Source organism: Micromonospora sp. CPCC 205558 (assembly GCF_036902955.1).
Classification (GTDB): domain Bacteria; phylum Actinomycetota; class Actinomycetes; order Mycobacteriales; family Micromonosporaceae; genus Micromonospora.
Window position 1 is genome coordinate 55,652 of the sequence record NZ_JBAKHR010000003.1, and the last position, 55,650, is coordinate 111,301.

The 55,650-nt window shown below is 70.6% G+C and carries 59 protein-coding genes and 1 riboswitch (2 of these 60 only partly in view); of the genes, 45 read left to right on the forward strand and 14 right to left on the reverse strand.

The genetic code is table 11. The features are described from left to right. From rpmC to truA, 24 genes are all read left to right on the forward strand, one after another. Window positions 1–6, forward strand: partial view of a 50S ribosomal protein L29 gene (gene rpmC / locus V6U86_RS04580; protein ID WP_007465283.1) — the end only. It extends 231 nt beyond the left edge of the window; the window shows 6 of its 237 coding nt (coding positions 232–237); its start codon lies beyond the left edge, outside the window; the stop codon is at window positions 4–6. Continuing rightward, window positions 3–281 (forward strand): 30S ribosomal protein S17, encoded by a 279-nt coding sequence (gene rpsQ / locus V6U86_RS04585; protein ID WP_030329894.1) that lies wholly within the window; start codon window positions 3–5, stop codon window positions 279–281. The genes rpmC and rpsQ overlap by 4 nt, the downstream gene beginning before the upstream one ends. Before the next feature lie 97 nt (window positions 282–378). Continuing rightward, window positions 379–747 carry a 50S ribosomal protein L14 gene (rplN, locus tag V6U86_RS04590; protein ID WP_007073026.1) on the forward strand — a complete coding sequence of 123 codons (369 nt, stop codon included), beginning with the start codon at window positions 379–381 and terminating at the stop codon, window positions 745–747. Beyond that, a complete protein-coding gene (rplX, locus tag V6U86_RS04595) occupies window positions 744–1,064 on the forward strand; it encodes a 50S ribosomal protein L24 (RefSeq protein WP_172899047.1) in 321 nt (106 codons plus the stop codon). Before rplN ends, rplX begins: the two co-directional genes overlap by 4 nt. Continuing rightward, window positions 1,064–1,630 (forward strand): 50S ribosomal protein L5, encoded by a 567-nt coding sequence (rplE, locus tag V6U86_RS04600; RefSeq protein ID WP_109817182.1) that lies wholly within the window; start codon window positions 1,064–1,066, stop codon window positions 1,628–1,630. The genes rplX and rplE overlap by 1 nt, the downstream gene beginning before the upstream one ends. A gap of 1 nt (window position 1,631) precedes the next feature. Continuing rightward, a complete protein-coding gene (locus V6U86_RS04605) occupies window positions 1,632–1,817 on the forward strand; it encodes a type Z 30S ribosomal protein S14 (RefSeq protein ID WP_007465272.1) in 186 nt (61 codons plus the stop codon). Between the two features lie 116 nt (window positions 1,818–1,933). Continuing rightward, window positions 1,934–2,341 (forward strand): 30S ribosomal protein S8, encoded by a 408-nt coding sequence (rpsH, locus tag V6U86_RS04610; protein ID WP_007465270.1) that lies wholly within the window; start codon window positions 1,934–1,936, stop codon window positions 2,339–2,341. A 16-nt stretch (window positions 2,342–2,357) separates the two neighbouring features. Next, window positions 2,358–2,900, forward strand: a complete 543-nt coding sequence (gene rplF, locus V6U86_RS04615) for a 50S ribosomal protein L6 (RefSeq protein ID WP_124776992.1) — start codon at window positions 2,358–2,360, stop codon at window positions 2,898–2,900. Then, window positions 2,897–3,286, forward strand: a complete 390-nt coding sequence (gene rplR / locus V6U86_RS04620; RefSeq protein ID WP_030329901.1) for a 50S ribosomal protein L18 — start codon at window positions 2,897–2,899, stop codon at window positions 3,284–3,286. The genes rplF and rplR overlap by 4 nt, the downstream gene beginning before the upstream one ends. Before the next feature lie 33 nt (window positions 3,287–3,319). Beyond that, a complete protein-coding gene (gene rpsE / locus V6U86_RS04625) occupies window positions 3,320–3,934 on the forward strand; it encodes a 30S ribosomal protein S5 (RefSeq protein ID WP_074314587.1) in 615 nt (204 codons plus the stop codon). After that, on the forward strand, window positions 3,934–4,116 hold the full coding sequence (gene rpmD / locus V6U86_RS04630) for a 50S ribosomal protein L30 (RefSeq protein WP_007465262.1): 183 nt from the start codon (window positions 3,934–3,936) through the stop codon (window positions 4,114–4,116). Before rpsE ends, rpmD begins: the two co-directional genes overlap by 1 nt. Then, the gene (gene rplO / locus V6U86_RS04635) at window positions 4,116–4,559 is read left to right on the forward strand and encodes a 50S ribosomal protein L15 (protein WP_088950230.1); all 444 of its coding nucleotides are present in this window, start codon (window positions 4,116–4,118) and stop codon (window positions 4,557–4,559) included. Before rpmD ends, rplO begins: the two co-directional genes overlap by 1 nt. A gap of 232 nt (window positions 4,560–4,791) precedes the next feature. Next, entirely contained in the window at window positions 4,792–6,120 is a 1,329-nt protein-coding gene (gene secY, locus V6U86_RS04640; protein ID WP_334498771.1) for a preprotein translocase subunit SecY, read from the forward strand. Then, a complete protein-coding gene (locus V6U86_RS04645) occupies window positions 6,121–6,774 on the forward strand; it encodes an adenylate kinase (RefSeq protein ID WP_088950228.1) in 654 nt (217 codons plus the stop codon). It begins immediately after the preceding gene. An 87-nt stretch (window positions 6,775–6,861) separates the two neighbouring features. Beyond that, window positions 6,862–7,713, forward strand: a complete 852-nt coding sequence (map, locus tag V6U86_RS04650) for a type I methionyl aminopeptidase (protein ID WP_124776986.1) — start codon at window positions 6,862–6,864, stop codon at window positions 7,711–7,713. Between the two features lie 125 nt (window positions 7,714–7,838). Next, window positions 7,839–8,381, forward strand: a complete 543-nt coding sequence (locus tag V6U86_RS04655) for a DUF1707 SHOCT-like domain-containing protein (RefSeq protein WP_334498922.1) — start codon at window positions 7,839–7,841, stop codon at window positions 8,379–8,381. A 340-nt stretch (window positions 8,382–8,721) separates the two neighbouring features. Further along, a complete protein-coding gene (gene infA, locus V6U86_RS04660; RefSeq protein ID WP_007073013.1) occupies window positions 8,722–8,943 on the forward strand; it encodes a translation initiation factor IF-1 in 222 nt (73 codons plus the stop codon). Between the two features lie 91 nt (window positions 8,944–9,034). Continuing rightward, window positions 9,035–9,148: a 50S ribosomal protein L36 gene (gene rpmJ / locus V6U86_RS04665; RefSeq protein ID WP_043965539.1), complete on the forward strand. Its 114-nt coding sequence runs from the start codon at window positions 9,035–9,037 to the stop codon at window positions 9,146–9,148. Window positions 9,149–9,414: 266 nt separating this feature from the next. Continuing rightward, a complete protein-coding gene (gene rpsM, locus V6U86_RS04670; protein WP_030329917.1) occupies window positions 9,415–9,795 on the forward strand; it encodes a 30S ribosomal protein S13 in 381 nt (126 codons plus the stop codon). Between the two features lie 89 nt (window positions 9,796–9,884). Further along, the gene (gene rpsK, locus V6U86_RS04675; protein ID WP_030329919.1) at window positions 9,885–10,292 is read left to right on the forward strand and encodes a 30S ribosomal protein S11; all 408 of its coding nucleotides are present in this window, start codon (window positions 9,885–9,887) and stop codon (window positions 10,290–10,292) included. 13 nt (window positions 10,293–10,305) lie between these two features. After that, window positions 10,306–10,932 carry a 30S ribosomal protein S4 gene (gene rpsD / locus V6U86_RS04680; protein WP_030489600.1) on the forward strand — a complete coding sequence of 209 codons (627 nt, stop codon included), beginning with the start codon at window positions 10,306–10,308 and terminating at the stop codon, window positions 10,930–10,932. 98 nt (window positions 10,933–11,030) lie between these two features. Next, entirely contained in the window at window positions 11,031–12,053 is a 1,023-nt protein-coding gene (locus tag V6U86_RS04685; RefSeq protein WP_334498779.1) for a DNA-directed RNA polymerase subunit alpha, read from the forward strand. A gap of 34 nt (window positions 12,054–12,087) precedes the next feature. Further along, window positions 12,088–12,645: a 50S ribosomal protein L17 gene (gene rplQ, locus V6U86_RS04690; RefSeq protein ID WP_124771528.1), complete on the forward strand. Its 558-nt coding sequence runs from the start codon at window positions 12,088–12,090 to the stop codon at window positions 12,643–12,645. A 68-nt stretch (window positions 12,646–12,713) separates the two neighbouring features. Continuing rightward, entirely contained in the window at window positions 12,714–13,544 is an 831-nt protein-coding gene (gene truA / locus V6U86_RS04695) for a tRNA pseudouridine(38-40) synthase TruA (protein ID WP_334498784.1), read from the forward strand. A gap of 67 nt (window positions 13,545–13,611) precedes the next feature. On the opposite strand, the gene V6U86_RS04700 is transcribed toward truA, so the two are convergent. Further along, window positions 13,612–14,769, reverse strand: a complete 1,158-nt coding sequence (locus V6U86_RS04700; protein WP_334498786.1) for a hypothetical protein — start codon at window positions 14,767–14,769, stop codon at window positions 13,612–13,614. Between the two features lie 130 nt (window positions 14,770–14,899). On the opposite strand from V6U86_RS04700, the gene V6U86_RS04705 reads away from it, so the two are divergent. Genes V6U86_RS04705 through V6U86_RS04715 form a run of 3 tightly spaced genes read left to right on the forward strand, consistent with a single transcriptional unit; the run spans window position 14,900 to window position 18,225 of the window. Then, entirely contained in the window at window positions 14,900–15,505 is a 606-nt protein-coding gene (locus V6U86_RS04705; protein ID WP_334498788.1) for a class I SAM-dependent methyltransferase, read from the forward strand. A 41-nt stretch (window positions 15,506–15,546) separates the two neighbouring features. After that, on the forward strand, window positions 15,547–17,226 hold the full coding sequence (locus tag V6U86_RS04710; protein WP_334498791.1) for an ABC-F family ATP-binding cassette domain-containing protein: 1,680 nt from the start codon (window positions 15,547–15,549) through the stop codon (window positions 17,224–17,226). 36 nt (window positions 17,227–17,262) lie between these two features. Next, window positions 17,263–18,225 carry an aldo/keto reductase gene (locus tag V6U86_RS04715; protein ID WP_334498793.1) on the forward strand — a complete coding sequence of 321 codons (963 nt, stop codon included), beginning with the start codon at window positions 17,263–17,265 and terminating at the stop codon, window positions 18,223–18,225. 81 nt (window positions 18,226–18,306) lie between these two features. Here V6U86_RS04715 and V6U86_RS04720 read toward each other — a convergent pair whose 3' ends face one another. Then, on the reverse strand, window positions 18,307–18,885 hold the full coding sequence (locus tag V6U86_RS04720) for a hypothetical protein (RefSeq protein WP_334498795.1): 579 nt from the start codon (window positions 18,883–18,885) through the stop codon (window positions 18,307–18,309). Between the two features lie 71 nt (window positions 18,886–18,956). Beyond that, window positions 18,957–24,731 (reverse strand): ThuA domain-containing protein, encoded by a 5,775-nt coding sequence (locus V6U86_RS04725; RefSeq protein WP_334498797.1) that lies wholly within the window; start codon window positions 24,729–24,731, stop codon window positions 18,957–18,959. A 369-nt stretch (window positions 24,732–25,100) separates the two neighbouring features. Continuing rightward, a riboswitch (TPP riboswitch) is annotated at window positions 25,101–25,210 on the forward strand. On the opposite strand from V6U86_RS04725, the gene thiE reads away from it, so the two are divergent. The 7 genes from thiE (at window position 25,205) to thiC (ending at window position 31,138) form a co-directional block, all read left to right on the forward strand. Further along, window positions 25,205–25,831, forward strand: a complete 627-nt coding sequence (thiE, locus tag V6U86_RS04730; protein WP_334498799.1) for a thiamine phosphate synthase — start codon at window positions 25,205–25,207, stop codon at window positions 25,829–25,831. It overlaps the preceding riboswitch by 6 nt. Next, on the forward strand, window positions 25,825–26,988 hold the full coding sequence (gene thiO / locus V6U86_RS04735; RefSeq protein ID WP_442934879.1) for a glycine oxidase ThiO: 1,164 nt from the start codon (window positions 25,825–25,827) through the stop codon (window positions 26,986–26,988). Before thiE ends, thiO begins: the two co-directional genes overlap by 7 nt. Continuing rightward, complete coding sequence (gene thiS / locus V6U86_RS04740) at window positions 26,979–27,179, forward strand: sulfur carrier protein ThiS (protein ID WP_334498801.1); 201 nt, start codon at window positions 26,979–26,981, stop codon at window positions 27,177–27,179. Before thiO ends, thiS begins: the two co-directional genes overlap by 10 nt. After that, window positions 27,176–27,955, forward strand: coding sequence for a thiazole synthase (locus V6U86_RS04745; RefSeq protein WP_334498805.1), 780 nt, complete (start codon window positions 27,176–27,178; stop codon window positions 27,953–27,955). The genes thiS and V6U86_RS04745 overlap by 4 nt, the downstream gene beginning before the upstream one ends. Next, window positions 27,952–28,746, forward strand: coding sequence for a thiamine phosphate synthase (locus V6U86_RS04750; RefSeq protein ID WP_442934880.1), 795 nt, complete (start codon window positions 27,952–27,954; stop codon window positions 28,744–28,746). The genes V6U86_RS04745 and V6U86_RS04750 overlap by 4 nt, the downstream gene beginning before the upstream one ends. Continuing rightward, entirely contained in the window at window positions 28,743–29,528 is a 786-nt protein-coding gene (thiD, locus tag V6U86_RS04755; RefSeq protein WP_334498807.1) for a bifunctional hydroxymethylpyrimidine kinase/phosphomethylpyrimidine kinase, read from the forward strand. Before V6U86_RS04750 ends, thiD begins: the two co-directional genes overlap by 4 nt. Window positions 29,529–29,545: 17 nt before the next feature. Continuing rightward, entirely contained in the window at window positions 29,546–31,138 is a 1,593-nt protein-coding gene (gene thiC / locus V6U86_RS04760) for a phosphomethylpyrimidine synthase ThiC (protein ID WP_334498809.1), read from the forward strand. A gap of 91 nt (window positions 31,139–31,229) precedes the next feature. Here thiC and V6U86_RS04765 read toward each other — a convergent pair whose 3' ends face one another. From V6U86_RS04765 to V6U86_RS04780, 4 genes are all read right to left on the reverse strand, one after another. Continuing rightward, window positions 31,230–33,965 (reverse strand): hypothetical protein, encoded by a 2,736-nt coding sequence (locus V6U86_RS04765; RefSeq protein WP_334498811.1) that lies wholly within the window; start codon window positions 33,963–33,965, stop codon window positions 31,230–31,232. Between the two features lie 76 nt (window positions 33,966–34,041). Continuing rightward, a complete protein-coding gene (locus tag V6U86_RS04770) occupies window positions 34,042–34,350 on the reverse strand; it encodes a cupin (RefSeq protein ID WP_088987605.1) in 309 nt (102 codons plus the stop codon). Continuing rightward, complete coding sequence (locus V6U86_RS04775; RefSeq protein ID WP_334498813.1) at window positions 34,347–35,297, reverse strand: LLM class F420-dependent oxidoreductase; 951 nt, start codon at window positions 35,295–35,297, stop codon at window positions 34,347–34,349. Before V6U86_RS04775 ends, V6U86_RS04770 begins: the two co-directional genes overlap by 4 nt. Before the next feature lie 2 nt (window positions 35,298–35,299). After that, complete coding sequence (locus tag V6U86_RS04780) at window positions 35,300–36,085, reverse strand: ABC transporter ATP-binding protein (RefSeq protein ID WP_334498815.1); 786 nt, start codon at window positions 36,083–36,085, stop codon at window positions 35,300–35,302. Window positions 36,086–36,355: 270 nt separating this feature from the next. Here V6U86_RS04780 and V6U86_RS04785 point away from each other — a divergent pair, with 270 nt between their 5' ends. Continuing rightward, on the forward strand, window positions 36,356–37,387 hold the full coding sequence (locus V6U86_RS04785) for an ABC transporter substrate-binding protein (protein WP_334498817.1): 1,032 nt from the start codon (window positions 36,356–36,358) through the stop codon (window positions 37,385–37,387). 103 nt (window positions 37,388–37,490) lie between these two features. Further along, complete coding sequence (locus V6U86_RS04790) at window positions 37,491–38,348, forward strand: ABC transporter permease (protein WP_334498819.1); 858 nt, start codon at window positions 37,491–37,493, stop codon at window positions 38,346–38,348. Between the two features lie 215 nt (window positions 38,349–38,563). Here the strand turns inward: V6U86_RS04790 and V6U86_RS04795 are convergent, their stop codons facing one another. Next, entirely contained in the window at window positions 38,564–39,742 is a 1,179-nt protein-coding gene (locus V6U86_RS04795) for an ABC transporter substrate-binding protein (RefSeq protein ID WP_334498821.1), read from the reverse strand. 445 nt (window positions 39,743–40,187) lie between these two features. Between V6U86_RS04795 and V6U86_RS04800 the strand changes: the two genes are divergently transcribed. The 4 genes from V6U86_RS04800 (at window position 40,188) to V6U86_RS04815 (ending at window position 44,770) form a co-directional block, all read left to right on the forward strand. Beyond that, the gene (locus V6U86_RS04800; RefSeq protein WP_334498823.1) at window positions 40,188–43,307 is read left to right on the forward strand and encodes a sensor histidine kinase; all 3,120 of its coding nucleotides are present in this window, start codon (window positions 40,188–40,190) and stop codon (window positions 43,305–43,307) included. Beyond that, a complete protein-coding gene (locus tag V6U86_RS04805) occupies window positions 43,304–43,711 on the forward strand; it encodes a roadblock/LC7 domain-containing protein (RefSeq protein WP_007465177.1) in 408 nt (135 codons plus the stop codon). The genes V6U86_RS04800 and V6U86_RS04805 overlap by 4 nt, the downstream gene beginning before the upstream one ends. Before the next feature lie 89 nt (window positions 43,712–43,800). Then, window positions 43,801–44,166 carry a DUF742 domain-containing protein gene (locus tag V6U86_RS04810; protein WP_007465174.1) on the forward strand — a complete coding sequence of 122 codons (366 nt, stop codon included), beginning with the start codon at window positions 43,801–43,803 and terminating at the stop codon, window positions 44,164–44,166. Next, window positions 44,147–44,770, forward strand: a complete 624-nt coding sequence (locus V6U86_RS04815) for a GTP-binding protein (RefSeq protein WP_030329978.1) — start codon at window positions 44,147–44,149, stop codon at window positions 44,768–44,770. The genes V6U86_RS04810 and V6U86_RS04815 overlap by 20 nt, the downstream gene beginning before the upstream one ends. A gap of 44 nt (window positions 44,771–44,814) precedes the next feature. Here the strand turns inward: V6U86_RS04815 and V6U86_RS04820 are convergent, their stop codons facing one another. From V6U86_RS04820 to V6U86_RS04845, 6 genes are all read right to left on the reverse strand, one after another. Further along, on the reverse strand, window positions 44,815–45,903 hold the full coding sequence (locus V6U86_RS04820) for a uroporphyrinogen-III synthase (RefSeq protein ID WP_334498826.1): 1,089 nt from the start codon (window positions 45,901–45,903) through the stop codon (window positions 44,815–44,817). After that, entirely contained in the window at window positions 45,903–46,250 is a 348-nt protein-coding gene (gene nirD, locus V6U86_RS04825; RefSeq protein WP_334498828.1) for a nitrite reductase small subunit NirD, read from the reverse strand. Before nirD ends, V6U86_RS04820 begins: the two co-directional genes overlap by 1 nt. Then, window positions 46,247–48,784, reverse strand: a complete 2,538-nt coding sequence (nirB, locus tag V6U86_RS04830; RefSeq protein WP_334498830.1) for a nitrite reductase large subunit NirB — start codon at window positions 48,782–48,784, stop codon at window positions 46,247–46,249. The genes nirD and nirB overlap by 4 nt, the downstream gene beginning before the upstream one ends. Next, window positions 48,781–50,220, reverse strand: a complete 1,440-nt coding sequence (locus V6U86_RS04835; RefSeq protein ID WP_334498832.1) for an FAD-dependent oxidoreductase — start codon at window positions 50,218–50,220, stop codon at window positions 48,781–48,783. Before V6U86_RS04835 ends, nirB begins: the two co-directional genes overlap by 4 nt. Continuing rightward, window positions 50,217–52,376, reverse strand: a complete 2,160-nt coding sequence (locus tag V6U86_RS04840) for a molybdopterin oxidoreductase family protein (protein ID WP_334498834.1) — start codon at window positions 52,374–52,376, stop codon at window positions 50,217–50,219. The genes V6U86_RS04835 and V6U86_RS04840 overlap by 4 nt, the downstream gene beginning before the upstream one ends. A 532-nt stretch (window positions 52,377–52,908) precedes the next feature. Next, window positions 52,909–53,133: a hypothetical protein gene (locus tag V6U86_RS04845; protein WP_334498931.1), complete on the reverse strand. Its 225-nt coding sequence runs from the start codon at window positions 53,131–53,133 to the stop codon at window positions 52,909–52,911. Between the two features lie 370 nt (window positions 53,134–53,503). Between V6U86_RS04845 and V6U86_RS04850 the strand changes: the two genes are divergently transcribed. The 5 genes from V6U86_RS04850 to V6U86_RS04870 all read left to right on the forward strand — a co-directional run. Then, entirely contained in the window at window positions 53,504–54,271 is a 768-nt protein-coding gene (locus V6U86_RS04850; RefSeq protein ID WP_334498835.1) for a DUF5753 domain-containing protein, read from the forward strand. Beyond that, a complete protein-coding gene (locus V6U86_RS04855) occupies window positions 54,268–54,462 on the forward strand; it encodes a DUF397 domain-containing protein (RefSeq protein WP_334498933.1) in 195 nt (64 codons plus the stop codon). Before V6U86_RS04850 ends, V6U86_RS04855 begins: the two co-directional genes overlap by 4 nt. 121 nt (window positions 54,463–54,583) lie before the next feature. Beyond that, entirely contained in the window at window positions 54,584–55,279 is a 696-nt protein-coding gene (locus V6U86_RS04860; protein ID WP_334498837.1) for a class I SAM-dependent methyltransferase, read from the forward strand. A gap of 90 nt (window positions 55,280–55,369) precedes the next feature. Continuing rightward, window positions 55,370–55,627 (forward strand): DUF6364 family protein, encoded by a 258-nt coding sequence (locus tag V6U86_RS04865; protein WP_091403518.1) that lies wholly within the window; start codon window positions 55,370–55,372, stop codon window positions 55,625–55,627. After that, window positions 55,617–55,650, forward strand: the beginning of a protein-coding gene (locus V6U86_RS04870; protein WP_130404652.1) for a hypothetical protein. 260 nt of this gene lie beyond the right edge of the window; only the first 34 of its 294 coding nucleotides appear in the window; the start codon lies at window positions 55,617–55,619; the stop codon falls past the right edge of the window. The genes V6U86_RS04865 and V6U86_RS04870 overlap by 11 nt, the downstream gene beginning before the upstream one ends.

Genomic DNA, 55,650 nt, shown 5'->3' on the forward strand with positions numbered 1-55,650 from the left:
TCATGACCGAAGAGACCGCCACCGCCGCCGCGCGGTCCCGCCGCAAGGTCCGTGAGGGCCTGGTGGTCAGCGACAAGATGGACAAGACCGTCGTGGTCGAGGTCGAGGACCGGGTTCGGCACGCGCTGTACGGCAAGATCATGCGCCGTACGAGCAAGCTGAAGGTGCACGACGAGCAGAACGCCGCTGGCACCGGTGACCGGGTTCTCATCATGGAGACCCGGCCGCTGAGCGCCACCAAGCGTTGGCGGATCGTGGAGATCCTGGAAAAGGCCAAGTAGCGAAGGCTCGAGCTCGCCCGGCGTTGCGTCGGGCGTTGGTTCCGCCAGGCTCCGGCCGCTACGGCGGCCGGAGAACCGGCAGACATAGGAGATAGACGTGATTCAGCAGGAGTCGCGACTGCGCGTCGCCGACAACACGGGTGCTCGGGAGATCCTGTGCATCCGGGTTCTCGGTGGCTCGGGTCGGCGCTACGCGAGCATCGGCGACGTCATCGTGGCCACGGTCAAGGACGCCATCCCGGGTGCCGGTGTGAAGAAGGGCGACGTCGTCAAGGCTGTCGTCGTTCGCACCGCGAAGGAGAAGCGGCGTCCGGACGGCTCGTACATCCGCTTCGACGAGAACGCCGCCGTCATCATCAAGGACGGCGGGGACCCGCGTGGAACCCGTATCTTCGGCCCGGTGGGCCGGGAGCTGCGGGACAAGCGGTTCATGAAGATTATTTCCCTCGCGCCGGAGGTGTTGTGACCGTGAAGGTCAAGAAGGGCGACACGGTCGTCGTCATCGCCGGCAAGGACAAGGGTGCCAAGGGCAAGGTCATTCAGGCCTATCCGCGGCAGGACAAGGTCCTGGTCGAGGGCGTGAACCGGGTCAAGAAGCACACCCGCATCAGCACCACCCAGCGTGGCGCCAAGACCGGCGGCATCGTCACTCAGGAGGCCCCGATCCACGTCTCGAACGTGCAGGTCCTGGACTCCGACGGCAAGCCGACCCGCGTCGGTTACCGGATCGACGACAACGGCCAGAAGGTCCGCATCGCGCGTAGCACCGGTAAGGACCTGTGATGACCACGGCTACCGAAAAGACCCTGCCGCGCCTCAAGGAGCGGTACCGCAACGAGATCGTGGCCCAGCTGCGTGAGCAGCACAGCTACGGCAACCCCATGCAGGTGCCGCGGCTGGTCAAGATCGTCGTCAACATGGGTGTCGGCGAGGCTGCTCGCGACGCCAAGCTGATCGATGGTGCGGTCCGCGACCTCGCCACGATCACCGGCCAGAAGCCGCAGGTGCGGCGGGCGACCAAGTCCATCGCGCAGTTCAAGCTCCGCGAGGGCATGCCGATCGGCGCGAAGGTCACCCTTCGTGGCGACCGGATGTGGGAGTTCCTGGACCGGCTGCTCTCCATCGCGCTGCCGCGTATCCGCGACTTCCGCGGCCTGGACGGGCGCAAGCTGGACGGGCACGGCAACTACACGTTCGGTCTGACCGAGCAGTCGGTGTTCCACGAGATCGACCAGGACCGGATCGATCGCCAGCGGGGCATGGACATCACGGTGGTCACGACCGCCACGACCGACGACGAGGGCCGGGCGCTGCTCAAGCTCCTGGGCTTCCCGTTCAAGGAGAACTGAGATGGCCAAGAAGGCGCTGATCATCAAGGCGGCCGCGAAGCCGAAGTTCTCGGTTCGCGCGTACACCCGCTGCCAGCGGTGCGGGCGTCCGAAGGCGGTCTACCGCAAGTTCGGGCTCTGCCGGGTCTGCATCCGGGAGATGGCTCACCGCGGTGAGCTGCCGGGCGTGTCCAAGGCTTCCTGGTAAGGGCGACCGCGTCCCGGCCGTCGGCCGGGAACTCCTGCACCGATTAGGTATTGCTCTTCGCCGTAGGCCCGGGGCTGATGCCCCGGGAACCCCGGCGAGAAAGGCTGACGAAATCCATGACGATGACCGACCCGATCGCAGACATGCTCACGCGTCTGCGTAACGCCAACCAGGCGTACCACGATCAGGTGAAGATGCCCTACTCCAAGATCAAGGCGAACATCGCCGAGGTCTTGAAGGCCGAGGGTTACATCGCCACCTGGTCGGTCGAGGAGCCCGAGGAGGGCGCCGTCGGCAAGCGACTGGTCGTCGAGCTGAAGTACGGCCAGAACCGCGAGCGGAGCCTGGCCGGCATCAAGCGCGTGTCCAAGCCCGGTCTCCGGGTGTACGCCAAGTCGGACGGGCTCCCCCGGGTGCTCGGTGGGCTGGGCGTGGCGATCATTTCGACGTCCCAGGGACTGCTGACCGACCGGCAGGCCCGCAAGCGGAGTGTTGGCGGGGAAGTCCTCGCCTTCGTCTGGTAACGGGAGACAGGTAGAAATGTCGCGAATTGGACGTAAGTCGATCCCGGTACCAGCCGGCGTCGATATCACGATCGACGGGCAGACCGTCAAGGTCAAGGGCCCCAAGGGCCAGCTTGAGCACACCCTCGCCGAGCCGATCACGATCGAGCGGGCTGAGGATGGCGAGCTGAGCGTCAACCGGCCGAACGACGAACGCAAGGCCAAGGAGCTCCACGGCCTGAGCCGTACGCTGGTTGCCAACATGATCGTCGGGGTCACCGAGGGCTACCGCAAGAGCCTGGAGATCGCCGGCACCGGTTACCGGGTCACCGCCAAGGGTTCGGACCTCGAGTTCGCGCTCGGGTTCTCGCACCCGGTGGTCGTCCCCGCCCCGGCGGGCATCACCTTCACGGTGGAGCGGCCGACCCTGTTCCACGTGGCTGGCATCGACAAGCAGCAGGTCGGTGAGGTCGCCGCCAACATCCGGAAGATCCGCCCGCCGGAGCCCTACAAGGGCAAGGGCGTCAAGTACCAGGGCGAGGTCATCCGCCGCAAGGCTGGAAAGGCAGGTAAGAAGTGAGCGCCACGCTGCTCAAGCGCCGCCGCGGTGTCGCCGCCAAGCGCGCCGTTGGGCGTGCGCGTCGACACTTCCGCGTCCGCAAGAACGTCAGCGGTACGGCCGAGCGTCCGCGCCTGGTCGTCACCCGCTCCCTGCGGCACATGGTCGCCCAGATCGTCGACGACACCAAGGGTCACACCCTGGCGTCGGCGTCGACCCTGGACGCCTCGCTGCGCGGTGCGGAGGGCGACAAGAGCGCCCTGGCTGGCAAGGTGGGCGCGCTGCTCGCCGAGCGGGCCAAGGCCGCCGGCGTCTCCAAGGTCGTCTTCGACCGCGGTGGTAACCGGTACGCGGGGCGAGTCGCCGCGCTTGCCGACGCCGCCCGCGAAGCCGGGCTCGAGTTCTAACAACCCCGTCACGAGAGAGAAGGAAGGCTGCTGATGCCAGGTCAACAGCGCCGTGGCGGCGGGTCCGGTGGCAACGAGGGTGGTCGCCGCGACAACCGCCGTGAGGGCGGCCGCGGAAACGCGCCCGTCGAGAAGACCCCGCACCTTGAGCGGGTCGTCGCGATCAACCGCGTCGCCAAGGTCGTGAAGGGTGGTCGTCGCTTCAGCTTCACCGCCCTGGTGATCGTGGGCGACGGCGACGGCACGGTCGGCGTGGGCTACGGAAAGGCCAAGGAGGTGCCCGCGGCCATCGCCAAGGGTGTCGAGGAGGCCAAGAAGCACTTCTTCAAGGTTCCGCGGATCGGTCAGTCGATCCCGCACCCGGTGACGGGTGAGGACGCCGCTGGTGTGGTGCTGCTCAAGCCGGCCTCGGCCGGTACGGGTGTCATCGCCGGTGGGCCGGTGCGTGCCGTGCTGGAGTGCGCCGGGATCCACGACGTGCTCTCCAAGAGCCTCGGCTCGTCGAACCCGATCAACATCGTGCACGCCACCGTGGCGGCCCTGAAGGGGCTTGAGTCCCCCGAGCAGGTCGCGGCGCGTCGTGGTCTGCCGGTGGAGGACGTCGCGCCGGCCGCCATGCTGGCGTCGCGTGCGGGGGTGGCGCACTGATGGCACGCCTGAAGGTCACCCAGCTCCGGTCCGGTATCGGGACCAAGCACAACCAGCGTGAGTCGCTGCGTTCGCTCGGTCTCAAGCGGATCAACGACGTGGTGGTCAAGGAGGACCGGCCCGAGATCCGCGGCATGATCTTCACTGTGAGCCACCTCGTGAAGGTCGAGGAGGTCGAGTAATGACGATCAAGGTGCATCACCTGCGCCCGGCGCCCGGTTCCAAGACCGCGAAGACCCGTGTGGGTCGCGGTGAGGGTTCCAAGGGCAAGACCGCTGGTCGCGGTACCAAGGGTTCCAAGGCCCGCAAGAACATCTCGGCGGCGTTCGAGGGTGGGCAGATGCCCATCCACATGCGCCTGCCGAAGATGAAGGGCTTCAAGAACAAGTTCAAGGTGGTCTTCCAGGTGGTCAACCTGGACCGACTCGCTGAGCTGTTCCCGAATGGTGGTCAGGTCGGCCCGCTGGAGCTGGTTGAGTCCGGCGCGGTCCGCAAGGGTCACCCGGTCAAGGTCCTCGGCACCGGGGATCTCGGCGGTGTGGCGCTCCAGGTGTCCGCGCACGCGTTCAGTGCGTCGGCCAAGGAGAAGATCGCTGCTGCCGGTGGCTCTGCCACCGAGCTGTAAGGCACACGACCGTGGCGCCCGTCCAGTTGAGAGCAACTGGCGGGCGCCATGGTCTGCCTGGGGCGTGAGCGCCCGGTAACATCGGAATCGATTTATGTAGTCGGGCGCATCTGCCCGGACCGGGGTGAGGCTGTTAGAGTCCCATCCCAGCCATGGATTGCGGGCACTCGCTCGTGATCCACCCCGACCCGCCAGGGATCACCGGCGGCCCGCCTCGCGCAGGAGGAAGAAGTTGCTGTCCGCCTTTCTCAGTGCGTTCCGTACGCCTGACCTGCGCAAGAAGCTGCTGTTCACAGTAGGCATCATCGCGGTCTACCGGCTGGGTGCAACGCTCCCCAGCCCGGGCGTCTCGTACGGCAACGTCCAGAAGTGCCTCGACACCATCCAGGGTGACACCACCGGGGTGGTGAACCTGCTCAACCTCTTCTCCGGCGGAGCGTTGCTGCAGCTCTCGGTCTTCGCGCTGGGCATCATGCCCTACATCACCGCGTCGATCATCCTGCAGCTGCTGACCGTCGTGATCCCCCGCCTGGAGCAGCTCCGCAAGGAGGGCCAGGCCGGTCAGGCGAAGATCACGCAGTACACGCGCTACCTGACCCTCGGCCTCGGTGTGCTGCAGGCCTCGGCGTTCGTCGCCCTGGCCCGCTCGGGCCAGCTGTTCCAGAACAAGTGCGACCAGTTCCCGATCATCCCCACCGGCACCGGCATCCCGGACTGGCTGACCCTGTCCATCCTGGTGATGACGATGACCGCCGGTACGGGCATGGTCATGTGGCTCGGCGAGCTGATCACCGACCGCGGCGTCGGCAACGGCATGTCCGTCCTGATCTTCACCTCGATCGCGGCGCGGCTGCCCAGCGAGGGCTGGCAGATCAAGACCAGCAAGGGCTGGGACATGTTCGCCCTGGTCATCGCGCTGGTCCTGGTGGTCATCACCGCGGTCACCTTCATCGAGCAGGCGCAGCGTCGGATCCCGGTGCAGTACGCCAAGCGGATGATCGGCCGGCGGATGTACGGCGGCACCTCGACCTACATCCCGCTGAAGGTCAACCAGGCGGGTGTGATCCCGGTCATCTTCGGGTCGTCGCTGCTCTACCTGCCACAGCTGGCGCTGCAGTTCTTCGACCAGACGGACCCGGGCAAGACCCAGGCGTGGATCCAGAACAACCTGGTCAACCCGAGCAGCCCGATCTACATCGCGGTCTACTTCCTGCTGATCATCTTCTTCACGTACTTCTACGTCTCGATCACGTTCAACCCGACCGAGGTCGCGGACAACATGAAGAAGTACGGCGGGTTCGTGCCGGGCATCCGCCCGGGTAAGCCGACCGCCGACTATCTCGACTTCATCCTCAGCCGGATCACCCTGCCGGGCGCGATCTACCTGGGTGTCATCTCGATCCTGCCGAACTTCTTCTTCATCTGGCTGGACAACCAGCAGTACCAGAACTTCCCGTTCGGCGGCACCGCTGTGCTCATCATGGTCGGCGTCGGTCTGGAGACCGTGAAGCAGATCGAGAGCCAACTCATGCAGCGGAACTACGAAGGGTTCCTGCGGTAGATGAGACTCGTTCTGGTTGGCCCGCCGGGCGCGGGCAAGGGCACGCAGGCCGAGTTCATCGCCGCGCACCTCTCGGTGCCGAAGATTTCGACCGGAGACATCTTCCGGTCGAACGTCACCCAGGGCACGCCGCTTGGTGTCGAGGCGAAGCGGTACATGGACGCGGGCGAGCTGGTTCCGGACGAGGTCACCATCAACATGGTCCGGGACCGGCTGGCCGAGCCCGACGCCAGCGAGGGTTTCCTGCTCGACGGCTTCCCGCGGACGACTCCGCAGGCGGCCGCTCTGGACAAGCTCCTCGCCGATCTGGGCACCGCCCTGGATCTGGTCCTGGAGCTGGTCGTCGACGACGACGAGGTGATCCGGCGGCTCTCCGGTCGGCGTACCTGCCGGGGCTGCGGCAAGATCTGGCACGTCGAGTTCGACGCCACCACCCGGCCGGGCATCTGTGACCGGTGCGGCGCCGAGCTGTTCCAGCGCGACGACGACAAGCCGGAGACGATTGCCACGCGGCTTCGTGAGTACAGCGAGAAGACCGCGCCCCTGGTCGACTACTACGGCGCTCAGGGCAAGCTGGTCGGGATCGACGCCACCGGCCCGGTGGAGGACGTCACCACCCGGGCCATCGACGCGTTGCGGTCGTACGGCGGCTGAGGTCCGGCCGGGCCACGGCGGATAGAGTGCGAACAGCGGGGTACGCGTTATGTGCCCCGCTGTTCGGCAACGAAAGGTAACGGCTCCATGCGTCGTCCCCAGCTGGACATCCAGCTGAAGACCCCTGACCAGATCGAGAAGATGCGGGCCGCCGGGTTGGTGGTGGCCGAGGCGCTGCGCCGGATGCGGGAGGCTGTCGCCCCCGGCGTGAGCACCGCCGATCTGGACGCTATCGCCGAGTCGACGATCCGCGAGGCGGGCGGCGTTCCGTCGTTCAAGGGCTATCACGGTTTTCCGGCGTCGATCTGCTCCTCGGTCAACGAGCAGATCGTGCACGCCATCCCGTCGCCGAAGCAGGTGCTCCAGGCCGGTGACCTGATTTCCATCGACTGCGGCGCGGTGCTGGACGGGTGGCACGGCGACTCGGCGATCACGGTCGGGGTCGGCGACGTCGACCCGGCGCTGCTGAAGATGGCCGCGGTCGCCGAGGACGCGATGTGGGCCGGCATCGCCGCCGCCGCGCGTGGCGCCGCCAGCGGCAAGGGCCGCCTCACCGACATCTCGCACGCGGTGGAGACCGCTGTCCGCAAGGGCGGCCGGTACGGCATCGTCGACGGCTACGGTGGGCACGGCATCGGCACCGAGATGCACCAGGACCCGCACGTGCTCAACCACGGTCGGCCGGGCAAGGGCCCGCGACTGGTCCCCGGAATGGCGCTCGCCATCGAACCGATGATCACCATGGCGTCTCCGCGTACGGTCGAGTTGGCCGACGGGTGGACGGTCGTCACCCGGGACGGCTCGGTGGCCGCGCACGTCGAGCACTCGATGGCGCTGCTGCCGGACGGGGTTTGGGTGCTCACCGCGTTCGACGGTGGCCGCGCCCGCCTGGGCGACCTGGTAACCGCCCGCCAGCCCGCCGCCACAACAACCCCCTGATCCCACCCACAGCCGTTGGTCCTGAAGCTCTTGCCCTGACGCGCCGGCGCGGGTGGCGACAACTTCATGATCAACCGATGTCCGGGGGGCCGACGGACTGGCGGGACGGTGGCATGCTTGCCGGCATGGACGGGCGCGACGGGATGCGAGCCGCGGACTCGGACCGAGCGGCGGTGGCCGACCGGTTGCGGGTCGCCCTCGACGAGGGCCGGCTGGATCTGCACGAGTACGACGAGCGGTTGCAGCGGGCCTACGCGGCACGCACGTACGCCGACCTCAAGGCACTGCTCACCGACCTGCCGCCGGTGACGCCAGCGCAGCGGTCGGGCCTGGCGCCGGCCGCCGGCCCGATGGTGAGCCCATTGGGTGACCAGCTCGGTCCGGCCCCCACCAGGGGCGCGACGGCCCGCTGGTTGGCTGAGGTGTGGTTCCCGTACCTGCGGGTGATCGCCATCGTGGTGACCATCTGGGCGGTGACCTCGCTGCTCAGCCAGGATCTGCTCTACTTCTGGCCGGCCTGGGTGGCGGGGCCGTGGGGCGCGGTGCTGGTGGTCCGCAGCGTCACTGGCCTGGCTGGGAGAGAACCCCAGCGCCAAGCCATCAAGCGCCAGCGCCGCCGGGAACGCAAACAGGCAAAGCGCGCCATCAACCCAGACAACCCCCAATAACCCCCCCGCCCCCCAAGGCCCGGCTCCGCCGGCCCCGGCCCCCGTTGATCATGAAGTTATTGCCATGACACGCCGGAATTGGTGGCAATAACTTCATGATCAACCGCGCCGGGGGTGGGGTGTGTGGGTTGCGGGGCGGGTTGATGGGTGGTCGGTTTGGTGGTGGACTGCAGGCGGGCGTACACTTTCAGATCGGCGCACAGCGTCCACTCCGGCATGCCCACCCTGCGCTTCGGTGGGAGCTGGAGCCGCGGCTGGCGCGGGCTTCTGATTCTGATCAGATTTCCGTGTAAGACGTTGTGGGCCGCCCGGAGCAATCGACGTCAGGACAGCGGAGGACATGCCGAAAAAAGACGGAGCCATTGAGATCGAGGGTCGGGTCATCGAGCCCCTGCCGAACGCCATGTTCCGGGTGGAGCTCGCGAACGGCCACAAGGTGTTGGCTCACATCAGCGGCAAGATGCGGCAGCACTACATCCGCATCCTGCCGGAGGACCGGGTCGTCGTCGAACTCTCGCCGTACGACCTGACCCGCGGGCGCATCGTCTACCGCTACAAGTAGTCCTGACGACGGCCGGGAAGTCCCGTGTCCGTCTTCGACGTCCGGTGTCGCGCAACACGCGTCCCCGGGCCAGATGGGAAGTAAGGCAACCGTGAAGGTCAAGCCGAGCGTCAAGAGGATCTGCAACAAGTGCCGGGTTATCCGCCGGCACGGCCGGGTCATGGTCATCTGCAGCGACCCGCGCCACAAGCAGCGCCAGGGCTGACTCAGCCCGTCCGGCCGGAGCACGGCCGGGTGGCGTTGGTCCAGGCAGATCCCCAGCGACACACACATCACACATGCTCGTCCCAGCCGCGAGCGGTACGCCAGACGTACCTCTGCGTGGCTGACCCCCGGTCGGAGGCCGGGGCCCGCTTGGGCAGCGACCGATCCCGGTCGCCGGCGCTCACCGCGTCGGAAGGACGGGACGGCCGGTAGCGGGATGGGACGGGTCCACACCTCCGCCACACATCACGAGGAGTACGCCCGCACATGGCACGTCTAGTCGGCGTGGATCTCCCCCGCGAAAAGCGGTTGGAGATCGCGCTCACCTACATCTTCGGGGTCGGTCGCACCCGCGCCCTGGAGACACTCGCCGCCACCGGCATCTCGCCGGACAAGCGCGCTCGGGACCTCACGGACGAGGAGCTCGTGCAGCTCCGCGACCACATCGAGGGCAACTACAAGGTTGAAGGCGACCTGCGCCGCGAGGTCGCCGCTGACATCCGCCGCAAGGTTGAGATCGGCTGCTACGCCGGCATCCGGCACCGCCGGGGCCTGCCCGTGCGTGGCCAGCGGACCAAGACCAATGCACGGACCCGTAAGGGCCCGAAGCGGACCGTCGCCGGCAAGAAGAAGCCCGGCAAGAAGTAGATTTTGACCGGAATTCGGGTCGATGTCGGGTCTAGGAAGACGGGACCGTCCGGCCCGATCCGGAAAGTCAACTAGGAGCGCACAGACTTATGCCACCGAAGGCTCGTGCCGGAGCCGCTGTAAAGAAGGTCCGGCGCAAGGAACGCAAGAACGTCGCCCACGGGCAGGCGCACATCAAGAGCACGTTCAACAACACCATCGTGTCCATCACGGACCCGACTGGTGCGGTCATCTCCTGGGCCTCCGCCGGCCAGGTCGGCTTCAAGGGCTCCCGCAAGTCGACTCCGTTCGCCGCGCAGCTGGCCGCCGAGGCTGCCGCGCGTCGCGCCATGGAGCACGGCATGCGCAAGGTCGACGTGTTCGTCAAGGGCCCCGGCTCCGGCCGGGAGACCGCCATCCGTTCGCTGCAGGCCGTGGGCCTCGAGGTCGGGCAGATCGCCGACGTCACCCCGCAGCCGCACAACGGGTGCCGTCCGCCGAAGCGTCGCCGGGTCTGAGAGGTAGAGAGAGATGGCTCGTTACACCGGTGCAGACTGCCGCCGTTGCCGGCGGGAGAAGATGAAGCTGTTCCTCAAGGGCAGCAAGTGCGATGGTCCGAAGTGCCCGTTCGAGTCCCGGCCGTTCCCGCCCGGGCAGCACGGCCGCGGCCGCACCAAGGAGACGGAGTACCTGCTCCAGCTCCGTGAGAAGCAGAAGGCCCGTCGGGTTTACGGCGTGCTGGAGAAGCAGTTCCGCGGTTACTACGAGGAAGCCGTTGGCAAGCAGGCCAAGACCGGTGAGGTCCTCCTGCAGATCCTCGAGTCGCGGCTGGACAACGTCGTTTACCGGGCCGGCTACGCCCACTCGCGGGACATGGCCCGCCAGCTGGTCAAGCACGGTCACTTCACGGTGAACGGCAAGAAGGTCGACATCCCGTCGTACCGCGTCAAGGAGCACGACATCATCGAGGTTCGGGGCAAGAGCAAGGAGCTCACCCCGTTCATCGTCGCGCAGGCTCAGGCCGGCTCGAAGACGGTTCCGGCGTGGCTTGAGGCCATCCCGAGCCAGATGAAGGTGCTCGTGCACTCCCTCCCGGCCCGGCAGGTCATCGACACGCAGGTCCAGGAGCAGTTGATCGTCGAGCTCTACTCCAAGTAGTCCGAGCTCGTTCGGTGGCCCGCCCCTCGGGGCGGGCCACCGGAACGGTTTGTGTCGTGGGCGTCAAATAGCGGGCGCCCCGGAAGAGAAGAGAAAAGATGCTCATCAGCCAGCGACCCTCCCTCTCCGAGGAGTCGATCAACGAGACCCGGTCGCGGTTCGCCATCGAGCCGCTGGAGCCGGGCTTCGGCTACACCCTGGGTAACTCGCTGCGGCGCACGCTGCTGTCGTCGATCCCGGGCGCGGCCGTCACCTCGATCAAGATCGACGGTGTCCTGCACGAGTTCACCACGATCCCCGGTGTCAAGGAGGACGTGGTCGAGCTCGTCATGAACATCAAGGAGCTGTGCGTCAGCTCCGAGCACGACGAGCCGGTCAGCATGTACCTGCGTAAGCAGGGCCCGGGCGACGTGACCGCGGGCGACATCCAGCCGCCGGCCGGCGTCTCGGTGCACAACCCGGATCTCAAGCTCGCCACCCTGAACGGCAAGGGCCGGCTCGACATGGAGCTGACCGTCGAGCGGGGCCGGGGCTACGTGACGGCGGCGCAGAACAAGCAGTCCGGCGCCGAGATCGGCCGGATCCCGGTCGACTCGATCTACTCGCCGGTGCTGAAGGTGACCTACCGCGTCGAGGCGACTCGTGTCGAGCAGCGTACCGACTTCGACCGGCTGATCATCGACGTCGAGACCAAGCCGTCGATGGGCCCGCGTACCGCGCTGGCCTCCGCCGGTTCGACGCTGGTGGAGCTGTTCGGGCTCGCCCGGGAGCTGGACGAGACCGCCGAGGGCATCGACATCGGGCCGTCCCCGCAGGACGCCCAGCTGGCGGCGGACCTCGCTCTGCCGATCGAGGAGCTGGACCTCACCGTCCGCTCCTACAACTGCCTCAAGCGCGAGGGCATCAACTCCGTTGGTGAGCTCATCGGGCGTACCGAGGCCGACCTCCTCGACATTCGCAACTTCGGTCAGAAGTCGATCGACGAGGTCAAGATGAAGCTCGCCGGGATGGGTCTCGGGCTGAAGGATTCGGCTCCGAACTTCGACCCGGCGCACGTCGTGGACACCTTCGGCGAGGGCGACTACGACACCGACGACTACCGCGAGACCGAGCAGCTCTAGTCCGCGCTGCCGCCACAACTGAGGAGCACCAAAAATGCCCACGCCCACCAAGGGCCCCCGCCTCGGCGGCAGCCCCTCGCACGAGCGGCTGATGCTCGCCAACCTGGCGACCGCGCTGTTCCAGCACGGCAAGATCCAGACCACCGAGACGAAGGCCCGGCGGCTGCGCCCGCTGGCCGAGCAGCTCATCACCAAGGCCAAGCGCGGTGACCTCGCCTCGCGGCGTCGGGTGCTGGGTGTCGTCAAGGACAAGGACGTCGTCTACGCCCTGTTCGACCAGATCGCGCCCCGGTACTCCAACCGCCCCGGCGGTTACACCCGGATCGTGAAGACCGGTCCGCGCAAGGGTGACAACGCTCCGATGGCCATCATCGAGCTGGTGGAGGAGCTTCAGGTCGCCGAGCCCAAGGCGAACAAGAAGACCGCCGCCCGCAAGGCCGCGCAGCAGGACAAGGTCGAGGCGCTCGCCCCGGCCGACGAGGCCCCGCAGTCGGCTCCGGCCGACCAGGACTCCGAGGCGCCGGTGTCGGTGTCCGGTGACACCGCCGCCGCCCGCGAGGACAGCGACGAGGCCACCGAGAACAAGGCCTGATCACAGGGCATCGTCGGGCCCGGCACCCCATCGGGGTGCCGGGCCCGACCCGTAACAGGAGGTACGAGGTGGACGAGCGGATCCGGCTGCGGCTGGACGTCTCGTACGACGGCACCGATTTCTCCGGCTGGGCTGCCCAGCCGACCCGGCGCACCGTCGCGGGGGTGCTCGTCGAGACCCTCGACCTGGTCCTCGGCGTCGGTACGGCCACCGGGTTGACGGTGGCCGGGCGGACCGACGCGGGGGTGCACGCCACCGGGCAGGTGTGCCACCTGGACCTGCCGGTGGACGTGTGGCGACAGCACGATGGACGACTGCTGCGCCGCCTGGCCCGACTGCTCCCCACCGACGTGCGGGTTCGGGCGATGACCGAGGTGCCGGCCGACTTCGACGCCCGGTTCTCGGCGACCTTCCGGCGCTACGAGTACCAGGTCACCGATGCGCCCTTCGGCGCGGAGCCGCTGCGCCGGCACGAGGTGCTGGCCTGGCCGAAGCCGTTGGACCTGGCCGCGCTGAACGCGGCAGCCACCGGGCTGGTGGGGGAGCACGACTTCGCCGCGTACTGCCGGCGCAAGGAGCACGCGACCACGCTGCGCGAGGTGACCCGGCTGGACTGGCGTCGCGACCCGGACGGGATCCTGATCGCCACGGTGCAGGCCGACGCGTTCTGCCAGGCGATGGTGCGCAGCCTGGTGGGGGCCATGCTGGTGGCCGGGGACGGCCGCCGCCCGGTCGAGTGGCCGGGCACCCTGCTCAGTCGGCGGGAGCGGTCCAGCGAGGTGACCGTGGCCCCCGCGCACGGGCTGACCCTGGTCGCGGTCGGCTACCCGTCCGATCCGGCCGAGTACGCACGCCGCGCCGACCTCACCCGCCGGTTGCGGGTTCCGGTCGAAGGCTGACCGCCTGGGCCGTCAATGACGACGGGTGTGCCACCTGTCGGCAGCACACCCGTCGTCGGGGCACGGGTCAGTCGCCCGGCAGTTCCCCGTCGTTGTTGTTGCCGCCCTGGCTTCCGTTGTTGCCGGTCGGGGCCGCCGTCGGTTGTGCGGCAGTGCCACCGTCGGCCCGGCTCTGCAACACGCCCCGGCTGAGGTGCAGCTCGATCATGTCGAACAGGATCTCGCGGACCTTGGTGTCGCCCGCCTTGACCGCCGCGCCGTCCTTGCGGACCACCAGGGCGTACGCCAGGTAGTGGCCCCGGACCTGCCAGCCGACTCGTGCCGGAGCGCTGGTCAGGACATCGGTGCCGTCGCCGTCGTCGGCGGTGAGGCCACGGAAACGGCCCTGCCGTTCGTCGAGCAGTTGCCGGAGCCGGTCTCGGGCTCGTTCCGCGCTGACCTTGTCGGTGAGGTTGAACAGGCCGGCGGTGACCAGGTGCGAGTCGTCGGGCGTACTCAGCGTGGCCCGGACGATCTGGTTGCAGCCGAGCCGGACCAGCAGGTCGGCGACCTCGTCGGTGGCGGCGACGGCGCAACTGCCGCTGGACTGGGTCTTGAGTACCTGGTAGCTCGGCTGACCGTCGGTGAGTTTCAACTCCTTGCCGGGGAAGAGCTCCTTGGCGGTGAGCGGGGCCTGGTCGGTGTCCCGGGAGTCGAGGGCCACCCGCTCCGGCGGGGCGGACGTCGGGGCGGCGTTCGGCTGGTACGTCGGGTTGCTCTGCGGCTGCTGCGAGTTGCGGTCGATGAGCAGCGCGGCGGCGCCAAGGCCGCAGAGGGCGAGCAGCACCAGGACGGCTGCGCCGCCGATCAGTACCTGCCACAGTCGACCACCGCCGCGCCGGGCGGTCGCCTCCACCGGCGTCGCCGAGGTGTAGATCTGGCTGTGGGACGCGGCGGGCGGAATGTCGGCACGAGTCGGCAGTGGCTGCGACACCTCGGCACGGGTCGTCGCGGGCGACGACAGATCGGCACGGGTCGTCGCGGGCGACGACAGATCGGCACGGGTCGTCGCGGGCGACGACGATGGCAGCGAGAGCTGGTTCGGCCGGGGCAGCGACGGCGCGGGGAAGCGCGACGGAGACGGCCCGGCCGGCGGGGGCGGGCCGGCGCCGAGCACCGACAGATCGGACCCGGGCTCCGGGTACTCCTCGAAAGCGTCCTCATCGGACTCGTACCGATACACCATGTCGCCCAGAGTAGGAGTCATTGTCCCTTTAGGGGGTAATTTCGGGTAAATGCACGCGTGGGTCGGGCCGGGTCCGTGGAGAAGCCGATCGCCCCGGCGGTCATCCCTGGGCCGGTGCGAGAATTACCGCGTGACCGGCGACCACTACTTCACCGCTCAGCCCACCAGCGACGCCCCGGCGCGCGAGGTCGAGTTCTCCGTCGCCGACCGCGACTACCGGCTCGCCTCGGCCGGCGGGGTCTTCTCCGCCAGCCGACTCGACCCGGGCACCGCCGTGCTCCTGCGCAAGGCCGAGCTGCCCGTCGCCGACACCGGCGGCGACCTGCTCGACCTCGGCTGCGGCTTTGGGCCGATCAGCTGCGTGCTGGCTGACCTCGCGCCCACCAGCACCATCTGGGCCGTCGACGTCAACGCCCGGGCCCGCGAGCTGACCGCCGCCAACGCGGCTCGCATCGGCGCCGCCGACCGGGTCCGGGTCAGCGCACCGGACGACGTCCCAGCAGACCTCAGCTTCGCCCAGCTCTGGTCGAACCCGCCCATCCGGATCGGCAAGGACGGGCTGCACGACCTGCTGCTGCGCTGGCTGCCCCGACTCGCCCCGGACGGCGTCGGCTGGCTGGTCGTCGCCCGGCACCTCGGCGGCGACTCGCTGCAACGCTGGCTCACCGAGCAGAGTTGGCAGGTCGAGCGGTACGCCAGCCAAAAGGGCTTCCGGGTGCTGCGCGTCACCCGGTAATTGGATGTACCCCCTGCCCCTGACTGGGGCAGGATCCCGGCGTGGGATACGTGGACGTGGCAGCGGTCGGGCACATCCTGCCCGACGGTCGGGAACTCTTCGCCGACGTGTCGTTCCGGGTCGGGGAGGGCAGCAAGGTCGCCCTGGTCGGGCCGAACGGCGCGGGAAAGACGACGCTGCTGAGGATGGTCGCCGGTGACCTGCCGGTGCGCAGCGGCGTCGTCGCACGTGCCGGCGGGCTGGGCGTGATGCGCCAGTTCATCGGCATGATCGGCGACGAGTCGACACTCGCCGACCTGGCGCTGTCGCTGGCCCCTCCGGCGCTGCGCGACGCCGGCCGGCGGCTCGGCGAGACCGAGGCGGCCATGCGGGCGGCCGAGGCCTACGGCAAGTTCAGCAACGCCGCGGGCAAGGCTCAGCTGGCGTACGCCGATGCGCTCGGCGCCTGGGGCGAGGCCGGCGGATACGACGCCGAGGTGCTCTTCGACACCGTCGCGACCATCGTGCTCGGCCAGCCCTGGGACGCCGTACGGGACCGGCCGGTGCGTACCCTCTCCGGCGGCCAGCAGAAGCGCTTCGCCCTGGAGCTGCTGCTGCGCGGCCCGGACGAGGTGCTGCTGCTCGACGAACCGGACAACTTCCTCGACGTGCCCGGCAAACGCTGGCTGGAGGCGCGACTGCGCGAGTCGACGAAGTCGGTGCTCTACGTCTCGCACGACCGCGAGCTGCTGGCCCAGAGCGCCGACCGGGTGGTCGCCGTCGAAGGTGGCAGCGCCTGGGTGCACCCGGGCGGCTTCGCCAGCTGGCACGAGGCTCGGGTGGCTCGGCACGCCCGCCTAGACGAGCTGCGCCGCCGCTGGGACGAGGAGCACCAGAAGCTGCGCGAGCTGATGCTGATGTACAAGCAGAAGGCCGCGTACAACGACGGGTTGGCCTCGCGTTACCAGGCCGCGCAGACCCGGTTGCGCAAGTTCGAGGAGGCCGGGCCGCCGCCCGTACCCCCGAAGGACCAGGACATCCGGATGCGGCTCAGCGGCGGGCGGACCGGCAAGCGCGCGGTCGTCTGCGAGCAGCTGGAGCTCGACGGCCTGACCTTCCCCTTCGACCTGGAAATCTGGTACGGCGACCGGGTGGCGGTGCTCGGTGCCAACGGCACCGGCAAGTCGCACTTCCTGCGGCTGCTGGCCCGCGGCGGCACCGACCCGGACCCGGCGAACGGACCGGTCGACGGGGCGGGCGCGCTGGCTCCGGTGGCGCACGACGGCGTGGCCCGCCTCGGCGCCCGGGTGCGTCCCGGGCACTTCTCCCAGACCCACGACCGGCCGGAGCTGATGTCGAAGACGCTTGTCGAGATCCTCTGGCGGGGTGACGAGCACCGCACCGGGATGGACCGGCACGCGGCGATGGGTGTGCTCAGCCGCTACGAGCTGGCCGCGCAGGGCGACCAGCGCTTCGGCACGCTCTCCGGTGGACAGCAGGCCCGGTTCCTGGTGCTGCTGCTGGAGTTGTCCGGTGCGACCCTGCTGCTGCTCGACGAGCCCACCGACAACCTCGACCTGGCCAGCGCGGAGGCCCTCGAAGCGGGCCTGAACGCCTTCGAGGGGACGGTGATCGCGGTCACCCACGACCGCTGGTTCACCCGCTCGTTCGACCGGTTCGTGCTGTTCCGGGGCGACAGCGAGGTGGTGGAGACCCCGGAACCGGTCTGGGACCTCGGGTGAGCGGTCCCAGGCGACGGCGCGTCCAGCGGGCATAGGGTGGATCTCGTGACTGAGATGACCTATCGCCGGCTGGGCGACTCCGGGCTCGTGGTTTCCGTGGTCGGCATCGGCTGCAACAACTTCGGCCGCAAGCTGGACCTCGACGGCACCCGAGCGGTGGTGGATGCGGCCCTCGACGCCGGGATCACCCTCTTCGACACCGCCGACATCTACGGCGAGCCGCAGGGCGGCTCCGAGGAGCTACTCGGGCAGGCGCTCAAGGGGCGCCGGGACGACGTGGTGGTGGCCACCAAGTTCGGCATGGACATGAACGGCCTCAACGGGCCGGACTACGGCGCGCGGGGTGCACGCCGCTACATCGCCCGCGCGGTGGAGGCGTCGCTGCGTCGGCTCGGCACCGACCACATCGACCTGTACCAGATGCACGAGCCCGACCCGGGCACCCCGATCGACGAGACCCTCGCGGCCCTGGACGACCTGGTCCGGGACGGGAAGGTCCGCTACCTGGGCAACTCCAACTTCGCCGGCTGGCAGATCGCCGACGCGGACTGGGTCGCCTCGTCCAACGGCCGCTCCCGCTTCATCAGCGCGCAGAACCACTACAGCCTGGTGGAGCGTTCGGTGGAGTCCGAGGTGATTCCGGCGTGTGAGCGGTTCGGCCTCGGCATGCTGCCGTTCTTCCCGCTCGCCAACGGTCTGCTCACCGGCAAGTACAAGCGCGAGGCTCAGCCGCCGGCCGGCAGCCGGCTCTCCGGTGGTGGCCGGTACGCGGAGCGGCTCGCCGCAGCCGACTGGGACACCATCGAGGCGATCGAGGCGTACGCGGCCGAGCGGGGTCTGACCATGCTCCAGGTGGCGATCGGTGGGCTGGCCGCCCAGCCGGCGGTGACCTCGGTGATCGCCGGTGCCACCACGCCCGAGCAGGTGCGCGCCAACGCCGCCGCCGGCACCTGGGAGCCCAGCGACGACGATCTGGCGGCGCTGCGCGCCATCCTCTGAGTCGAACGACAACGGGCCGGGCCGCTTCACGCGGCCCGGCCCGGTCGTCGAATGGCGTCGGAGCGCCGACGCGTTTGTCGGTCAGTCGGTGCGGCGGCGGCCGAACAGCATGGCCACCCCCATCGCCGCGGCCACGAGCACGAGACCGGCCGCCGCGAACGGCCACCAGCCGGCACCCGCACCGCCTGCCCCGTCCGTCGGCCTGTTCACCGCGACCGGCTCGGGCGCCGGCGGCGACTGGGCCGCCCGCGCCTGCACCGTGGCGGTGGCCTTGCCCTGCAACGGGGCGGGGGAGTTCACGGTCACCTTCCAGGTGCCGGTAGAGAGCACCGGCCCGCTGCTGTAGAAGCCGTGCCCCTCGGGCTGCGGTTCCAACTGCACCGGCCCGACCTTCTGCCCGTCGGGGCCGGTGGCGGTGAGGACCAGTCGCACCACCTGCTCCAGCCGGCGGCCATCGGTGTAGGCGGCCTGGATGGTGACGCCCTGAGCCCCGTCGCCGGCCACCGTGAGTTTGAGCTTGTCGGCCTGCGCCGCCGGGGCGGCCTGAGCGGCCTGCGCCGCTGGGGCGGCCTGAGCGGCCTGCGCCGCCGGGGCGGCGGCGACCAGGGTCAGGGCCAGTCCGACGAACACGGCGGCCAACACCTTGCGGATACCCGTCACGGACATCCCCTCCCTACCGATGAGGGAGGCCCCTCCCCGACGCCGTAGCGCCGGGGAGGGGCCTCGTCGGATCAGAGCTGGCGACCGGGTGCCAGCCGGGTGGCGTCGCCACCGAGCCGCCCGGTGCCCTTTACCGAGTCACCGTCGTTCGCCTTGACCCCGGCCTTGCTGGCCGCGCCGCCGAGCCGAACGATCATGGCGTCGGCGTCCCGGATCAGGACGTCCCGGATCTCCGCCTCAGTCACCAACGTGGTGTCGGAGGCGAGCGTCCGGAACGCGGTCAGCTGCCGGACGGCCACCTTGTCGTCGCCGGCCGCCTCGGACGCGCGGACATTGTCGAGCTTGTTCGACAGCTGCCTGTGCGCCTTGGTCGAGAGCCGCCCCGTCGCCTTGAACCGGTCCAGCAGACTCTGCATGTCCCGGAACGAGGTGGTGACGAAGAACCGGACCGTCGAGGTGGTCTCGTTGCCCGCCTTGTCGGTCGCGGTCACGGTCAGCTCGTGCAGGCCGAGGGACAGGTCGTACATGGCCTGCAGAGTGCCGCTGGCGTACGTCTGGCCGTCGAGCTTGCCGACCACGGACGCGATGCCCGAGGTCGGGTCGACTGCCTGCCACGACACCCGGACGTCCTGGCTGTCGCCGTAGAGCTGGCCGTCGGCGAGACCGGACACCAGCAGCGTCGGCTTGGTGCCGTCGATGCGCAGCACCGCCGACTTCAGCGTCTCGACGTTGCCCGCCTTGTCCGTCGAGCGGAACAGCAGCTCGTGCTGCCCGTCACCGGTCACCTCGACCGGCGTCGAGTACGGCGTCCACGTGCCACCGTCCAGCGACCACTCCACCGTCTTGACGCCGGAACCGGCGTCGGTCGCGGCCAGCACGACCGGGATGGTCCCGTTGTGCCAGCCGGCGTTGTTCGCCGGAGCGAACGTCGCCGAGGTCACCGGCGCGGTGGCGTCGATCTTGACCGAGACGGTCTTCGTCGCCTCCACGTTGCCGGCCTTGTCCGTCGAGCGGAACCGAAGCTCGTGCTCGCCGTCCCCGCTGACCGCCACCGCAGCGGTGTAGGCCGTCCAGGTGGTGGCCTCGTCCAGCTGGTACTCCGTACCGGCGAGCCCGCTACCGCCGGCCTCGTCGGCCCCGGTGAGCGTGATCGCCACCGGCCCGGTGTGCCACCCGTCGGTCGGGGTGCCGGAAACCGCCGCGGTGGTCACCGGCGCGGTCTCGTCGGCCACCTCCGTGCTGAGCCGGAAGTAGTCGAACGAGGCGGTCTTCGACGCCGTCTGGTTGGCGCCGAGGGTGAACAACCCGACCTTCGGGGTGGCCCCGACCGCGCTGTTGGTCAACGACTCCAACGCGGTCCAGGTCGTCCCGTTGGCCGAGTACGACGCGGTGAACGTGTCGCCCGTGCGGGCCAGCCGCAGGTGCCACACGGCATCGGTCAGGTTGGCCGCCTCCGGCTGCGGGTTCTGGACCGTACCGGCGATCTCGCTGCGGAACTCGATCCGCCGCGTCACCGCCGAGCCGGCCTGGTTGTCCGCGATGAAGTCGAACTTCAGGTAGTTGTCGTCGTCGGCCTGCACGAGCAGACCGGCCTGCTGGTACTGCTCGTTCAGCAGACTGCCGTCGACCTTCGTCTCCAGGGTCCAGTCGCCCGACGGCGCGGTCTGGAGGATGAAGTTCTTCGGCCCGGTGTTGTCGGTGCCGTAGATGTCACCGTTGGGCACGTCGATCCGCAGCGCGCCACCGGTGACCCGGTAACCGGCCGGGTCCTCCCGCAGGATCGCGTCCCACCGGCACTTGTCCAGCGTGTCGCCGGTGAACTCGTCCGACGGGTCGACCGGCCCGGCCGGGGCGTCCGGCGTCACCTGGAACGAGTCGAAGGCCGCCTCGACAACCGGTGCCTCAGTGCCACCGTTGAGCGCGAAGACCCCGATCCGCGGGTTGGTGATGCCGGCGAGCGCGGCCGAACGGCCGACCGCGGTGAAGGTCTGCCCGTCGGAGGAGACGGCCGCGGTCAGGTTCGTCCCGTCACTGGTGACCCGCAGGTACACGGTGTCACCCGCCGGTGCGTTGGTGGCGTCGGCGGACTCGTTGCGCGGCGTGCCTGCCGTCTCCCGGATGAACTCCACCCGACGGCTGCCGTTGTACAGCAGGTCCACCTTGGCGTAGTTGTCGTCGTCGCCGTACACCAGCAGGCCGGCCTGCTGGTAGTTGGCCGCCACCGCCAGGGTGACCTTGGTGGTCATCTCCCAGGCGCCGGTCGGAGCCGGCTGGAGCACCAGGTTGGTGGCGTCGTTGCGAGCACCGTAGAGGTCACCCACGCCCGTGGGCAGCCGCAGCGCGCCGCCACTGAGCGAGTAGAGCTGGTTCTCCCGGATGACGCTGGTCCAACGCTCCTTGTCGAGGCTGTTGCCGTTGAAGTCGTCCGAACGCGCCCCGAAGCAGGACGTGTCCGGAGCGTCGACCCGCACCGGCACCGTGGCGTACGCCTTGGCGCCCTTGCTGTCGGTCACCGTGAGGGTGGCCGTGAAGGTGCCCGGGCTGGTGTAGGTGTGGCTGGCGTCCAGGGTGGTCGCCGTGCCTCCGTCACCGAAGTCCCAGGCGTACGTCAGCGGGGTGTCGCCATCGGCGTCGGTGGCCGTGCCGTCGAAGGCGACGGTGACCGGTGCGGTGCCGGTGGCCGGGGTGGCCGTGGCGCTGACCACCGGCGGCGCGTTCTCGGTGACACCGCGGCCGACGAAGTCCATCCAGTTGACGTTGAACAGCGAACCCGTTCCGCCGTTCGGATCGCGGGCCAGGAAGTACAGCGAGCCGCTCGCGGCACCGGTGACCGGTGCGCTCACGTCCGTGTACGTCTGCCACGCGCCGGTCGACGGCACGACGGCCGTGGCGACCACCGGTCCGTCAACCGCACCGGCGCGGACCTCGATCCGACCGCCAGCGACGGCCGAGGCGGCCCGGAACCGGATCTCGGTGATGTTGGTCAGGTCAGCCGGGGCCACCGACCACCAGTCGCCGTCCTCGATGAAGGCGATGTTCTGGCCGCCACCGGCGGTGTCGGCGCCGGTCTCCCGCTGCACGCCGGCGTCGCCGCCGCCGGTGCTCACCGGGGCACGCCCGGTGGCGGTGAAGTACTCGGCCTGCTTCTGCTTCGGCTGGAGCACCTCGATCTGCCGGCCGGTCAGCGCGCCGGACCCGCCGGCACCACCCTCGTCGGTGTAGGTGGCCTCGAAGACCGCGAAGACGTTCGCCTCGGCGCCGTGCCCGGAGGCGAGCGACGTCTGGACGGTGCCGGTGCAGCCGGTGTGCTGCTCCAGCGGGTGGGCGTGCTCGTCGTGACCGAGCAGCACCTGCAGCCCGACCCGGTCGCAGTCGATCTCCCCGTCCTCCGGGTCGGTCACCTTGATCGAGTAGCGGACCTGGTCACCCCAGTTGAAGAAGCCACCGTCCGGCGGGAACTCGATGGAGACCGTCGGCGCGGTGTTGCCCACGGTCACCGGCACGTTGGCCACCGCGGTACGACCCTTGGGGTTGGTGACGGTGAGCTGGGCGGTGTAGTTGCCCGCCGTGGCGTAGGTGTGCGTCGGGTTGGCCTCGGTCGAGGTCTGCCCGTCGCCGAACGTCCAGGCGTAGGTGAGCGTGCCACCGTCCGGGTCCCGGGAGCCGGCGCTGGAGAACGTGACAGCCAACGGTGCCGGACCCGAGGTCGGGTTGGCGGACGCCACTGCGATCGGGGCACGGTCGCCGGCGGTGTAGTCGATCCGGTAGACGCCGGAGTTGTCGTTGTTGCCGCCGAAGCCGCTGCCCCACTCGATCAGGTACAGCGCGCCGTCCGGACCGAACTCGAAGTCCATCGGGCGGATCATGCTCATGCCGGTGAGCAGCTGGTTGATGTCCACCAACGACTTGCCGTCGGGGGTCAGCTGCATGGTGTACATCTTGTTCTGGTTCCACTCGCCGAGCAGAGCCTTACCGTCGTAGTACGCCGGCCACTTCCGGTTGGAGTTGAGGTCGGCGTCGTAGCGGTAGACCGGGCCACCCATCGGGGCGCCGCCGCCGCCGATCTCCGGGTAGCGCGCGTCACCGGCGTACCCGTAGTCGACGGTCGCCGGGACCACCGGCGGGAGGTTGGTCAGGCCGGTGTTGTTGGGCGAGTTGTTCACCGGCGCGGCGCAGTCGAACTTCGGACCGCTCGGGCCGGACGGGAACGTGTAGTCGTTGTACGCCTCGTTCGTGCCCGTGCAGTACGGCCAGCCGTAGTTGCCCGGGGTGACGATGTTCCACTCGACAAGACCTCGGGGGCCCCGGTTCGGGTTGTCCGAGTTGGCGTCCGGCCCGTAGTCCGCGACGTACAGCGTGTTGGTCTTCGGGTCGGTGCCGATCCGGAACGGGTTGCGGAAGCCCATCGCGTAGATCTCGGGACGGGTCTTCTCGGTGCCCGGCGCGAAGAGGTTGCCGGCCGGAACGGTGTACGTCCCGTCGTCCTCCGGGTGGATCCGGATCACCTTGCCGCGCAGGTCGTTCGTGTTCGCCGAGGTGCGCTGCGCGTCGTAGTCCTGGCGACCCGACCGCTCGTCGATCGGCGAGTACGAGTTCGACTCGAACGGGTTGGTGTTGTCACCGGTGGCCAGGTAGAGGTTGCCCTCGCCGTCGAAGGTCATGCTGCCGCCGGCGTGGCAGCAGGTGTTGCGCTGGGTGTCGACCCGCAGCACCTGCTTTTCGCTGGCCAGGCTGATGGTGTCGCCGGTCACGGTGAACCGGGACAGCAGGTTGCGGGTGACCCCGTCGTTCGGGGCGTAGTACAGGTACACCCAGTTGTTCGTGGCGAAGTCCGGGTCGAGCCGGATGCCGATGAGGCCGTCCTCGTTACCGGTGAAGACGTCCAGGTCGACGGCGGTGACGGTGTTGCCGGTGTCCGGCTTCACGATCTGCACGCGACCGTCGCGCTCGATGTAGAAGACCCGCCCATCGGGGGCGATGTCCAACTCCATCGGGTTGCTGGTGTTGCTGTCCAGCGTGACCTTCTCGAAGTTGGAGGTCTTCGAGGCGCCACAGTCGGCGTTCTCGACGCCCGCCGCGGTCCGGATGCCGCCGAGCAGGTGGGAGAGGAACCCGGGCTCGGCGTACGACTCCCGGGTGTGCCCGAGGCCCGTGTACCAGGACCGGCCACCGTCGTAGTCCTGACACCAGGCGACCGGGTGGTCGGCACCCATCGCGCCGGCGCCGGGGGTGTAGCTCTTCTCGTCCAGGCTGGCCAGCACGTGCACGTCCGGCCGAGGGTTGCTCTGGTAGTTGTACCACTCGTCGAACCGGGACCATCGGTCCGGCAGTTCGGCCGTGGACGGGTGGGCGTGATCCTCCACCTTGACCGTGGCCGTCTGGTTCTGCGGGTGGTTGGCGAAGTACGCGCCGACCAGGTCGCCGTACCAGGCCCAGCTGTACTCGGTGTCCGACGCGGCGTGGATGCCGACGTAACCGCCGCCGGCCTTCACGTAGCGCTCGAACGCCGCCTGCTGGTCGGCGTTGAGCACGTCACCGGTGGTGGAGAGCCAGATCACCGCCTTGTACTTCGCTAGGTTGGCGTCGTTGAATGCGGCGCCGTCCTCGGAGTTGTCCACGGTGAATCCGTTGGCGGCGCCGAGCTGCTGGATGGCGGCGATGCCGGTGGGGATGGAGTCGTGCCGGAAGCCGGCGGTCTTGGAGAAGACGAGGACGGAGAAGGGATCGGCTGCGGCCTTTGGCGCCTTCGGCGCCACCTGGCTGACCGGGGCTGCGGCCTTCGCATCCCGTGCGGGGACCTGGGCGGCCGCCTGTGCGGGCGTGCCGAACAGGGTGGTCGAGGCCATGGCCAGGGAGATTAGGGTTGCGGTGATTGGTACGCGGGCACGACGAGAACGGGACACGCCGCCTCCTGTGTCGTAGTGACAGAGATCGCGGGAGTCGGCTCGCCGAAGGCCGTCCCTGATGGAGCCGGTGGTCACACCGTGCCAGGGTGCCCCCACCGACATTTTGTCGAATCGCTGAACAAATTAATTCGGCTGGCTCGATGTCGGGCAAGATGCAGACGGGTAACGGTTCTGCAACAGCGGGCGACATTCCGAACAGGACCGTATGAAGTGCCCAACGATCTTGCTCGTTTTTTCCCGGCCCCGGCCGGGCGGCCGCCGCCCACCCCGCGCCTTGGCAGGCCGGCGGATCTGTCGTACGGTGACACGCAAGTAACCCACGGGAGCCCGGTGAACCGGGCTGAGAGGGGGGCTGACAGCCCCCGACCGTCGAACCTGATCCGGGTAATGCCGGCGCAGGGAGGAGCGTTGCCATGCCGTCCCTGGGACGACTGCATCTCATCACCGACACCCGACCCGGTCGCGACCCACTCACCGTGGTGCGCGCCGCCCTCACGGTGGCCCAGGCCGACCTGGTGGTGCAGGTCCGGGTCGAGGATTCCGCAACCGATCGCGAGGCGTACGACCTGACCCGGCGGGTGCTGGCGCTCTGCGCGTCGTACCGGGCGACGTGCCTGGTCAACGACCGGTTGCACGTGGCGCTTGCGGTGGGTGCCGCCGGTGGGCACGTCGGCGCCGACGACCTACCGGTCGCCGCCGCCCGCCGGGTGCTCGGCCCCACCGGCGTGCTGGGCGCCACCGCCCGCGCGCCCGGCCCGGCGCGCGAGGCCGTCACGGCAGGCGCCAGCTATCTCGGCGTCGGGCCGTGCCACACCACCAGCACCAAGACCGGCCTGCCGGATCCCATCGGGCCCGCCGGGGTACGCGCCGTCGTCGACGCCGTCGACGTCCCGGTCATCGCGATCGGTGGAGTGACCGCCGCCCGGGTGCCGGCGCTGCGGGCCGCCGGCGCGTACGGGGTGGCGGTGGTCGGTGCCGTCTCCACCGCCGCCGATCCGGCACGGGCGACCGCCGAGCTGATCGAGGCCCTGACGTGCTGACCGGCCGGTTCCCGTCACCGCTGTCGAGCGACCGGGTCCGGCCGGACGTGGCAGTGGTGGGGGCGGGCCCGATCGGGCTGGCGATCGCCTGGCGCTGCGCCGCGCGGGGGCTGCGGGTGGTGGTGCACGATCCAGCACCCGGCTCGGGGGCGTCGGCGGTGGCCGCCGGCATGCTCTCCCCGGTCGCCGAGGCGTACTTCGGTGAGCGGCAGCTGACCGCGCTGCTGCTGGCGTCCGCCGCCCGCTGGCCGGCGTTCGCCGCCGAGCTGACCGAGACGACCGGAGTCGAGATCGGCTACCGCACCGAGGGCACCCTGATGGTCGGGCTCACCGGCGACGACCTGGCCGAGGCGCGTCGACTCTGGGCGTACCAGCAGGGGTTGGGCCTGCCCGTGACGCCGCTGCGCCCCAGCGAGCTGCGCGACCGCGAACCGGCGCTCGCCCCACGGGTGCGCGGCGGCGCGCTCGCGCCCACCGACCACCAGGTCGACCCCCGGCTGCTGGTGCCGGCGCTGCGCACGGCCGCGCGGCGGGCCGGCGTGGTGCTCGTGCCGCAGCCGGTCCGGCAGCTGTCCGACGTGGACGCCGGCGTCACGGTGGTCGCCGCCGGCTGCGGGGCCGCCGCGCTCACCGGCCTGCCCGTGCGGCCGGTGAAGGGCCAGATCCTCCGCCTCCGCGCGTCCGACGGCGTCGCGCCGGGCTTCCGGCACGTGATCCGGGGGTACGCCGACGGCGAGCACGTCTACCTGGTGCCCCGCGCAGGCGGCGAGGTGGTGCTCGGCGCGACGGTCGAGGAGCGGTCGGACACCACCGTCACCGCCGGCGCCGTGCAGCGGCTGCTGCGCGCCGGGGTCGACCTGCTGCCCGAACTGGCCGAGTACGACCTGGTCGAGGCCGTCGCCGGGCTGCGCCCGGGCACCCCGGACAACGCGCCGATCCTCGGGCCGCTGCCCGACCGACCGGACGTTCTGGCCGCCACCGGGCATCACCGGCACGGCATCGTGCTCACCCCGATCACCGCCGACCTGATCGCCGACCTGGTGCTCGGCGGCGTACCCGACCCGCTGCTCACGCCGTTGCGGGCCGACCGCTTCCGTCCGGCCGGTGCCGCGGTGGGCGGACCTGAACTGACGATGGAGGGGAGCCCGTGGAGTTGACTGTGAACGGGGCCGGGCGCAGCGTCGCCGCTGACGCCTCCGTGGCGGACCTGGTCCGCGACATCGTGCCGCACCCACGGGGAGTGGCGGTCGCGGTCAACGGCGAGGTGGTGCCCCGGACCGGCTGGCCGGCCCGGATGCTGCGCGACGGTGACCGGGTCGAGGTGCTCACCGCGGCGCAGGGCGGGTGAGCGGGATGCCGTTCGAGCTGGGTGGGGAGACCTTCACCTCACGGCTGATCCTCGGCACCGGCGGCGCCGCGAACCTGCACGTGTTGGAGCAGGCGATCCGGGCGTCCGGGACCGAACTCGTCACAGTGGCGCTGCGCCGGGTGGGCACCGCGCCGGGCTCCACCGGTGGCTTGCTGGAGCTGCTGGACCGGTGCGGCGTACGCCTGCTGCCCAACACCGCCGGCTGCCACACCGCGACCGAGGCGGTGAAGGTGGCCCGGTTGGCCCGGGACGCGTTCGACACCGACTGGGTCAAGCTGGAGGTGATCGGCGACGAGCGGACGCTCCTGCCCGACGGGGTGGAGCTGCTCCGTGCCGCCGAGGAGTTGGTCGCCGACGGCTTCACAGTGCTGCCGTACACCAGCGATGACCCGGTGCTCGCCCGCCGCCTCGCCGACGTGGGTTGCGCCGCCGTGATGCCGGCCGGCTCGCCGATCGGTTCGGGGCTCGGCGTCGGCAACCCGCACCACATTCGGCTCATCCGCCAGGGTGTGGACGTGCCGGTGATCCTCGACGCCGGCATCGGCACCGCGTCCGACGCGGCGCTGGCCATGGAGCTGGGCTGCGACGGGGTGCTGCTGGCGAGCGCGGTCACCCGGGCGGCCGACCCGGTGGCGATGGCCACCGCGATGCGGTACGCGGTCGAGGCGGGCCGACTGGCGGCCGGGGCCGGCCGGATCGAGCGCCGTTTCCACGCGCTCGCCTCCACCCCCGACGAGGGAAGACCCGAGCTGTGACCGCGCCGTCCGGTGTTGTCGTGTTGACCGATCGGCTCGTCACGCCGGGCGGGCTCGACCGGGTCGTGGCGGGAGCGGTGGCCGGGGGAGTGCGCTGGGTGGTGCTGCGGGAGAAGGACCTGCCCCGCGCCGAACGCGCCGCCCTGGCGACCGACCTGCGTGCGATCCTCGCCGAGGTCGACGGAACCCTCATCGTGGCCGGCCCGGACCCGCTCGGCGGCGACGCCGTGCACCTTCCCGCCGCCGGCCCGTACCCGCCCCCACGCCACGGCTTGGTCGGCCGCTCCTGCCACCACCAACCCGAGCTGAACCGCCTGACCACCGAGCACTACGCCACCATCTCCCCGGTCTGGCCCACGAAGACCAAACCGGGTTACGGCCCACCCCTGACCGTCGACGGGCTGCGCAAGCTGATCGAGGTCAGCCCGGTGCCCGTGCTGGCCCTCGGCGGCATCGAAACACCGGAACAGGTGACCACCTGCGTCCAAGCAGGAGCCGCCGGCGTAGCCGTCCTGGGCGCACTCATGCGAGCCAACGACCCCACCGAAACAGCCGCCACCCTCACCAGAGCCTTCCAAGAGGCGATCACCCCGGAGCTCTCTAAAGCCGGCGCGGAGTCAGCCAGGCCCCCACGAACGGGGCCGCGGCCGACCGTTCCCACGTCAGGGCTGCGGCCGACCGTGCCCACGCAGGGATCAAGCCTGACCGCCCGGAGTGGGCACGGTCGGCCGCAGCCCCAAACCGCAACCAAAAACGGTCAGCCCCAGCCCTCAACCAGGGAAAGACAATGACCCCGCACACCATCCTCACCATCGCCGGCTCGGACTCCGGTGGCGGCGCCGGCATCCAGGCCGACCTCAAGGTCTTCGCCGCACTCGGCGCGTACGGCACCAGCGTCCTCACGGCGGTCACCGCGCAGAACACCCGGGGTGTCGACGCGGTGCTGCCGCTGCCCCCGCGCACTGTCACCGAGCAACTGGACAGCGTGCTCACCGACTTCACAGTCGCCGCGGTGAAGACGGGGATGCTCGGCACCCCGGCGATCGCGGACGTGGTGGCCGAGGCGGCCCGGGACGGCCGGTTGCCGCAACTCGTCGTCGACCCGGTGTTGGTCGCCACGAGTGGTCACCGGCTCGGCGTGGTGGGTGCGGTGGAGCGGCTGCTGCCGTACGCCAGGGTGGCGACCCCGAACTGCGCGGAGGCCGCGGCGATCACCGGACGCCCGGTGGACGACGTGGCCGCGATGGTCGTGGCCGCCGAGGCCCTGGCGGCCGGTGGCCCGGAGTACGTGGTGGTCACGGGCGGTGACCTCGACGGGGGTGAAGCGGTCGACGTGCTGCACGGCGGCGGGGTCAGCACCCTGTTGCGCGCACCCCGGGTGAGCACCCGGCACACCCACGGCACCGGCTGTTCGTTCTCCGCGGCGATCGCGGTGCGGCTCGGTCGGGGCGATCCGGTGCCGGTCGCCGTGGGGGCCGCCAAGGAGTACGTGCTCCGTGCGCTGACCGGCGCGCAGGGCTGGGAGCTGGGCGCAGGGCGCGGGCCGCTGAACCACTTCGGCTGGTCCGCTTGATCACCAGGGAGGCTGTCATGCACACACGAGGCAAGGTGTACGTCGAGGGTTCGCGGCCGGATGTCCGGGTGCCGTTCGCGGAGGTGGGGCTGACTGGAGACCTGCCACCGGTGCGGTTGTACGACACGTCCGGTCCGGGTTCGGACCCGGAGGTGGGGCTGCCGCCGATGCGCGGGCCGTGGATCGCCGAGCGGGGTGACGTGGCACCGGTGCGGGGCGCGGGCACGCCGCTGGCCGGGGTGGACGGTCGCCGGCCCACCCAGCTCGCGTACGCGCGGGCGGGTGTGGTGACGCCGGAGATGGAGTTCGTGGCGATCCGCGAGAACGTCGACCCGGAACTCGTGCGGGCCGAGATCGCCGCCGGTCGGGCGGTGCTTCCGCTCAACGTCAACCACCCGGAGTGCGAGCCGGCGATCATCGGCAAGGCGTTCCTGGTCAAGGTGAACGCCAACATCGGCACCTCGGCGGTCAGCTCGTCGGTCGCGGAGGAGGTGGAGAAGCTGACGTGGGCCACCCGCTGGGGCGCGGACACCGTGATGGACCTGTCCACTGGTAAGCGGATCCACGAGACCCGTGAGGCGATCGTGCGGAACTCGCCGGTGCCGATCGGCACGGTGCCGATCTACCAGGCGCTGGAGAAGGTCGGCGGCGACCCGGTGAAGTTGAGCTGGGAGGTGTTCCGGGAGACCGTGATCGAGCAGGCCGAGCAGGGCGTGGACTACATGACGGTGCACGCCGGCGTGCTCCTGCCGTACGTGCCGTTGGCGGTCAACCGGGTGACCGGAATCGTGTCCCGAGGCGGTTCGATCATGGCGGCGTGGTGCTTGGCGCATCACGAGGAGAACTTCCTCTACACCTACTTCGAGGAGCTGTGCGCGCTGCTCGCGAAGTACGACGTGACGTTCTCCCTCGGCGACGGGCTGCGCCCCGGCTCCATCGCCGACGCCAACGATGAGGCGCAGTTCGCCGAGCTGCGTACCCTCGGCGAGCTGACGAAGATCGCCTGGGAGTACGACGTCCAGGTGATGATCGAGGGCCCCGGTCACGTACCGATGCACAAGATCAAGGAGAACGTGGACCTTCAGCAGGAGTGGTGCCACGAGGCGCCCTTCTACACGCTCGGTCCGCTGACCACCGACATCGCGCCGGCGTACGACCACATCACCTCGGCGATCGGCGCCGCGATGATCGGCATGTTCGGCACCGCCATGCTCTGTTACGTCACGCCGAAGGAACACCTCGGCCTGCCGGATCGGGACGACGTGAAGGCGGGCGTGATCGCGTACAAGATCGCGGCCCACGCGGCGGACCTGGCCAAGGGGCACCCGGGCGCGCAGGCCTGGGACGACGCCCTGTCGAAGGCACGGTTCGAGTTCCGCTGGGAGGATCAGTTCAACCTCTCGCTGGACCCGGAGACGGCCCGCGCGTACCACGACGCGACCCTGCCCGCCGAGCCGGCGAAGACCGCGCACTTCTGCTCGATGTGTGGCCCGAAGTTCTGCTCCATGAAGATCACGCAAGAGCTCAAGGAGTACGCGGCGCGCGGCATGAAGGACAAGTCGGAGGAGTTCGTCTCCGGCGGTAGCCGGGTCTACCTACCGCTCGCCTGACCCGGCCCGTCCCCGGGGCGTCCCCTGTGGCGTCCCGGGACGTCCCCGTCCCGCGTCCGGGCGGTGGGCGGTGAGGTCGGTCGTGGTGGGGTCAGTCGCGGTGGTGCCGACCGGTGGAGCGCAACGACCGGCGGCGGTTCTCCTGCTCCGGTTCGTTGTCCGACACGGGCTTGCTCAGACCGGCGACCCAGTCCACGAATTCCTCGTCCTGGGTCGCCAGCGGCTCCGCCTCGTCCGACGTCTTCGGGCTCTCCTCGTCGGCGCGGGGCCGGTTGCGGCGGAACAGCCCGCCGAGGCGTCCTCGCCGGGAGGGCTGCTCTGCCACCTTCGGCGCAGTCGACGTGTCGTCGGTAGGCGCCACATCGCTGGTGGCGCTGGTGGCACCGGAGGCCTCGCCCGCCGTGCCCGGGTGCGCGACCGGGGCGGTCGTGTCGCTGGCTCCGGTCGGCGTTGTCCGCGCCGTCGACCTGTCCTGCGATCCTGCGGAGGCGCCGCGCCGAGCGGTGTCGAACGCGTTCCAGGTGCCGGCCCGGCTCAGGTCCGGCAACGCCCGGTGCCGGGGCTTGGGCGTCGACCCAGTCGGCTCGTTCGGCCCACTGGACCCCTCCGATGTCGTTGCCCCCGGCTCGGAGGTCGACGGTGGCACCGTCCACGTCGAGGTGACCGGCCAGGCCGACGGCGTGGGTGTCCACCGGTCCGTGCCCGGGTCGCTGGCGGCAGTGGCCTCGAACAACCCAGCGGTGGGGACGTCCTCGGCCGCCGGCCGTGCGCTGTCGGTGCCACGAGCCTCGGCGACGGCCGGATCGCTGGTCGGATCGCTGGTCGGGGAGGTCGTTTCGGCCGGTGCCGCGCTGCTGCCGGTGTGGGCTCCCCGCACGAGCGGGTCAGCAGCAGTCTCCGCACCAGAGCGGCTGGCCGGTGCCGGCGTCGCGCCGGTCGCGGTGGTCGGTGTCTGCGCGGTGTCGGTTGCCGTGGTCGGGGACTCCGGGTTGGCCGGCACCTCCGTCGCGCCGGTTCCGGCGGTCGCCGAGGTGACTGGCGTCTGCTTCGAACCGGTCCCCGAGGTGTCCGGTGTCTGCTTCGAGCTGGTGACGGGGTTGGCCGGCGTCTGCTTCGAGCCGGTGCTGTCGGCGGGCCTGCGCGGCCGGGTGCCCTTCGTGGCGTGGCCGGTGGCCAACTCGGTGGTGGCCGATTCGGTGGTGGCCGTCTCGGGGGTGGTTGCCGAATCGGCGGAGGACGGGTCGTCAGCCACGCCAGAGGCGGTCGGGTCCGGGCTGGTCTTCGACTTGCGGGCCCGTCGAGGCTTGATTGTCGGCGGTGCCTCGGGCGTGCCGGGGTCGGCCGTACCAGCGCTGGTCGCCTCCGGGTCCGTGCCGGTCGGGGCCGAGACGGTGGCGGCGGTGGCGGTGGCCTTGCGGGTGGTACGCCCACCGGTCGGCCTGCCGCTGGTTTCCGTATCCGCGCTGTCGGCCGGCTCGTCGACCGCTCGGTCGCCCGTCGAGGTCGCGGTGTCGGCGGGGCCGGCCGTGGTGCTGGCCGGGGTGGTGTCGGTGGCGTCGGTGCTGGCCGAGGGCTTGGCCGTGGTCAGGGGCTTGGTCGTGGCCGGGACATCATCGCGGGGCGCCGGGGGCGTCTGCCCGGCGGCGGTGAACTCACCGGTCGGCGCGGTCAGCCAGGCTGCCGGCTGATTCGCGGCGGCGGACGGCGCGGCGGCGGGAGCCGGACCGTGCTGCCCGCTCGCGGTGGTCTCCGGCCAGTCCCAGTGGGCGGGGACGGTGCGTACGCCATCGGGTTCGCCCGCCGCCCACGTGCCCGCAACGACGCCGCCAGTGGACGGCTCGGCGTTGGTCGGCTCCGGGTCGGTGCGCTCGGCGGTGTCCCGGTCGTCTGCCGACGCGGAGTTGGGCAGCGCCGGGCCGGCGGGCAGCGGTCGGAGGATGGCGGTGGGCTCGATCGCCTGCGGATCGGCGGTACGGGTGCCCGCCGGCCAGCGCAGCAGCGCGGCGGCGGCTGCGCCGAGTGCTCCGGCGAGGATCGCGATCAACGAGCCGTAGTAGGGGGTGGCCTGGTAGCGGTCCACCGCGTCACCCGGACCGGCGGTCAGGTAGGCGAACGCCACCAGCACCGGACCGGCCACCCCGGTCGCCCCGCTGACCAGCGGAGCCTGGCCCCGCCAGCGAGCCAGCCCGGCGGTCGCCGCGCCGGCCAGCAGCGCCACGGTCGGCAACAGGAGCAGTGCCAGCCGCTGCGCGGCGGCGTCGCCGAGCCAGCTCGGTTCCAGTACGCCGAGCCGGACGGTCGGCAGTGGGCCGGCCGTGCCGAGCGACGGTAGGACGGAAATCAGCGCCAACAGCCAGACCGCGCCGGCCACGGCCGCCATGTTCCAGCCCAGCTCGGGCCGGAACAGGACGGCGATCGCCGCGCCCGCCCCGATCACCGCACCGACCATCGCGCAGATGCCCACCGCCCAGACCGGGTCGACGGAGATCAGCTCCGCGGCGCGGGCGGGCTGCATGCAGAGCGGGGCGATGACGGTGGCGCCGAGCGCCGCCGCGCCACCGACCGCCAACTGCCGGCCGGTGCTGGTCGCCGGGATGTCGCGGTGAGCGAGGCGTCCGGCCAGGACGGCGCCGGCGACGGCGGCGTTCGCGGCGAACCAACCCACCCAGACGAGCTGGGCCGGCCACTGGTTGACTGTCGTACCGGTGAAAGCGCCGGTCAGTCGGACGATGCCGAAACCGTACGCGACGCCGAGCTGGCCGGCTCCGGCCAGCACGCTCACCCCGAGCGCCGTGAGCAGCAGTCTGCCCCAGGTCCGAAAGGCCATGTCCGGCACGTTACGCACCTGGTACACCCGATAGCCAACGGCGCGCCGCGCGGCACGCCGGTGACGACCGGTGGGTCTACTTGAGTTCGACCAGTCGGGCCAGGTAAGTCGTATCCCCGACATTCGTCAGCATGTGCACCGCGCCCGGGTCCCGGTAGACCACCCCGCCGGTGGGCTCGTCGGCGTCGATCCGGGTGCCGTCGATGGTCTGTACGACGTTCTTGGCACCCTCGATCGCCACCACCAGGTAGGGGTGGTCGTGCCGGTGCAGCGGTTGCCGCTCACCCGGCTCGAGGCGGATGTGCCAGACCCGGACCCGGTCGTTCTCGAAAACGATCTCCTGACCCACCGGTCCGAGTTCGGTTCCGTCGATCACGTCGGTCATCTCGCTCCGTTCAGTTGGGGCAGCACCTCGGCGGCGATCAGCTCAAGGTGGTCGAGATCATCGAAGTCGATCAGGCGGAGGTGGACCCGCGTGGTGCCGATCGTGGCGAACTCACCGATTCGCTGCGCGAGCTGCGCGGGGGAGCCGACCACCGGATCCTCCGGTGGCAGCGCGCTCTTCTCGTGCAGGGGCGCGGCCCGACGCTGGGCCTCGGCGTCGGTCCGGCCGATGGCGACGACGATCCCGGCGGAGAGCACCAACGGGTCGCGCCCGGACTCCGCCCGTCCGGTGCGCTCACATGCCTCGCGCACCCGGTCGTACGCCTCGGCGGTGACGGCCACGGATTTGAACGGCATGTTGAACTCGTCCGCGTACCGGGCGGCCAGTTCGGGTGTGCGCTTGGGACCGCGCCCGCCCACGATGATCGGCGGGCCGGGCACCTGCACCGGCTTGGGCAGCGCGGGAGCGTCCACCAGCCGGTAGTGGTCGCCGGTGAAGGTGTAGGTCTGACCGGCCGGGGTTCCCCACAACCCGGTGATCACCTCAAGCTGCTCGGCCAACCGGTCGAAGCGCTCGCCGACCGCCGGGAACGGGATGCCGTACGAGGTGTGCTCGCGCTCGTACCAGCCCGCGCCGATGCCCAGGTCGACCCGGCCACCGCTCATCTGGTCGACCTGCGCCACCATCACCGCGAGCGGGCCGGGCAGGCGGAACGTGGCCGACGTGACCAGGGTGCCGAGCCGGATCCGCTCGGTTTCCCGGGCCAGGGCGGCGAGGGTCAGCCAGGCGTCCGTCGGGCCGGGCAGGCCCGGGTCGGCGCCCATCGACTGATAGTGGTCGGCGCGGAGGAAGCCCTCGTAGCCGCACGCCTCAACCAGCCGGGCGAACCGGAGCTGGGTGTCGTAGCTGGCGCCACGGTTCGGCTCGGTGAAGACCGACACCCGCATGTTCAGTGTCCTTCCGCGCCGGCGGCGGCCGGCTGCTCGCGTTCCATCAGCAGTTCGTGCAGGTCGGCGCTGACCTGGGCGACGTCGGCCAGGTGGGCGTTGCGGCCCAGGGTGCGGGGACGGGGGATGGTCACCTCGACGACCTTGCGGATCCGGCCGGGGCGGGGGCTCAGCACGACCACCCGGTCGGCGAGCAGCACCGCCTCGTCGATCGAGTGGGTGACGAAGACGATCGTCGGCTTGTTCTCCATGTGCACCCGCTGGAGCTCGCCGGACAGTTCCTCGCGGGTGAGCGCGTCCAGCGCGGAGAACGGCTCGTCCATGAGCATCACGCGGGGCTCGCCGATCAACGACCGGCACAGTGACACCCGCTGTTGCATGCCGCCGGAGAGCTCGTGCGGCAACCGCTTCTCGAAGCCGGCCAACCCGGCCACGTCCAGCAGTTGCCGGGCCCGCTCCCGGTGCTTGGCGCGACTCCAGCCGAAGATCTCCACGGGCAACATGACGTTGTCCAGCACGGTGCGCCAGGGCAGCAGCGCCGGCTTCTGGAACAGCATGGCGATGTCCTGGCGGGGGCGGGTGATCGGCGTACCGGCGACGGTGATCTCACCGGCGCTCAGCGGGAGCAGCCCGGCGATCAGCCGCAGCAGCGTGGACTTGCCGCAGCCGGATCGGCCGAGCACGGCCACGAACTCGCCCTCGGCGACGTCGAGGTTGATGCCGCGCAGCGCCTCGACCTGGCCGGACCGGCCCTCGAAGGTGCGGGACACCCCGGACAGTCGGATCATCTCCGGCGTACCTCCGCTGAGTCGAGGGTCAGGAATCCGACAAAGGCTAGCCGCCCTGTCGAGGTATGGCACCGGCTGGGGTGGTCGTCAGGTTGTTTCCGTTCCGCAACCCGATACGCCTGGCGTCACAACTGTGGGTTTCTCGTACGCTGTGCCCGCGAAGAATCCCCTCACGACGGCGGAGTCCGGCTTCTACCCCTCCCGCCGACCCGTCATAACAACCCCCTCCGGTGGCCTGCCGGCCCCGGTCGGAAAGGACATGGTGCACTGATGAGAAGGCTGACCCGTACGGTCGCTACGGCCGCGCTGGCCACCGCCCTAGCCCTTGTCTCCGCCTGCAGCAGCGGGTCGGATTCGACCGCCGATGCCAAGGGCGGCGACAGCAAGAAGCTGGAGAGTGTGACCTACCTCACCTCGTTCGGCAACTTCGGCCGTGACTCCTACGCCTGGGTGGCGAAGGACAAGGGCTTCTTCAAGGAAGCCGGTTTCGACGTCGAGATCAAGGCCGGCCAGGGCACCGGTGGCGTCATCCAGACCATCGTCGGCGGCCAGGCCGACTTCGGCCCGATCGACCTCACCGGCGGCCTGCTCCAGCTCGGCAACGGCCAGGCGAAGGACTTCACCGCGGTGGCCGCGATCCAGCAGCGCACCATGGCGGCCATCGCCACCGTCGAGGGCAAGAACATCAGTTCGCCGAAGGACCTCGAGGGCAAGAAGCTCGCCGACACCCCCGGGTCCGTGGTCCGCAACCTCTTCCCGACGTACGCCCGGCTCGCCGGCGTGGACGTGAACAAGGTGACCTGGGTCAACGGTGAGGCGCAGAACCTGATCGGAACCCTGGCCGCTGGTTCGGTGGACGGCATCGGTCAGTTCGTCGTCGGTCAGCCCACCATCGAGGGCGTGGCCAAGAAGAAGGCCGTCATGCTGCCGTACAGCAACGTGATGCAGGACCTCTACGGCAACGTGCTGATCACCTCCTCGAAGATCGCCAAGGAGAAGCCCGAGATGGTGAAGCGGTTCACCGCGGCGCTGCTCAAGGGCCTCGAGTACAGCCTGGCGAACTCCAAGGAGGCCGCCGACATCCTGAAGAAGAACGTCGACGCCACCAACCCGGTCTCCGCCGCCGCCGAGCTGGACCTGATGGCCGCGTACGTCCGCTCCGGCAACACCGGCACCGCGATCGGCACCCTGGACAGCGGTCGGGTCGCCAAGAGCATCGCCATCCTGCAGGGCGCCGGCGCGCTGAAGCAGAACATCACCCCCGAGCAGATCATCGACTTCAGCCTCGCGCCGAAGGCCTGATCGTCCGGTCGTCATGAGGGGGTACGTCCCGCCGATCCCGGTGGGGCGTACCCCCGTCGCTCGTCGGCCCCCCGGGGGCCGTGGGATTTCTAGGAGGACAGAGATGACCGACGTCCGGTCAGCGGACCCGGCGGTGGCGGAAACCCCGCCCTCCAGTGCCGCCCCCGAGGCGGGGCGCGCGGGTCGAGGTGCCGGTCTGCGGGCCGGGGCCGATACGGTGCTGCCCGCGGTCGGCCTCCTGGTCGCGTTGGCGGTGTGGTGGTTGACCGCCCGGCTGGAGCTGATCCACCCCGCAGCTCTGCCTCCGCCCGGCGACGTGCTCACCGCGTTCGTCGACAAGCCGGCCCAGCTGCTGGAGCACACCTGGGACACCCTGCTGGAGATCCTGATCGGCTTCGCGCTCTCGACGGCCGCCGGTGTCCTGATCGGACTCTCCCTGGCCAGCTCCCGCACGGTGGAGCGGATGTTCACCCCGCTGCTGGTCGCGGTGAACGCGGTGCCGAAGATCACGCTTGGCCCGTTGTTGGTGGTGGCACTCGGCTGGGGCCAGAAGCCGATCCTGACCATGGTGTTCCTGCTCTGCTTCTTCCCGATCGTGCTCTCGACCGCGACCGGGCTCACCACCACGCCGGCTGACCTGGCCGAACTCGTGCGCTCCTGGAACGCCTCACGCTGGCAGGCGTTCCGAAAGGTGCGCTTCCCGGCCGCGTTGCCGCAGATCTTCGTAGGGCTCAAGGTGGCCATGCCACTGGCCGCGATCGGCGCGGTGATCGGTGAGTTCCAGGCCGGCGAGAGTGGCCTCGGCTACGTCATCACGCAGTACGCCGGTATCGGCGACACCGCCACCGCCTGGGCGGCGATCATGCTGGTGGCTCTGGTGAGCATCCTGCTCTACTCGGCGCTCCTGTTGATCGAGCGGATCGCCCTGCCCTGGGTGCGAGAAACCACCAGCACCCGCTGAAGGCAGACCAACAACAGAAGAGATCAACCCCAGGAAACGCGAAGGGCCGGCCCCCCACTCAGGAGGCCGGCCCGTTCCGTCAAAGCCGCAGGCGAGAAGGTGTGGCCGACCGTGCCCGGCGGAGGGATCAAGCCTGACCGCCCGGAGCCGGGCACGGTCGGCCACACCCCCCACCCGGCACCCGACGAACCCCAGCCAGATGAAAGGCCCGAGCGTTACCCCGCCAACCGCCAGCGACCATTGCGGGCGACCAGCGTGGTGAGCGCCTGCGGCATCAGACCGCTGTGGTTGTCCGGCGTCATGCGGATCGGGCCGGACAGACCGTCCATCTGGGACGTCTCCAGCACGTCCCGAAGGCCGTTGCGGTCCACCTTCCCGATCTCGCCACCGGCGCGCAGTTCGGCGTCGGCGATCAGCTGGACGGCGTCCGCGGCGAAGGACGAGGACCCGTTGTAGCCGCCGAAGCGTGCCGTGTAGTCCTGGAACCACTGCCGCCGCGCCGCCTTGGCCGGCGTGGTCGCGATCACGTCGTCGATCACCATCGTCTGCGTGAAGATCAGGGTGGCCTTCTCGGTGGCCTTGGCCGCCGAGCCGAGGAAGAGGTCGCCCGCTGCCCCCGCGTCGAAGTAGATCGCTCCACGGAAGCTGGTCTGCTGGGCGCTGGTGGCGGCAAGCGTCGCCTGCTCCGGCGGGGTCCAGAAGACCATCGCGTCGGGCTTGCCCGCCGCGAGCTGCTGAACCTGCCGGCTGACATCGGTGTCGGTGGTCTTGATCCGCTGCTGCCGGAGCGAGATGTCCGCCTTGTCCAGCTCGCTCTTGAGCGCGGCCGCGCCCTCCTGGCCATAGTCGTCGTCGCTGACCAGCATCCCCACCTTGCGGATGTTGTTGCGGCGCAGTTCGTTGGTCAGTGCCGCGGCGCTGTCCGGGGCGTTAGGGCCCAGCTTGAACACGTAGCGCCGTTCGGCGACCGGCGCGGCGATGGCCCCGGAAGCGGCTAGCGCAATGGTGGGAATCCGCTTCTCGTTGATGGTCCCGACCGCTCCGACCGCGCATTCGTTGCAGCCGCCCATGATGATGGCGCTGACCCGCGAATCGCTGCTGAAGTCGACGATGTTGCGAAGTGACTCGGCCGAGTCGGAACGGTTGTCCTTCACCGTCAGCTTGATCTCCCGGCCGTTCAGCGCGCCGGAGGAGTTCAACTGGTCGACCTTGAGTTCGAGGGCTCGCTGGTATGTCCGGCCAACCGTGGCTGCGGCGCCGGAGAGTTCGAGATCGGCGGCGATCACGATCGGACTCGTGTCCTGCTCCGCCTCGCCAAACTGGCAGCCGGCGAGCGTGGTGGCCACTACGGCCGATGCGAGCGCCGCGATGGTCGCGGAGCGGATGGGGCTCAACTCAGTCCTCCAGGTGCGGGCGCGGGCGCTGCCCGGTCACCGCCGCTAATCCGTCCTCAGTGGAGGGCGGGATCTTCTCTGCCGTACGGTGTGCGCGAAGCCTGCAAAACCTTGCCAATGGCCGGCGCTGTGGTCAAGCGCGGACCCCGGCAGCATTTTTCGGGACGGCCATCCCACATGCTGGGGTAACGCAATGTTTGCAAAAGCTCACTTTGCACACACGCGTGACCACTCTGGAGTTACATGCCCTGTTCAGGGGCTTGCAGAAATGAAGGTATCAGTTGACCGGATCACGGGATGCGCTCCGTCCGACCGTTTCCTACCTCACTGCGGCTTCCCAAACACGATCATCTCTGATGAAATCGCGGCCGTGCCGCGCGTGGTCCCCTCCGCTTACGGCATGGCTCGGCGGCTCAGGCGGGGAAGAAACGACGGAGGCGATGTCGTGAGCACCGGACCGACGACCCTGCCCGCGCTCGGCGACAGCGGTCGCCCTGAGCGCCGACGGATGCCGCGACTGCGGGACGCCCGGATCCGGTCCAAGCTGGCGCTGATTCTGGTCGTCCCGGTGGCGGCGGTGATCGCGCTGGCCACGGTCCGCCTCATCTCCGTCGGCGAGGGAGCCATCGACGCCACCCGGGCCCGGGCACTGACGGCCCTCTCCATCGACGTCAGCGCCCTCACCCAGGATCTGCACGCCGAACGGATGGCCGCAGCCGCCTACCTGGCCTCTCCGCAGCAGCCGGCCGACGCGTACAACCTGCGGGTCCGCCAGACGCAGCAGCAGGTCGACGCGTACCGCGCCGAGCGAGGCCGGATCGGCGACGTGCCGGCCGCCCTGCGGGACCGGCTGACCGCCATCGACGATCACCTGGCCACTCTGGACGCCACCCGTCAGGAGGTGCTGGACCGCCGGCAGATGGCGGTCGCCGAGGCGGTGCTCCGCTACGGAGTCATCCTCACCGACCTGGTCTCGTACGGTGACGGCCTGGCCCAGCTGCCCGGCGACGAAAGCCTGGCGGACAGCCGCCGCGCGGTCGCCGCCTTCGCCCGCGCCAAGGCTTCCGTGGCCGAGGAAGAGGCAGTCGCCTACACCGCGCTGACGGCCGGCCAGCTCGACTCGGAGCAGTTCTCCTCCTTCGTGGCAACGTTGACCGGTCAGCAGGAGGCCCTGGTCGCCTTCTCGCTGGCTGCCGAGCCGGCGCAGCGCGGCCTGGTCAACAGCACCGTCTCCGGCGACGCGGTCGGCCTGGCCGACCGGGTGGCCACCGACATCACCCGCTCGGTCGGGCAGCGCCCGCTGGTCAGCGCACAGGACGCCACCGCAGCCATCGGCGCCGTGAACGACCTGATGCGCTGGGCCGAGATCCAACTGCAGGACCGACTGCTCCAGCAGGCCGACCAGGCACGCTCGGACGTCATCCGGCAGGCAGTGGTCGAGTCGGTCCTGGTGCTGCTGACCCTGATCATCGCCGTGTCGCTGGCCGTGGTGCTGGCCCGCTCGCTCAACCACTCGCTGCGCCGGCTGCGTGAGGGCGCCCTCTCGGTGGCCAACCACGACCTGCCCGACGCGGTGCAGCGGCTGCAGAACATGGGCAGCGTGGGCGATGGCGGGGTGGACGAAATCGTCCGCCAGGTCCGGGATCCCATCCAGCTCAACAGCCGCGACGAGGTCGGTCAGGTGGCGCTGGCCTTCAACGTCGTACACCGGGAGGCGGTGCGGGTCGCCGCCGAGCAGGCGGCACTGCGTACCAGCGTCTCGGCGATGTTCCTCAACCTGGCCCGCCGCAGTCAGACCCTGGTCGACCGGATGATCGGCGAGCTGGACGCGATCGAGCGCGGCGAGGAGGACCCGAAGCGGCTCGCGCAGCTCTTCGAACTGGACCACCTGGCCACTCGAATGCGCCGCAACGACGAGAACCTGCTGGTCCTCGCCGGCGCCGACTCCGCCGTACCGCGACGCGACGACGCGTTGGTGGTGGACGTCCTGCGGGCCGCCCAGTCCGAGGTGGAGCTGTACAACCGCATCGAGTTCGGGACGGTGGACACCGACATCTCGGTGGCCGCGCACGCGGTCAACGACGTGGTCCGTCTCGTCGCCGAGCTCCTCGACAACGCCACCCGGTTCTCGCCGCCGAACACCACGGTGGTCGCCGACGGCCGCCGGATCCGCGACTACGTCCTCATCCAGATCGAGGACCGTGGGCTCGGCCTCACCGACGAGCAGCTCGACTCGCTCAACCGGCGGCTCGCCGCCCCGCCGAGCGTCGACGTCGCCGCGTTCCGGCTGATGGGTCTGGCCGTGGTGAGTCGGCTCGCCTCCCGCTACGGCATCCGGGTGGAGCTGCGCCGCAACGTCGAGGGCGGCACCGTCGCCCAGGTGACGCTGCCCGCCGCCACCGTGGTGCTGCCGACCAACCGGGGCCGTGAGCAGGTGCTCACCCGGCCGCGTCAGCCGATGGCCGTGGAGCAGACGCCGCTGACCCCGGTCGGTCACGCCGAGCAGTTCGCCGGTGCCGCCACGTCGGCTGCGACGCTGCCCGACCAGTGGCGGACCAGCACGCCGGCACCCGCCCAGTGGCAGTCGCCGCTGGACTCGCGGGACACCACCCCGGCCGTACAGGCGGGTGGCTACACCGGTCCACGCTCGGCCATGCCACCTGCCGACCCGGCACCCGCCGCGCCGGCACCCGCCGCCCCGCTCCCGCCGGCACGACCGGCTTACAGCAACGGCGCGGGGGCCTCGCTGGGCAGCCCGACAGTGGCCTACCCGACCGTCGACCCGCTGCCCCGGCGTGGCTCCACAGCTGACGCCCCGGACGGGCACAGCGTCCAGGGCCTCCCGGTCGGTCCGGTCGCCGGGCCGGGCGCGGTGGCACCGCCGGCCGCACCGTCGGTGCCCGCCGTGCCGGTCAGCACCCGGCCCGACTTCCCCGCCGAGGCTCCGATCTTCCGGGAGATGGAGGCGGTCTGGTTCCGGTCGCACGGCGACGACGCCACCGCGATCTTCACCCGGCCCAACTTCGACGAGCCACCCGCAACCGACGCCGGCCAGCGCACCGGCAACGGCGGCCTGTCGAGCGCGCCGCCCGTGCCGGCCGCGCCGCCGGCCCGACCGAAGCTGCCGACCCGTACCCCGGGTGGGTCCGACGGCACGACCACGGGCGCCGGAGGCGCAACCATGGACGGTTTCGCGGCACGGCCGTCGGCGCCACCGTCGTACACCCCAGCCTCGACCCCGACCCCGAACCCGACCCCGGCTGGCCGGACGGCTCCGCCCGCGGCCGACCCAGAGGCCTGGCGTACGGCGGCGGACGAGGGCTGGTCCCGGGCCAGCCGGGCTGCCGAGCCGGCTCCCGCCGGAACCACCCGCTCCGGGTTGCCCAAGCGGGTGCCGCAGGCACAGCTCGTGCCGGGTGGCATCGAACCGAAGAGCGGTCGGGACCGCAGCCGGCGGACCCCGGATGAAGTACGTGGTCTGCTGTCGGCCTACCACCGCGGTGTGCAGCGCGGTCGGACGGCCGGAACGGACCTGAACAGCACCTCGACCAAGGAGAGCCGATGAACAGGCCAGCTGCCATGCAGGACATGGGTTGGCTGCTCACCAACTTCGCCGACAGCGTGGCGGGCATCGCCCACGTGGTAGCGGTGTCCGCTGACGGGCTGTTGCTCGCGTCCTCCCGGGACCTGCCGGGGGACCGGGCGGACCAGCTCGCCGCGATCACCTCCGGCGTGGTGAGCCTGACCGAGGGCGCAGCCCGGATGTTCAGCGCGGGCGGGGTGTTGCAGACAGTCATCGAGATGGACAGCGGGTACCTCTTCCTGATGTCGATCAGCGACGGTTCCTCGATGGCCGTGCTGGCCGCGCGCAGCTGCGACGTGGGTCAGGTCGGCTACGAGATGGCGCTGCTGGTCGAGCGGGTGGGTGCCGCGCTGGTGCCGCTGCCGCGCGACGCGGTGCGCTCTTAGCACCGGAAGCCGGCGCTCGTTCCGAGCGCCGGACCAGGGACGAGGGGCGGCGCAGGCCGGCTCTGCGGAGGACGAGGAGGTGACCGGGGATGGACCAACGACGCGCTGACCCGCGCGGAGCGCTGGTGCGTCCGTACGCGGTCACCCGTGGTCGTACCGAGCCCCGGCAGGACATCGCCCTTGAGGCCGTCCTCACCGCCTCTCCCACCCAGGTCGCCGAGTCCCGTTTCGCCGGGCACGACAAGCACCGCATCGCCACGGTCTGTGAGGGCCGAGCACAGTCGCTGGCGGAGATCGCCGCGTACACCCGGATGCCGCTGGGCGTCGCCCGGGTGTTGGTCGCCGACATGGTGGCCGAGAGCCTGCTGACGTTACACACTGCTGCTCCCGCCGAGGGGTTCGAGGAGCGGATGGAACTGCTTGGAAGGGTGCTAAGTGGACTTCGCAGGCTATGACCCCGCAGGGGGGCGGCCGGGCCGGGGAATCGTATCCGCGAAGATCGTCGTCGCGGGCGGCTTCGGCGTCGGTAAGACGACACTGGTCGGGGCGATCTCCGAGATCACACCGCTGACCACCGAGGCGTTGATGACCGCGGCGGGTGTCGGCATCGACGATCCGTCCAAGGTGCCGGGCAAGGAGACCACCACGGTCGCCATGGACTTCGGCCGGATCACCATGGCCCAGGACCTGATCCTGTACCTCTTCGGTACACCGGGTCAGACGCGGTTCTGGTTCATGTGGGACGAGATCATCCGGGGGGCGGTGGGTGCCGCCGTGCTGGTGGACACCCGCCGGATCACCGACGCCTTCGCACCGCTGGACTACTTCGAGAACCGCAACCTGCCGTACGTGGTGGCGCTGAACAAGTTCGACGGCGCTCCCCAGTACGAGGCGGAGGAGGTCCGCGAGGCGCTGGCCATCTCGCCGCAGGTGCCGCTGGTGATGACCGACGCCCGGCAGCGGGACTCGGTCAAGCAGGTGCTGGTGACGGTGGTCGAGCACGCAATGCTCCGGCTCCAGTCGGAGCACGGGCGGGGCTTCCCGACGCCGGTCGGCTGAACCATCGCGTCACGGCCGGCGCGTGCCGGCCGGCCGTGACACGTTCAGTCGACCCGCAACCGGTAGCCGCGCTTCACCACGGTCTGCACCACGCGGGGGGCGCGCAAGCCGGCCCGCAGGCGGGCGACGGCCATCTCCACGGCGTGTTCGTCCGCGCCCCGGGGCAGGGTCCGCAGCAGCGCCGTGCGGGACAGCACCCGGCCCGGTGACTGGGCCAGCGCCCGCAACACCGCCATCGGCGCGGGCGCGAGTGGCCGCAGCTCACCGTCGATCACCGCGGCGTGCCCGCGCAACGTGAGCAGATGCCCACCGGCCTTGAACGTCACGGTCCGGCGGGGCAGCTCGTCGACGATGGTCCGCACCAGGGCGCCCAACCGGGCCCGACCCGGCGCGCTCACCGGCACCCCGAGCCGCAGCAGCGGCTCGGCGGTCACCGCCCCCACGCAACTGGCCAGCACATCACTGCGCAACGCGGACAGCACGGCGTCGGTGCGGTCCCCGGCAGCCCGCAGCAACGCCTCGGCCGCCGGCGCGGAGGTGAACGTCACCGCGTCCACCAGCCGGCCGGCGATCAGGTCGATCAACCGGTGCAGCGGTGCCGGGTCGGTCGGCGGTGCCCAGCGGTAGACCGGCACCTCGATGACCGTGGCGCCCGCCGCCTCCAGCGCGAGCGTGCACTCGGGTTGCCGCTCGCCGTGCAGCTGCATGGCGATCACCTGCCCGGCGACGCCGCGCCGGCGCAGGTGCTCGACCACCTCGTCGCAGCTCTCCGAGGCGGGCGACCACTGGTCGTGCAGACCGGCCGCCCGGATCGCGCCGCGTGCCTTCGGGCCGCGCGCCACCACGTACGAGCTGGCCAGCACGGAGCGCAGCGGCTCGGCCAGCCCCCAACCCTCGGCCGCCTCCAACCAGCCCCGCATACCGATGCCGGTGTTGGCCATCAGGATGTCCGGCGGCTGGTCGAGGCAGGCACGGGTCGCCTCGCGCAGCTCGGTGTCGTCGGACAGCGGCACGATCCGCAGCGCCGGGGCGAGCACCACCCGGGCGCCCCGGCGTTCGAGCAGCGCGGCCAACTCGTCGCGCCGCCGGTCGGCGGTCACCCCGATGGTGAAGCCCGCCAGTTCTTCCCGCATCAACCCTCCTGTCGCAGCCGCACCTCGACCAGCCCGTTGCGGCAACGCACGTCGTGTCGGGCCACGGCCGTCCCGGGCAGGTCGAGGCAGTGCCCGCTGCGCAGGTCGTACACCTGCTTGTGCAGCGGTGAGGCGACCGTCGGCACTCCGCCGCGGCTGCCGACGATGCCCCGGGACAGCACGTACGCCCCGGAGACCGGATCGCGGTTGTCGATCGCGAACAGCCCGTCGGCGGTCCGGAAGAGGGCGATCTGTGCCCCGTCGACCAGGGCGGCGACGCCCCGATCCGGTTCCAACCGGTCGAGGAGACAGACGGTGGTCCAGGTCAGCGTGAGGGTCTGGGTCATCGCCGTACCTCCGGTAGGCCGAGGGTGACCGGTTGCCGACGGTGACCGTTGGTCGGCTCGGATCCGGTCGGGGGATGGTCGTGTACGGGCACCGGCTGGCCGCGTTCCCGGGTGAAGGTGATCGACGGGTCCGGTACGTCGGGGGCGTTGACGAAGGAGGTGTAGCGGCGCAGCCGATCCGGGTCGTCCAGGACGTCACGCCACTCGTCGGAGTACGACGACACGTGCCGGGCCATCGCCGCGTCGAGGTCGGCGCAGAGCCCGAGTGAGTCGTCCACGATCACCGAGCGCAGGTGGTCGAGACCGCCGTCCATCGCCTCGATCCAGCCGGCGGTGCGTTGCAGCCGGTCGGCGGTGCGGATGTAATACATTAAAAATCTATCGATTAGTCGAATCAGGGTTTCTGTTGACAAATCAGTGGCGAACAGATCGGCGTGCCGGGGTCGGAAGCCACCGTTGCCGCCGACGTAGAGGTTCCAGCCGGTCTCGGTGGCGATGATGCCGAAGTCCTTGCTGCGCGCCTCCGCGCACTCCCGGGCGCAACCGGAGACCGCCGACTTGAGCTTGTGCGGCGCGCGCAGCCCGCGATAACGCAGCTCCAGCGCGACGGCCAGCCCCACCGAGTCCTGCACCCCGTACCGGCACCAGGTTTCGCCCACGCACGACTTCACCGTGCGCAGCGCCTTGCCGTACGCGTGACCGGATTCGAAGCCGGCGTCCACCAGCCGCCGCCAGATCTGCGGCAGCTGCTCCACCCGCGCCCCGAACAGGTCGATCCGCTGCCCACCGGTGATCTTCGTGTAGAGCTGGAAGTCCCGGGCGACCTCGCCGATCACAATCAGTTTCTTCGGGGTGATCTCGCCGCCCGGTATCCGGGGCACCACCGAGTAGCTGCCGTCGCGTTGCAGGTTGGCCAGGAAGTGGTCGTTGGTGTCCTGCAACGACGCCTGCTCGCCGTCGAGCACGTGCCCGCTGCCCAGGGAGGCGAGGATCGACGCCACCACCGGCTTGCAGATGTCGCAGCCACGGCCCCGACCGTGCTCGGCGACCAGCCGGGAGAAGGTGCGGATGCCGCGTACGCGGACGATCTCGAACAGCTCCCGCCGGCTGACGTCGAAGTGCTCGCAGAGCGCGCTGGACTGCACCACCCCCGCCGCGTCCAGGAGTTGCTTCAGCATCGGCACGCAGGAGCCGCAGCTGGTGCCGGCCCGGGTGCACGCCTTCAACGCCGGCACGTCCGCGCAGCCGTCGGCGATGGCGGCGTCCACGTCGCCCCGGGTCACCGCGTTGCACGAGCAGACCTGCGCGGCGGCGGGCAGCGCCCCGGCGTCCGCGCCGCCACCGTCGGGGGCGAGCAGCGCCAGCGGCGCGGCCGGCAGCGGGCCGCCCACACTGGCGCGCAGCGTCGGGTACGCGCTGGCGTCACCCACCAGCACCCCGCCGAGCAGGGTGCGCGCGTCATCGGAGAGGACCAGTTTCGCGTAGACCCGGGTGGCCGGGTCGGTGAACGTGACGTCCAGACAGCCCTCGGTCGCGCCGTGCGCGTCGCCGAACGAGGCCACGTCGACACCGAGCAGCTTGAGTTTCGTGGCGGTGTCCGCGCCCGGGAAGGTCGCCGCGCCGCCGACCAGCCGGTCGGCCACCACCTCGGCCGTCGCGTACCCCGGCGCGACCAGACCGTGGCAGGTGCCGTCGACCGCCGCGCACTCTCCGATCGCCCAGATCCGCTCGTCGGCGGTGCGGCAGGTCGCGTCGACGAGCACCCCGCCGCGCGGGCCCAGCGGCAGACCGGCGTCCCGGGCCAACTGGTCCCGGGGCCGGATGCCGGCGGCCACCACCACCAGTTCCGCGTCGATGGTGCTGCCGTCGGAGAGTTCCAGGGCCGCGACGCCGCCGTCCGCACCGGGACGGATCGCGGTGGTCGCCACCCCGAGATGGGTCCGTACGCCCAGATCGTCGACGTAGCGGCGGAGCATCGCGCCGCCGGCCTGGTCCACCTGCACCGGCATCAACCGCGGCGCGAACTCGACCACGTCGGTGCTCAGGCCGAGCAGCCGCAGGGCGTTCGCGGCCTCCAGACCGAGCAGCCCGCCCCCGATCACCGCGCCGACCCGCCGCCCCCGCGCGTACGCCCGGATCGCCGCCAGGTCGTCCAGGGTCCGGTAGACGAAGACCCCCTGCAGGTCGGCGCCGGCCACCGGCGGCACGAACGGGTACGACCCGGTGGCCAGCACCAGCGCGTCGTAGCGGTATTCGCCGACGGCGGTGGTCACCACCTGTCGGTCCCGGTCGACGGCGGTGGCCGGCTCGCCGAGTCGCAGCCGCACCCCGTCGTGCGGTGTGTGCAGGTTGAGTTCGCTCTCGCTCACCCCGTCGAAGTACGCCGAGAGCCGCACCCTGTCGTACGCCGGGCGCGTCTCCTCAGCCAGCACGGTCACCCGCCAGCTGCCCTCCGGGTCACGGGCGCGCAGCGCGTCCACGAAACGCTGCCCGACCATGCCGTTACCGATGACGATCAGATCGCCGCCGCTCATCGCGTCACCTCCACCGATTCCGCCTGGCTCAGCCAGTCGACGATGCCGCTCACCGCGTCCCGGCATCCGCCGCATCCGGTGCCGGCCCGGGTCGCGGCCACCACCGCATCGACGGTCCGGGCGCCGGAGCGCCAGCTTCTGACCAGTGCGCCCTTGCTCACCGTGTTGCACTGGCAGACCGTGGCCGCGTCCGGCATCAGCGCCGGTGAGGCGGCCGCTGTCGCGCCGACCGTGCCGAGTGCCCGGCCCAGCAGCAGCGCCCGCCGGTCGGTCGGCACCGGATGACCACGGTCGAAGAGTTGGATCACCGTGCCGACCGCCGGGTTGTCGCCGAGCAGGATCGCGCCGATCAGCCGCTCGTCCCGGATCCGCAACCGGGCGTACGTGCCCCGGGTCGGATCGGCGAAGGTCAGCTCCTCGCCCGGCCCGGCACTGGCCGCGTCACCCATCGAGGCCAGGTCGATCCCGGCGGCCTTCAGCCGGGTCACCACCGGCCGGGGCCGGTACCGGGCTAGCGGGTCCGTCCCGCTGAGCACGTCCGCGAGCACCTGGGCCTGGGCCCAGGCCGGTGCGACCAGCCCGGTGAGCATGCCGTCGTGCTCGGCGCAGTCGCCGATCGCCGAGATGGACCTGTCGCTGGTGCGCAGCCGGTCGTCCACCACCACGCCGCGTCGCACCGTCAGGCCGGCGGTCTGCGCGAGAGCGGTGTCCGGTCGTACGCCGCAGGAGAGCACCAGCAGGTCGGCACGGATCGATCGGCCGTCGGCCAGGTCGAGGCGGACACCGCTGGCGTCCGCGGCCACGCCGGTCGCCGACACCCCCAGTTGGACGGTGACGCCGAAGCCGGCCAGCGTGCCGGCGAGCACCGCGCCGGCCGCCGGGTCCAGTTGGCGTTCCATCAGGTGTTCTCTCGGGTGCACCACGGTGGTGGCCAGACCCCTGATGGCCAGCCCTCGGGCGGCCTCCAGACCGAGCAACCCGCCGCCGAGCACCAGCGCGCTGCGGGCGCCGTCGGCGGCGGCGAGGATCCGCCGACAGTCGTCCAGGGTCCGGAACGGGACCACCCGCTCCGGCAGGTTCGCCGGGTCGAGGCCGGGTAACGGCGGAACCACGGCACGTGCGCCGGTGGCCAGCACCAGGTGGTCGTACCCGATTCGTTCGCCGTCGTCGGTGCGGACCTCCCGAGCGGACCGGTCGATAGCGGTCACCGGTACGCCGCTGCGCAGGTCGACACCGTGACCGGCGGCTTCGGTCAGCTCCACGTCCGGCTCGTCGATCCGGCCGGCCAGCAGGGTGGAGAGCAGGATCCGGTTGTACGCGCGGTGCGGCTCGGCCCCGAGCACGGTGACCTTCCGGTCTCCCTCCCGGGCGTGCAGCTCACCGGCGAGACGCGCGCCCGCCATGCCGTTGCCGACGATGACCACCCGGGCGGTCATGCCTTCTCCACCCGGACGGCGCAGATCTTGAATTCGGGCATCCCGGAGATCGGGTCAACCGCGTCGTTGGTCACCGAGTTGGCGCGTCCCGCCCCCGCGTAGTGGAACGGGGCGAACACGGTGTCGGGTCGGATCCCGGCGCTGAGCCGGGCCGGAGCGCTGAACTCACCTCGGCGTGAGGTGACCCGCACCGGGTCGCCGTCGTCGATGCCCAGCCGCGCGGCCAGGTCGGGGTGCAGTTCGACGAACGCCTCCGGGGCGGCACGCCGTAGCGCGGCCACCCGTCGGGTCTGGGTGCCCGACTGGTACTGCGCGAGCACCCGGCCGGTGGTGAAGTGCAGCGGGTACGTGGCGCAGACCTGCTCGGCGGCCGGCCGATGGTCGACGGCGTGGAAGCGGGCCCGGCCGTCCGGGGTGGCGAAGCGGTCGACGAACAGCCGTGGCGTGTCCGGCCCGTCCTCGGTCGGGCAGGGCCAGTAGACCCCGTCGTCGGTGTCGATGCGGTCCCAGCTGATGCCGGCGTAGTCGGCGGCCCCTCCGGCGGAGGCGCGGCGCAGCTCGGCGAAGACGGCAGCCGGATCGGCCGGGAACCGGGCCGCCGCGACGGCTCCCGGTCGCGCGGCGGCCGGTTGGGTGGCAGGCGTCTCGGCGGTCGCCAGCCGCGCCGCCAGGTCGGCGATGATGGCCAGGTCGGTCCGGACATCCGGCGGGGGCGGACGGAGCGCTCGCCGGCGCAGCACCCGACCCTCCAGGTTGGTCATGGTGCCGTCTTCCTCGGCCCACTGCGCGGTGGGCAGCACCACGTCCGCCAGCGCGGCCGTCTCGGAGAGCAGGAGGTCGGCGACGACCAGCAGGTCGAGGTCGCGCAGCCGGCCCTCGACCCGGGCCGCCCGGGGTGCCGAGACCACCGGGTTCGACCCGAACACCAGCAACGCGCGCGGGCCACCGGGGGTGCCGAGGGAGTCGAGCAGTTGGTAGGCGGGCACTCCCGGGCCGGGCAGCTCGTCGGCCGGCACGCCCCAGACCCCGGCCACGTGCTCCCGGGCCGCCGGGTCGTCGATCCGCCGGTAGCCGGGGAGCTGGTCGGCCTTCTGCCCGTGCTCCCGGCCGCCCTGGCCGTTGCCCTGGCCGGTGAGGCAGCCGTATCCCGAACCGTCGCGGCCGGGCAGACCGAGGGCGAGGGCGAGATTGACGTACGCGGTGACGGTGTCCACCCCCTTGGCGTGCTGCTCGGCGCCGCGCGCGGTCAGGATGATCACGCGTCCGCCGGTGCCCAGCGCGCGGGCGGTCGCCTCCAGGTCGGCCACCGGCACCCCGGAGAGCTGCTCCGCGCGGGCCGGCCACCAGGCGGCGACACTGCGGCGGACCGCGTCGAAGCCGGTGGTGCGGTCGGCCACGTACGCCCGGTCGACCCAACCCTCGGTGAGCGCGATGTGCAGCAGCGCGTTGGCCACCGCGAGGTCGGTGCCGGGCAGTGGTTGCAGGTGCAGGTCGGCCTGGCGGGCGGTGGCGGTGACCCGGGGGTCGATGACGATCAGTTGGCCGCCGTTGCCGCGTTGCTCGGTGAGCCAACGCACCAGCGGCGGCATGGTCTCCGCCGGGTTCGCCCCGACCAGCAGCAGCGTGTCGGCCCGGCCCAGGTCGGAGAGCGGGAACGGCAGCCCGCGGTCGATGCCGAAGGCGCGCATCCCGGCAGCTGCCGCCGAGGACATGCAGAATCGTCCGTTGTAGTCGATGTGCCGGGTGCGCAGCCCGATCCGGGCGAACTTTCCCAACGCGTACGCCTTCTCGTTGGTCAGGCCGCCACCGCCGAAGACGGCGACCGCGTCCCGGCCGGCGTCGGCCTGGACGGCGCGGATGCCTGCGACCACCCGGTCGAGCGCGGTGTCCCAGCTCGTCGGGTGCAGTGCGCCGGTGGCCGGGTCGCGCACCAGCGGGGTGGTCAGTCGCTCCGGGTGGTCGAGCAGTTCGGCGGAGGTCCAACCCTTCTGGCAGAGCCCGCCCCGATTGGTGGGGAACTGGCGCGGATGGACCGTCACCCCGGCGTCGCCCTCGCGCAGCGTCATCCCGCACTGCAGTGCGCAGTACGGGCAGTGCGTCGCCACTTCCCGGGCCATCAGACCCGGTGGAGTTGCCGACCGTGCACCGTCTGTCATGTCGGGAAAGCGTGCCGTCGGGCGGTTTCCGGTCCGGGTCCCTTCTGTTTCGGTCCTGTCAAGTGGGGCTCACACCGCACCGGGGCAGCGAGCGCGTTGGAGGGTCCGAGTCGGAGCCTGTGGAGCTGAATCGCTGACGACATCGGCGGTCGATTCGTTTGCGACATCAGCTCCAAAGCGGCAGCGCACCTCATCGTGCGGGGTCGGCCAGCGCACTTGACCCCGTGAGGTGGTGAGCGCACTTCACCTCGTGGCGGAGGTCAGGGCAAGTCGGGTTGGTGTGGTCGGCGGGTCAGGGACAGCCAGCCCAGGAACCGGGCGTGAAGTGCCCGCGGGTCCGGACGAACGCCCAGGGAGTACAGGTCGTCGACCGCGTCCTGCATGTTCGCTGCCAGATAGAACGCCAGGGCGATCGAATGGCCGTAGAACTCGGTCGCGAGGTCAAGCCGAGCCGGCGGACAAGGCCAGGCAGCAGCGCAGTTACGGCAGAGCCACGCCGGGCGCATCGGATGGTGCGGACGAGGGTGGCGGGTCACCCGACTCTCACCGGACCGCGGTTGACGGGCGTGCGGGTGGTTGAGCGACGGGCCGCCGGGGCGGGCGGGTCCGGCCAGATCAGGCCTGCGGGCATCACGAACAGGGACCGGCGCGCGACCGCATCACCGTTCGCGGCCAGCTGGTAAGCGTCAATCCACAGCCACCCGTCGTACGTCGGCCAGTCGAGAACGCGAATCACCCGGACGAAGATCGGGCGCATGAACTGCACACTCGCGGCGCGGGTCAGGTGCAGGACCTCACCCGTGTGCGGCTTCCGCGATTGGGGCTTCGGCTCGGGTCTCCGATCGGGCGGCTCATCCGGCACGGTGCTCTCCCTCGGTCTCACTGTGGGAAGGGGCCGCCCCGTGGTGCTTACCGTGGAGATCTTGGACAGTTTCCGTTCTGACGTAACGGAAACTGTCCAAGATCTGTGGCAGGCCAAGGACGGCCCCGGTACGAACGCGTCCGCCGGGTCTCGGATCCCTACCGGCCGCGCCGTCTACAGAGCACCCTCTCTGAGGGTTGCGGGACGCACACACTCCGTAGCAGCATTCCTCTGGGACGTTCGGGACGTCGTGGAGGGGCCGAGAATGAATCAGGTACTCATCGCTGCGATGGCCGAGGCGGGGGAAACCGCCGAAAGCCTCGCTGGTCAGGTCGGGGTGGATCCGAAGACCGCCGCACGATGGGCCAATCCAGGACGCATTCCGCGTAGTCGTCACCGTGCCGAGGTCGCCAGGGTGCTCGGCCGGGAGGTCGCCGACCTCTGGCCGGACGTCCTTACCCGACGGGAGCCAGCGTGGTTCCGGCCGTGGATCGACATTGAGCGCGAGGCGGTCGCGCTGCGATGGTTCGAACTGGCATGGGTGCCCGGCCTACTTCAGACCGAGGCGTATGCGCGGGCGACGCTCACCATGGAATCGCTGACCTCCGAAGAGATCGACGACCAGGTGTCCGCACGGATGTTGCGGCACGCGATCCTGCACCGTTCTCGCCCGCCGCTGGTCGTCGCCGTGCTCGACGAGGCAGTGCTACGGCGACGGGCCGGGCGCAGCGCCGAGCTGATGCGCGAGCAGTGCGAACACATCGCGACATGTGCGGAGTTGCCGCATGTGCAGGTGCACGTCGTGCCGACTGGCACGCCGATGTATCTCGGCCTTGGTGGGCCGTTCACCATGGCCGAGATGCCCGACGGCACACAGGTTGCGCATGTGGACGGCCAGGTGAGGGCTCAGATCATCGACGAAACGACGGAAATTGCTACCCTTGGACGAAGGTGGGCGCGCATAGTTGGCGAAGCCCTACCCAGGGCACAGTCTCTCGATCTCGTCAGGAAAGCGGCAGCGGCATGGACATGACCGGCGTGCAGTGGCGCAAGAGTACCCGCAGCGGCAGCAACGGCGGTAACTGCGTCGAGGTCGCTGACAACCTTCCCGGCGTTGTCCTCGTCCGCGACACCAAAGACCGCGACGGCGGGACACTGACCTTCGAGCCGGCGGCATGGGCCGGCTTCGTCGATCTGGCGAAGGCGATCGGCCCCGTCGGCTGACCAGCGCAGCACAAAAGGCCCCCGGTTCGCGCCGGGGGCCTTTTGTGTGCCTGGGGGTAGGGCCATACGCCGCGCAGCGCTTATAATGTGGGAAACTTGTCCCAAAGAATGGGAGACCGCGATGAGCGTGACGGACGTCTTCGACGCGTTGGCCGGCACGTACGACGAGGCGCGCAGGCGGTTGATCCCGTGCTTCGACGCCTTTTACGGCACCGCCGTCCAGTTGGCCGCGCCGCCGCTGCGGGCCGCGCTCGCTGCCGGGCGTACCCCGGAGGTGTTGGATCTGGGCGCGGGCACCGGCCTGCTCTCGTTGCTGCTGTCCGCCGCGGTGCCCGGAGTCCGGCTGACCCTGGTGGACGGTGCGCCGGCGATGCTCGCCCGCGCCGCCGACCAGTTGGACGCGCGGTCCGTGCCACACCGCACGGTCCGGGCCGACCTGGCCGACGAGCTGCCGCCGGGCCGGTACGACGCGGTGGTCAGCGCCCTGGCGATCCATCACCTGGACGACGACGGCAAGCGCGCGCTCTACCGGCGGGCCGCCGCCGCGCTGGCGCCGGGCGGGGTGTTCGTCAACGCCGAGCAGGTCGCCGGCCCGACCCCGGAACTGGACCGGCGCTACGACGAGGTGTGGCTGGAGCGGATCACCGAGCTAGGTGCGTCCCCCGACGAGATCGCGGGCTCCCTGGAGCGGATGCGCCACGACCGCCCGGCGACTGTGGCCGACCAGTGCCGGTGGCTCGCCGAGGCGGGCCTGGTCGACGTCGACTGCTACTTCAAGGAATGGCGTTTCGCGGTGTTCGGCGGTCGGGCCGGGTGAGCCTCGGCGGAATGTGCCTTTCGCCGCCCGAGGGCGAGCCGGTGAGCGCGGGGATGACTGTTGGTCACACCGCTGGGTAATCTGCTCGGCATGACTGCCAAGGTGACTCTCTCGTTCACGGACGAGACGATCGAGGAGGCGCGGCGGTTCGCCAAGCGCGAAGGGCTGTCGCTCTCCGCGTGGATGGACCAGGCCGCCCGGGAGAAGGCGTTGCGCGAGGTCTTCACCGCGCACGCCGCCGCCGTGGGCCGCGCCAGCCTGGATCTGGAGTCCGCCGCCCTCGCCGACGCCCGCGAGGTGGGCATGGTCAACGACCTGTTCTCCGGCGGACGGCCGCGTGCTGCGTAGGGGTGAGATCTGGCGCATCGAGG

Coding starts and splice junctions, on each gene's coding strand:
- V6U86_RS04850 (WP_334498835.1), top strand. CDS start 53,504: ATGAATCAGGTACTCATCGCTGCGATGGCCGAGGCGGGGGAAACCGCC.
- rplF (WP_124776992.1), top strand. CDS start 2,358: ATGTCGCGAATTGGACGTAAGTCGATCCCGGTACCAGCCGGCGTCGAT.
- V6U86_RS04700 (WP_334498786.1), bottom strand. CDS start 14,769: ATGGTGTATCGGTACGAGTCCGATGAGGACGCTTTCGAGGAGTACCCG.
- rplQ (WP_124771528.1), top strand. CDS start 12,088: ATGCCCACGCCCACCAAGGGCCCCCGCCTCGGCGGCAGCCCCTCGCAC.
- thiD (WP_334498807.1), top strand. CDS start 28,743: ATGACCCCGCACACCATCCTCACCATCGCCGGCTCGGACTCCGGTGGC.
- rpsM (WP_030329917.1), top strand. CDS start 9,415: ATGGCACGTCTAGTCGGCGTGGATCTCCCCCGCGAAAAGCGGTTGGAG.
- V6U86_RS04770 (WP_088987605.1), bottom strand. CDS start 34,350: ATGACCGACGTGATCGACGGAACCGAACTCGGACCGGTGGGTCAGGAG.
- V6U86_RS04790 (WP_334498819.1), top strand. CDS start 37,491: ATGACCGACGTCCGGTCAGCGGACCCGGCGGTGGCGGAAACCCCGCCC.
- V6U86_RS04605 (WP_007465272.1), top strand. CDS start 1,632: ATGGCCAAGAAGGCGCTGATCATCAAGGCGGCCGCGAAGCCGAAGTTC.
- V6U86_RS04820 (WP_334498826.1), bottom strand. CDS start 45,903: ATGCGGGAAGAACTGGCGGGCTTCACCATCGGGGTGACCGCCGACCGG.
- V6U86_RS04840 (WP_334498834.1), bottom strand. CDS start 52,376: ATGACAGACGGTGCACGGTCGGCAACTCCACCGGGTCTGATGGCCCGG.
- rpmD (WP_007465262.1), top strand. CDS start 3,934: ATGGCACGCCTGAAGGTCACCCAGCTCCGGTCCGGTATCGGGACCAAG.
- nirD (WP_334498828.1), bottom strand. CDS start 46,250: ATGACCCAGACCCTCACGCTGACCTGGACCACCGTCTGTCTCCTCGAC.
- rpsK (WP_030329919.1), top strand. CDS start 9,885: ATGCCACCGAAGGCTCGTGCCGGAGCCGCTGTAAAGAAGGTCCGGCGC.
- V6U86_RS04860 (WP_334498837.1), top strand. CDS start 54,584: ATGAGCGTGACGGACGTCTTCGACGCGTTGGCCGGCACGTACGACGAG.
- V6U86_RS04805 (WP_007465177.1), top strand. CDS start 43,304: ATGAACAGGCCAGCTGCCATGCAGGACATGGGTTGGCTGCTCACCAAC.
- rpsH (WP_007465270.1), top strand. CDS start 1,934: ATGACGATGACCGACCCGATCGCAGACATGCTCACGCGTCTGCGTAAC.
- V6U86_RS04775 (WP_334498813.1), bottom strand. CDS start 35,297: ATGCGGGTGTCGGTCTTCACCGAGCCGAACCGTGGCGCCAGCTACGAC.
- thiE (WP_334498799.1), top strand. CDS start 25,205: ATGCCGTCCCTGGGACGACTGCATCTCATCACCGACACCCGACCCGGT.
- rpsD (WP_030489600.1), top strand. CDS start 10,306: ATGGCTCGTTACACCGGTGCAGACTGCCGCCGTTGCCGGCGGGAGAAG.
- V6U86_RS04685 (WP_334498779.1), top strand. CDS start 11,031: ATGCTCATCAGCCAGCGACCCTCCCTCTCCGAGGAGTCGATCAACGAG.
- nirB (WP_334498830.1), bottom strand. CDS start 48,784: ATGAGCGGCGGCGATCTGATCGTCATCGGTAACGGCATGGTCGGGCAG.
- infA (WP_007073013.1), top strand. CDS start 8,722: ATGCCGAAAAAAGACGGAGCCATTGAGATCGAGGGTCGGGTCATCGAG.
- V6U86_RS04865 (WP_091403518.1), top strand. CDS start 55,370: ATGACTGCCAAGGTGACTCTCTCGTTCACGGACGAGACGATCGAGGAG.
- V6U86_RS04765 (WP_334498811.1), bottom strand. CDS start 33,965: ATGGCCTTTCGGACCTGGGGCAGACTGCTGCTCACGGCGCTCGGGGTG.
- V6U86_RS04725 (WP_334498797.1), bottom strand. CDS start 24,731: ATGGCCTCGACCACCCTGTTCGGCACGCCCGCACAGGCGGCCGCCCAG.
- thiC (WP_334498809.1), top strand. CDS start 29,546: ATGCACACACGAGGCAAGGTGTACGTCGAGGGTTCGCGGCCGGATGTC.
- rpsE (WP_074314587.1), top strand. CDS start 3,320: ATGCCAGGTCAACAGCGCCGTGGCGGCGGGTCCGGTGGCAACGAGGGT.
- rplE (WP_109817182.1), top strand. CDS start 1,064: ATGACCACGGCTACCGAAAAGACCCTGCCGCGCCTCAAGGAGCGGTAC.
- rplO (WP_088950230.1), top strand. CDS start 4,116: ATGACGATCAAGGTGCATCACCTGCGCCCGGCGCCCGGTTCCAAGACC.
- V6U86_RS04855 (WP_334498933.1), top strand. CDS start 54,268: ATGACCGGCGTGCAGTGGCGCAAGAGTACCCGCAGCGGCAGCAACGGC.
- V6U86_RS04785 (WP_334498817.1), top strand. CDS start 36,356: ATGAGAAGGCTGACCCGTACGGTCGCTACGGCCGCGCTGGCCACCGCC.
- V6U86_RS04655 (WP_334498922.1), top strand. CDS start 7,839: ATGGACGGGCGCGACGGGATGCGAGCCGCGGACTCGGACCGAGCGGCG.
- V6U86_RS04835 (WP_334498832.1), bottom strand. CDS start 50,220: ATGACCGCCCGGGTGGTCATCGTCGGCAACGGCATGGCGGGCGCGCGT.
- V6U86_RS04845 (WP_334498931.1), bottom strand. CDS start 53,133: ATGCGCCCGATCTTCGTCCGGGTGATTCGCGTTCTCGACTGGCCGACG.
- V6U86_RS04645 (WP_088950228.1), top strand. CDS start 6,121: ATGAGACTCGTTCTGGTTGGCCCGCCGGGCGCGGGCAAGGGCACGCAG.
- V6U86_RS04810 (WP_007465174.1), top strand. CDS start 43,801: ATGGACCAACGACGCGCTGACCCGCGCGGAGCGCTGGTGCGTCCGTAC.
- rpsQ (WP_030329894.1), top strand. CDS start 3: ATGACCGAAGAGACCGCCACCGCCGCCGCGCGGTCCCGCCGCAAGGTC.
- V6U86_RS04780 (WP_334498815.1), bottom strand. CDS start 36,085: ATGATCCGACTGTCCGGGGTGTCCCGCACCTTCGAGGGCCGGTCCGGC.
- map (WP_124776986.1), top strand. CDS start 6,862: ATGCGTCGTCCCCAGCTGGACATCCAGCTGAAGACCCCTGACCAGATC.